We start from the raw sequence: 57,671 nt of genomic DNA on the forward strand, positions 1-57,671 counted from the left end.
GCTCTTGACTCCACGGCCACCAGAGACGACGACTTTAGCTTCCGTGAGATCGATTCTCCCAGCCGATTTACTAACAACCTCTTGAATTGCGCTGCGAAGCAAAGTTGATGGAGTATAGGATAATTCGGTAATGGAAGAAGGCGTGTCAGCAGGCTGAGCAGGTGCAATATTGTTAGGGCGAATCGTGATGACTTGAGGTGAACTGTTGAACTGTCTGTTCTCGAATGCTTTTCCGGCGTAGAGGGGACGGGTATAAGTGATGGCCTCGCCGGTATCGGAGATCGCTGTAACATCGGAGATTTGCCCGGCGCTTAAATGAGCGGCAAGCTGTGGGGCGAGATCGCGCCCGATGGCGGTATGGCCGAAGAATACGGCATGGGGCTTGAGCGGTTCCAAGGCTTGGATTAACGCTGCAAAATAGGTCTCCGCCTGATAGGCGGCCAAATCAGGATGATCGATCATAATTACCTCTGCATAAAGTGCCAGCTGGTCAGCAGCTTCCTTGAGCTGATGTCCAAGCAGCAGGGCGATCCGTTGATCCTCTTCATGACTGGCCAGGGCGGCGGCTTGAACCGCCTCAAGACTGACCTGGCGCAGTCGCCCGTCCTTGGTCTCGGCTACGATGACATAGGTGTTCCCCATAGGAAATTCCTCCTTCATTTTATTAAATGACTTTGTCCTCGCTCCTAAGCAGGTGTACTAGCTCTACGGTCTGTTCCTGAATCGTTCCTTGCAGTATGCGGCCGCTCTTGCGTTCGGCGGGCAGGGAGAGGGCGGTGCGTATTGTTTTCGGGGATATGTCCGCAATCCCATTTAGCTGCTGCGGCTCCAGGGTGAGAAAAGGCTTCTTCTTGGCCTTCATAATCCCGGGCAGGGAAGGGTAACGCGGTTCATTAAGGCCTTGCTGGGCGGTGAAAAGGGCAGGCAGACGAATTTCAATCTTCTCGGTATCGCCTTCCGCATCGCGGGTAACGGTAGCTTGATCGGAAGTCATTTGCAGTTGGGTAATGGCGGAGGCATGGGGAATTTCAAGCAATCTGGCCAGTCGCACCGCGGTCTGGCCAGCGCCGTTGTCGACCGAGAAATAGCCGCCGAGAATGAGATCGAAGGCTTGATCGCGGAAGTAAGCGGCCAGAAGCGAGGAGATAGTGAATTCATCACTCCCGCTATCGTCATTCTGGATCAGAACAGCCTGATCCGCCCCCATGGCCAGAGCTGTCCTTAGTGCTTCGGCGACCCTGGCCGGGCCAACAGATACTACGGTAACTGCACCGCCATGCTGTTCCTTCTGACGCAACGCCTCTTCAACCGCATACTCATCATAGGGATTGAGAATAAACTTGACGCCAGCTTCGGCAATTTTGCCTTCTTGTATACTGATTTTTTCCTCGGTGTCAAAGGTTTGTTTCAGGATTACGAAGATGTTCATTCATCATACTCCTTTCAAATCTTTTTTTAGAGGTAGTTCAAAAAGTCCAAGTTTGACCGACTCAATCTCAGACCTGCTTTAAGCCTCGGATGAAAAAATCCACCGTGTTGGCTACCTGGGCCGTCAGGGAGTATTTCTGTCCCGAAATCAGCCATGAGGTGACGACCTCGTCCATAGCCCCGAAGATTAACTGACGTGTTAATCTCGTGTCCAGGCTCTTACGGAAGCTCCCGTCTGCAACGCCCTTTACCAGAATATGCTCGATTAATTGAATATAGGGCTTTACGGCCTGACCAATCGCTTTGCGCAGCTCCAGGGAGCTCTGGCGCAGCTCGATTTGTGTCACATAGGCCAGATGAATATTTTCCTCGAGTAGGGAGAAGTGGATATCGCATATTTTGTACAAGGCTTCCTCGGCGCTGTCTTGTTCAGAGATGTTATTTTTGAACGACTCCACAAGGCTGCCCAAGCGATTCTGGAACAGGGAAATGAGGATATCTTCCTTGTTTTTGAAATATAGATATATTGTACCGTCCGCAACTCCGGCTTCTTTGGCGATTCGGGCCACCTGCGATCCGTGAAATCCATTCTCGGCGATCACCTTCTCCGCGGCATCCAAAATCATTTCAAATTTTTCCTGTTTTCTACTTGTCATCCTGACACCTCAATGTTAAAATTTGAATCGAATGAATGAACACTCATTCATTTTTTATTCATCTTAGGTGAAAGCGCTTTTGTTGTCAAGATGAATCTTTGATTTAAGAGGTGTTCAAAAGGTCGGTTTTCGGCACCGGGGGGTTGAATGAAGCTAGGCATGAGGAGCGGAGCGTACGTTTTCGTAGAAAACGACTTCGTAAGGATTTGCTTGTAGAGAGTGCATGAGCATCTAAAATATTTTCTGAGGGAAAATGACCTCGTAAGCCTCTACTTTTGGGCCCGGCTAAATTCATGATCCGATGCCCAATAAGCTCTCCGTGCTGCTTTGTGTTAGATATAGAATTGTTTCGTTATTAGCGAAGCTGATGAAATTCTATATCGCAAGAGAACCTGCCTTAGCATCGCGATCGCGCATCCTTGAGTAACTTCGATCGGTTTTCTTATTAAAATCGGACTTTTTGAACAACTTTCAAAAGGAGGCGGGTGAAGTAAACGTGTGGCAAATGCTGCAATGGATTATGTTCCTGCTGGTAACGGGTTATGCCATTTATTTATTTTATAAAGCGGTATACCATCGTTATCTGTACTTGAGCCTAGGGCGTCCCGTAGAGTTTCGAGCCAGAAGCAGGCTCTCCTGGAACCACTGGAGCGAATTTCTGAGCCAGGTATTCGGACAACGGAAATTGCTAAAAGACTGGCGCAGCGGAATCATGCACATCGTGATTTTTTACGGATTCATTATTTTGCAGTTTGGTGCCATCGATTTGATTGTCAAAGGACTCACCCAAGGGGGGCATCTGCCGCTGCCTGGTTATCATCTATTCGGGCTTAGCCAGGAAGTGACGGTTCTGCTGATTCTGATCGCAATCGCTTATGCGGCCTATCGCAGATACGGTGAACGATTGCCGCGCTTGAAGAAAGGCTGGAAACCTAGCCTTGTTCTCATCCTGATCTCGTCCATTATGCTGACGGTTTTGCTCTCATTAAGCCTGGAGCGTATTTGGTTCCAATTAGACCCATCTCTCTATGCACCCATATCCTCACTCATATCTCTAGCACTCCAAGCTTTATCCACCTCTGCTGCTGAAGTGCTTTTCTACCTCTTCTGGTGGCTGCATCTTTTCATCTTGTTAATCTTTCTAGTGTATATTCCGCAATCGAAGCATTTTCATCTGATTACAGCACCGATTAATATTTGGCTGCGTCGTACGGAACCGCCGGGTCGCCTGACCCGCATCGATCTGGAGGACGAAGAAGCGGAGAGCTTTGGAGCCGGGGCGATCACGGACTTTACACGCAAGCAAATGCTCGACTTCTACGCTTGTGTAGAATGCGGGCGCTGCACGAATGTATGTCCAGCCTCTAATACGGGCAAACCGCTGTCGCCTATGCACCTGATCACGAAGCTGCGCGATCATCTGATCGATGTCGGTACCGAACAGACCGGAAAATCGCCATGGCAGCCATCCTATGCCTTTGCCTCTTCACAAACCGCTTCACATCAGTTAGGTGAGCTGAAAAATTCAGCTGTAGCCTGGATAGATTCAAGTCTGCCAACAGAGAGCGGTGAGGCCGGAGCCATGCTGCAGGAGGTGTCGGCGGGAAGTGAAGAAGCGGCAAATAAGTTAGCCGTTTTGCAACCTCTGCCACCGATTACGGACATTCGTCCAACACTGGATTGGCAGTCTACAGTCTGGGGGGTCCGGGATCGAAGCGATTCGGGGACTGCCGGTGTAACAGGCGCCGCTGAGCTGGAGCTGATCGGGGATGTGATGACAGAGGAGGAAATCTGGTCATGCACTACCTGCCGGAATTGTGAGGATCAATGTCCTGTCGGCAATGAGCATGTCGACAAGATTATTGACCTGCGTCGTCACCTTGTACTCATGCAGGGCAGTATTCCGCAAGAAGGTAGGCGGGCGCTGCAAAATATCGAGCGGCAGGGCAACCCTTGGGGGATCAGCCGAAATGAACGCTTGAATTGGACCGCTGAGCTGGAAGGGCTGTCTGTGCCGACGGTGCATGACAATCCGCAATTTGAATATTTGTACTTTGTTGGTTCGATGGGGTCTTATGATCTGCGCAGTTGTAAAATTTCCCGTTCTTTCGCCAGGCTTATGCTGGAGGCGGGCATCAACTTCGCCGTTCTCGGCAACGAAGAGAAAAATTCCGGCGATACGCCAAGGCGGATGGGCAATGAGTTCCTGTTCCAGCAGCTGTGTCAGGAGAACATCGCATTGTTCCAGCAGTATGGGGTACGTAAGATTGTGACGGCGGATCCACATGCTTTTAACACTTTTAAAAACGAATATCCCGAATTCGGACTTGAGGATGTTGAGGTCATTCACCACACCCAATTGCTGGAGCGGCTCATCAAAGAAGGAAAGCTGTCGCTTCGCCATGAGGTGCGGGAAAAAATGACGTACCACGATTCCTGTTATCTGGGACGGTATAACGGTATTTATGAAGCGCCAAGGGAAATTCTTCGCCGGATTCCCGGGATGGAGCTGGCGGAGATGAAGCGCTCGCGTGAGAATGCGATGTGCTGCGGAGCCGGCGGCGGTCTGATGTGGATGGAGGAAACGGGCGGCAAGCGAATTAATTTGGCTCGGACAGAGCAGGCCCTTGAGGTATCTCCAACGATGATCGGCAGCGGATGTCCGTATTGTCTTACGATGCTGGAGGACGGAGTCAAAATGAAGGAGCTTGATGTGAGGACAAAGGATATTGCCGAGATTGTGGAGCTGTCGGTATTTGGCGGGTCCTTGGCCTAACGGAACCTTAGGTTTACCCTGCGCTTGCGCATTTAAAAGATGTTAGACGGCATTTAAAGTGAATTTCATGGGTTGGAGGTAGGTGTAGATGAATAGATCGATTTCCAAAGCCGTAGTTATCGGTTCGGGCATTATGGGTTCCGGGATTGCGGCGCAGCTTGCCAATGCGGGAATTGCTTGTTCGCTGCTCGATATCGTGCCTGCGGAAATGACGGAAATGGAGCAGGCCAAGGGATATTCACTTAAGGATTCGGCGGTAAGGAACCGCTTCGCTACAGCAGCTATAGCCGGTCTGCTCAAAAGAAAGCCAGCGCCGCTATATGATGAAGCATTTGCGGCTCGCATCCGGCCCGGCAATCTGGAAGACCATTTGCATTGGATTCAGGATGCGGACTGGGTGATCGAGGTCGTGGTAGAAAATCTGGCGGTGAAGCGGGACCTTCTCGCCAAGATGGAGCCGCATTGGAAGCCTGGCGTTCTGGTCAGCACCAATACATCAGGGATATCGATTGAGGCGATGAGTGAGGACAGATCCTTAGAGTTCCGTAAGCATTTCATGGGAACGCATTTTTTTAACCCTCCGCGGTATATGAAGCTGCTGGAGATTATTCCCGGCCAGCACACAGAGCCTGCACATGTCGACCGGCTGCGCGAAGTTGCGGAGCGTGCTTTGGGCAAGACGGTGGTGATTGCCAAAGATACGCCTAATTTTATTGCCAACCGCATTGGCACGTACGGATTGCTGGTCACCCTGCGCGAGATGCTGCAGCGAGGATATACCGTTGAGGAGGTAGATGCTGTAACCGGTCCGGCCATGGGACGTCCGAAAAGCGCAACCTTTCGCACACTCGATTTGGTTGGCCTCGATACTTTCCTCCATGTTGCGGACAATGTGCGGGAGCATGTGCAGGATGAAAGCGAGATCGAGGTATTCACTGTGCCGGAGCCGCTTCAGCAGATGGTGAGGCAGGGCTGGCTTGGCGAGAAATCGGGTCAGGGCTTCTATCGCAAGCTCAAAGAGCAGGGCAAGAGCCAGATTCTGGCTTTGAACCTGGAGGGCTTCACGTACGAGCCGCAGGTAAAGCCGTCCTCAGGTTCACTGCAAGCCGCAAAGGCCGCGAAAGGAAGCAAAGCGAAGCTAAAGGCGCTGCTCAGCGGAGGGGATCGTTATTCCGATCTGGCCTGGAATGTGTTGAAGCCTGTGCTGCTCTATTCCGCAGCCAAGCTCGGTGAGATCGCGGACAATATCCGCGAGATCGACGAAGCGATGAAATGGGGCTTCAATTGGGAGATGGGGCCGTTCGAGACCTGGGATGCGATTGGCCTGGTTCCGTCTGTGAGAAGGATGGAAGCCGAGGGTCTGCAAATTCCGGGCTGGGTTAGCGAATGGATCGCAGCGGGCAACACCTCATTTTATAAAAGAGTAGAAGGCCAGCTGTTCCATGTGCTGAGCGGAAAATACAAAGCGGTAGAACAGCCGCCGCAGATCATCTCGCTGCGTGATTTGAAGGAGCAGAAGCAAGTGCTTCGAAGCAACACTGGCGCAAGCTTGCTTGATCTGGGCGATGGCGTGGCCTGTCTGGAGTTCCATTCCCCGAACAATGCGATCGGCGAGGATATTCTCAGCATGATTACGCAGAGCCAGGAAGAGGTCAGGAAGCGTGGTTATGCCGGATTGGTCATTGCCAATCAGGGGCGCAACTTTTGCGTCGGCGCTAATCTGATGCTTCTGCTGATGGAAGCGGAGGATGAGGAATGGGATGAGGTCGATGATATTATTGCGCTGTTCCAGAACACGATGTATCAATTGAAATATTTTGAGAGGCCCGTCGTTGCTGCGCCGCACCGAATGACGCTTGGCGGGGGAGTTGAGGTTTGCCTGCCCGCCGATCAGGTGATCGCCGCGGCGGAGACATACTATGGCCTGGTCGAGGTTGGCGTTGGCCTGATTCCCGCCGGTGGCGGCTGCAAGGAGCTGACGCTGCGGGCGAGTATGCAGGCTTTACCTGAGGTGGATCTGCAGCCGTATATCAATCGACTGTTCGAGACGATTGGCATGGCGAAGGTGTCAACCAGCGGACATGATGCGAAGCGTCTCGGTTATCTGAGAGCGAGCGACCGGGTGGTAGTCAACCCGGACTACGCGATTTATGAAGCGAAGCAGGCGGTGCTGCGCTTGGCCGGCTCCGGTTATGAGCCGATGCAGGAGAGTAAGCTGCGCGTTGTGGGCGCCGAAGGCAAAGCCGTACTGCAGCTTGGAGCCATCGGCATGAGGGAGAGCGGGTATATCAGCGATCATGATCTTCTGATCGCAAAGAAGCTGGCGCATGTGCTCTCTGGTGGAGATGTGCCCGCAGGTACCTGGGTCAGTGAGCGGTATATGCTCGACCTGGAGCGGGAAGCATTCCTGAGTCTGTGCGGTGAGGTAAAGACAAGGCAGCGCATGAAGCATATGCTGACGACAGGCAAACCGCTGCGGAATTAGCTGGGGAGGGAAAAGATCATGAGGGAAGCAGTCATTGTATCGTTGGCGCGGACAGCGGTCGGCAAGGCGAAAAAAGGCGGCCTCGTTCAAACCCGTGCCGATGAGTTGGGCAAAGCCGTACTGGAAGCGGCGGTAGAGCGGGCCCCTGGCCTGCAAAAAGAAGATGTCGAAGATGTTATCATCGGCTGTGCGATGCCGGAGGGGGAACAGGGACTGAATGTTGCCCGCATTATGGCGCTGTATGCCGGGTTCCCGGTGACGGTTCCGGCCCTGACCGTGAATCGCTTCTGCTCCTCGGGACTGCAGTCGATCGCTTTTGCTGCGGAACGGATCATGCTGGGGCACGCAGATGTAATTATTGCCGGGGGCGTTGAAAGTATGAGCCATGTGCCGATGACCGGCTTTAAGGTGTCGCCGAACCCGCGCATCGTGGAGCAATATCCGGAGGTGTATATCGGGATGGGGCATACGGCCGAGCGCGTAGCGGAGAAGTTCGGGATCAGCCGTGAGGATCAGGACGCCTTTGCCCTGCGTTCGCATCAGCGGGCTGCGGCGGCGATTGCCGCCGGAAAGTTCGCGGAGGAGATCATTCCGATCCGGACGGAGTTCAGGGATGTCGAGGACTCCGGAAAGTTGAGATCGAGGATCAAGATCTTTGATACGGATGAAGGTGTGCGCGCGGATACGACGCTGGGTGCGCTCTCCAAGCTGGCGCCGAGCTTCAAGGCCGGCGGTACGGTAACGGCTGGGAACGCATCGCAAATGAGTGACGGCGCTGCCGCGCTGGTCGTCATGAGCAGAGACAAGGCGGAGCAATTGCAGCTTGAGCCTCTGGCGACGTTCCGTTCCTTTGCGGTATGCGGCGTTGAACCGGAGCTGATGGGCGTCGGACCGGTTAAAGCGATCCCCAAGGCGCTGGCGATGGCCGGAATTACGGCCGAGGATGTGGCCTTGTATGAAATCAATGAAGCGTTTGCTTCGCAATGCTTGCATATTATTCGCGAGCTTGGGCTGGATGAGGAGCAAGTGAATGTGAACGGGGGCGCGATCGCGCTCGGCCATCCGCTCGGCTGCACAGGAGCGAAGCTAAGCGCTTCGCTGATCTCTGAGCTGCGCAGGCGCGGCGGCGGCTATGGCGTCGTCTCGATGTGCATCGGCGGCGGCATGGGGGCAGCCGGAGTATTTGAGGTGCATGGATAGAGTTGCCGGGGCTGCATAACGAGACAGGGCATCGCTAATTTGCTCAAAAACAGGTCTCCAAAATTCTAACGAAACGTGGTAACGCTATTCGGCCAAAAACAGGCCTCTAAAAATTCTAACGAAACGTGGTATCGCTATTTAGCGCAAATGGAGGCCTGAAGCTTGAATTTAGCTCAAATAACGATCTGTAGTTTCGTTAGATCTGAAAACGGGCTGTTTTGGCGGTAATAGCGATCTGTAGTTTCGTTAGAGAACCGGTCGCTGGAAAACTTGACCGAGGTAACGGGCTGGGGTAGGGGGAGTGTTGCGGAATGGCAAAGTTACCCAAGCAACGGCCCACAGACAACGAGCTTAGGCAACAGGTGGGGGCAATGGGATCAAGGCCGTGTACCCAGGCACGGGGCCCTGGAGCAAAGTTACCCAAGCAACGACCCACAGACAACGAGCTTAGGCAACAGGTGGAGGGTAAGGGTTCAGGCTGTGTACCCAGGCACGGGGCCCTGAGGCAAAGTTACTCAAACAACGACCCACAGACAACGAGCTTAGGCAACAGGTGGGAGAATGGGGTTCAGGCTGTGTACCCAGGCACGGGGTCCTGGAGCAAAGTTACCCAAGCAACGACCCACAGACAACGAGCTTAGGCAACAGGTGGGAGAATGGGGTTCAGGCTGTGTACCCAGGCACGGGGCCCTGAGGCAAAGTTACCCAAGCAACGGCCCACAGACAACGAGCTTAGGCAACAGGTGGAGGGTAACGTGTTCAGGCTGTGTACCCAGGCACGGGGCCCTGAGGCAAAGTTACTCAAGCAAAGGCCCACAGACGAAAAACTCAGACGACGAACTCGGCCCCCAGGCCTCACACATCCCAGCTCACACGTCCGGGATTCAGACGTCAGGATTCATGTATGAAGAGAAGTCAAGTATGAATAGGATTCAAGCAGGAAGAGGATGCAATGGATCAATTCAAAAGGAGAGGATCGGATGAATCAGCAAGCGATGAAGAAAGTACGCGGCGGAAGCTTTGTGATCGAAGACGAGGATTTTCGGAATATAGTGACGCCGGAGGATTTCACGGAAGAGCAGCGGATGATCGCCGACATGACGAAGCAATTTGTGCAAGGGGAAATTGCCCCCCATGACGAGCAACTGGAAAGTCTGGATTATGATCTGACGGTGAAATTACTTCGCGAAGCCGGCGAATTAGGCTTGTTAGGTGCGGATGTGCCGGAGGCATACGGCGGAATGGGACTGGATAAGGTCAGCACCACGCTGATCAATGAGAAGCTGACCAAAGCGTCCTCCTTCGCGCTGTCGTTCGGAGCGCATGTTGGGATCGGGACGCTGCCGATCGTCTACTTCGGAACGGAAGACCAGAAGCAGAAGTACTTGCCAGGTCTGGCCAGCGGGGAGAAGCTCGCCGCTTATTGCTTGACGGAGCCTTCGTCGGGCTCGGATGCGCTGGGCGCCAAGGCGACGGCGCAATTATCCGAGGATGGAAGCCATTATGTGCTTAATGGCACGAAGCAGTTTATTACGAATGCCGGATTTGCCGACATCTTCATGGTCTATGCCAAGGTAGACGGCACGCAGTTCAGCACCTTTATCGTGGAACGCACGATGGAAGGCGTCAGCATCGGGCCGGAGGAGAAAAAGATGGGCATCAAGGCATCGTCCACCTGTCCGCTGATCCTCGAGGACGTCAAGGTTCCGGCAGAGAACCTGCTCTGGGAAGTGGGCAAAGGGCATCTGATCGCTTTTAATATACTGAACATCGGCCGGTTCAAATTGGCTGCAGGCTGTGTTGGGGCAGCCAAGGACGCGCTTGAGCTTGCGGCTCATTATGCGAACGAGCGGACTCAATTCGGCCAGAAGATTTCCTCGTTCCCGCTGATTGGCCGAAAGCTCGCCGATATGAACATCCGCACATATGTGCTGGAGAGTATGGTTTACCGGACGGCGGGGCTGTTTGATACCGGGCTGGCGGAAGTTGATCTTGGTGCTGCCGATGTCGGCTACCGTTCCGCCAAAGCGATCGCTGAGTATCAGCTGGAATGCTCGATCAACAAGGTGTTTGGCTCGGAGACGCTGGATTTCGTGGCTGATGAAGGGGTACAGATTCATGGGGGTTACGGGTATACCAAGGAGTACCGGATTGAACGGATTTATCGCGACTCGCGGATTAATCGTATCTTTGAGGGAACGAACGAAATTAATCGGCTGCTGATCCCCGGCACTCTGATGAAGCGGGCGCTTAAGGGTGAATTGCCGCTGCTGCAAAAAGCGATGGAGCTGCAGGCCGAGATGATGGAGCGAGTCAGTCCTCCGGAGGGAGATGGCGTTCTCGAGCAAGAGGCTCATTTGCTGAAAATGGCCAAGAGGATCTTTTTGCTTGTCGGCGCAGGTGCGGTGCAGACCTATCAAACCAAGCTTGAGCAGGAGCAGGAGGTACTCAGCTGCCTTGCCGACATTATGATCTCGATATTTGCGATGGAGAGCGCATTGCTGCGGACGCAGAAACAGATCAGCTCTACCTCTGAAGAGAAATCAAGACTGGCGATTTTACTGACAACGGCTTATATCCAGGATGAATTCGGGCGTGTAGAGAACTGGGCCAGAGAAGTGCTGAGTGCGATCGCTTCCGGCGATATGCTGCGGACACAGCTCTCCGTCTTGAAGAAATGGTCCAAACGAACGCCGCTCAATCTGGTGGCATTAAAGCGGGAGATTGCGGCCCAGGTGATTCAGTCGGAAGGCTACATCTCATAATGACCATTTGAAACGGAGGTGGAAGGGATGAAGGCAAAACCTTGGCTGCAACATTATCCCGCCGAAGTACCACCGACCTATGATTATCCGCAGCAGCATTTGGCGCAATTTCTACTGGATTCAGCGCAGCAATATCCCGAGCAGCTGGCGCTTGATTTCATGGGGGCAACGACAACCTACCGGGCTTTGCTGGATAAAACTTATCGCTTCGCGAACGCACTGCGCAATCTTGGCGTGCAGCAGGGAGATCGTGTAGCGATTATGCTGCCGAACTGTCCACAGGCGGTTATCGCTTATTATGGCGTGTTATTGATCGGCGGAGTGGTCGTGATGACCAATCCGCTGTACATGCCGCGTGAGCTGGAGTATCAGCTTAACGACGCCGGAGCAAAGGTTATCGTTACGCTCGACATTCTTGTGGATCGGGTGAGCAAGGCGATGGAGCAGCACCCGCTTGATTATATTCTCGTCGCCAGAGTGCAGGATGAGCTATCTTTTCCTAAAAACATGCTATATCCGTTAAAGGCCAGAAAAGATGGCACTGCGGTAAAGGTCAACTATAACGAGCGGATTGTACCGTTTAAGGAGCTGCTCAAAAACTCGCAGCCTGTTCCTTACCTGGCCCCGATTGACACCGAGAATGAGCTGGCGCTTATTCAGTACACCGGGGGAACGACCGGCTTCGCCAAAGGGGTTATGTTGACGCATCGCAATCTGGTCGCCAATACGATTCAGACGCAGCTGTGGTTCTATCGTTCTCGGCCCGGTAAGGAAATATATTTGGCAGCGCTTCCTTTTTTCCACGTGTTTGGGATGACGGTGCTGCTGAACCAGGCTGTCTCGCTTGGATGTACATTAACGCTGATGCCGCGGTTTGAGATCGAGCAGGTATTGAAGGCGATTGACCGCAAGCGGCCTACTGTATTCCCCGGCGCACCAACCATGTATGTGGCGCTCATCAATCATCCGGATGTCCGCAGGTACGATTTGTCCTCGATTCAGGTCTGTATTAGCGGCGCGGCCTCGCTGCCTCAGGAAGTGCAGACCCGATTTGAGCAGTTGTCCGGCGGGAAGCTGATTGAAGGATACGGCCTGACCGAAGCCTCGCCGGTGACGCATGCGAACAATATTTGGGAGAAGCGGAAAACGGGCTCCATCGGCATCCCGTTCCCGGATACAGAGGCAATGATCGTGAAGCCGGATACCTTGGAGGAGGTTCCGCTTGGTGAGATTGGGGAGCTGGCGGTGAAAGGGCCGCAAGTGATGAAAGGATATTGGAACAAGCCGGAAGAGACCTACAAGTGTCTGCGTGATGGATGGCTGCTTACCGGTGATCTCGGCAAAATGGATGAGGACGGTTTCTTCTACATTCTGGACCGTCGCAAGGACATTATTATCGCAGGCGGATACAACATATACCCCCGCGAGGTTGAGGAGATTCTGTTCGAATATCCTGGTGTAGAGGAAGCGATCGTGGCCGGAATTTATGATCCTTACCGCGGAGAGACCGTGAAGGCTTATATCGTGCCGAAGAGTGGGACCCGGCTGGATGAAGCGGAGCTGAAGAAGTTCTGTAAAGAAAGGCTGGCTGCTTATAAGGTCCCGAAGGTCTATGAATTCCGGGATAGTCTGCCAAAGACAATGGCGGGCAAGGTGTTGCGCCGCAGGCTGATCGAAGAGGAGCAAGCCAAATGGAGCAACGATCAAAAATAACGTGCAATTGTGCTGTATAGAGAAAGGAGGAGCCCGGGTGGAAGCGGAGGATTGTAATAAGGATGCGCAAATGCAGGAATGGGAGCGTCTGGCCAAGGGAACTTTCTGGGATTATCTCGGCTCCCAGGTGGAGACGGTTAATGAGCGGCAGGCCGTCGTTACTTTGGAAATTAAGCCGCATCATCATAATATGATTGGGATTGTCCATGGCGGTGTTCATGCTACACTGCTGGATTCTGCAATGGGACTTCTAGCGATGGTGAACCGCCCGAATTGTAATGTCGTGACCACAAATCTGAATATGAATTATGTGGCCAAATCAAGCAGCGGCAAGATGATTGTCACCGCCGAGTTGATCCATTCCAGTCGCACCATGATCACCGCGCATGCCTTCGCCAAAATGGATAACGGCGTGTTGTGCGCTTTCGGAACTGGAACGTTCCGGGTAAGCCAGTAGCGAAGTCGTCGTTTAAGTCGGATGGCAATTTAGGCGGTTAAGCAAGCGTGGAGCAGTGCAGAGAGATCGGTTCCTGTGCTGCTCTTTCATTTTGCTTGTTCGCGGTCATGATGTTGATTAAACTGGTAGTAATTGCTTCGAATGATAGATTAGTGGAATCAAATTGTGAGGAAGTCGTATTCATAGTTAGAAGAGAGGGGAGAGGAAAGATGCGAGAACAGAGTCAACAGAATAAGAAGGCCTGGGAGCATCGGGCATATGAATTTTGGCACAAAAGGGACGGTACCCCGCAAGAGAAAGCAAGCCAAATACTAGCCAACCCCTTAGGATGCTTAAAAAAGCACAGCCCTTATTTCAAGCAGATTGCAGGGAAAAGGATTGCCAATCTTTGCGGATCTAACGGAAGAAAGGCGGTACCCCTCGCATTATTAGGAGCAGAAGTGACCGTGTTCGACATCTCTGAGGAAAATAGAAGATACGCTTTGGAGTTGGCCGAAGTTGCGAATACGACCATAGAATATATCGTTACAGATATCTATGAAATTGACCTGCAGAAATACGGGGGATATTTTGACCTGCTTTATTTGGAAGGCGGGATACTGCACTATTTTAGTGAGATCGATAAATTTATGTCCATTCTGTTTCGATTATTGAAGCAGGGAGGGACTTTGATTCTTAGCGACTTCCATCCTTTGCGAAAATGCATGATGAGTCAGGGGAACGTGAACTATTTTGATAGGGAGCTAAGGAGTGGCAGCGTAGCTTATAAGGAGTTTTTTGCCGAAGAGGAGCAGGCGGAGTTCCCTGATGTCTCCATTCGGTTATACAGCTTGAGTGAAATTATCAATTCCGTGCTGTCTGCGGGTTTTCGGCTGCAAAGATTCGAGGAGCATCGCGGCTGGGTGAATGAAAACCTCCCTTGGGAGTTTACGATTGTGGCAGCTAACGAAACGTAGGATCGTTATTTGCGCTAAATGAAGCTGCTAAAAATTCTAACGACACAGGGTATCGCTATTAACCCCAAAAAGAGGCTTATAGCCTTCATTTACTACAGATAACGTTGCCTGGTTTCATTAGATTTAATTTACTCTGATTTTCACAGCAATAGCGATCTGTAGTTTCGTTAGAGCCCCCACTGGAAAGCGTCGCCTCGTTTGTCCGGGCAGCATCACACCTTATGCAATTCATGGAGGGTGATTAGGAAGGAAGAGGAGGTCTTGAGTTGGATATTGCAAAAGCAGAAAGATCTGATTTGCCCAGCATCCTGAAACTGCAGTATGAAGCCTATCAGAGTGAGGCTGAGATTTATGGGGAGATGATTCCTCCGCTCAAGCAGACTATCGGCGAGTTAGAAGAGGAATTTGACGAAGGGATTATTTTAAAGGCCGTTGTTCACGAGGAAATAGTTGGTTCTGTACGGGCAAAACCCTAAGCTGAAGTCTGCTTGATAGGGAAGCTTATCGTCAAGCCTCAGTATCAGAATCAAGGAATCGGCCAAAGATTAATGCAAGCCATAGTGGAAGCCATGGTCATGTGAAGAGAATGGAGCAGTTCACCGGGTTTAAAAGTACAAGAAATCTGGCCCTGTATTACCAATTAGGGTATCGGATATATAAGCAGGAAGAGGTGAATGAGGACCTGACGATGGTGTATATGTATAAGGAGGTCTAGACGGAGAGCGATGAAGAAAATGGTTATATGGGTTATGGTCTTTATAGTGCTGACCGGATGCCATCAAGGTGCTTCTCAATTTCAGGGGGAAGGCTATATTCTGGAAGTGACTGATCAACACATTTTAGTCATTGAGAAGGAGTTCCCCGGCAAGAGCTGGAAGGATATGATGGATGAATATACCGGTGACGCCATTTGGCTTGGTACGAAGAAGAAGGGCTTGAAGCCAGGCCAGAAGATTCAATATCAGGTTAAGGGTGGGATCGACGAGTCTTACCCTGCGCAGGCCGAAGCAAAAAATATCAAGATTATAAAAGAGGGAAAAGAATGAACGACGCAGTCCGGATTAACAAATTGTCAACTATAGAAGAAGCGCATATGCTGAATGCGGAGTTTGCTGAACGTTATCCTTGGTACACGGAGGGAGAGTATTACTTCAATTGTCTCGAAGAGAATCGGCAAGGACAGCGGATCACATTAATAGCTTATTATAAGGAATGCTTGGCCGGTTGCTGTCATTTGCTGTATGCATCGAAGTACCCCTATTTTCGCGACAATCAAATCCCCGAGATCAATGATCTGAACGTTTTTCCGGAGTATAGAAGAAAGAAAATGGCCAGCCGCTTGTTTGATGAATTGGAGCGGATCGCCAGCGAGACCTCAAAGCACATCGGGTTGGGTGTTGGGTTATATAAAGATTACGGAAATGCGCAGCGAATGTACATGTCCCGTGGTTATATTGCGGACGGAAATGGCCTAACCTATGAGAATGTTCCTGTTATACCCGGAAAGTCCGTCGTTGTGGATGATGAACTATTAATTTATCTGGTTAAGGATCTGCAAAAGTGACTTATCAGCAGAGAAGTATGTTCCAAGCTTTGGCCCATTCCTTGCCAAATTAGGAGGTAGTATATGAAGCCTAGAATTACTGTCATTACATTAGGTGTAGACGATCTGGATAGAGCACTGCAGTTTTATCGCGATGGACTTGGTTTGCCCACGGAAGGCATTATAGGCACTGAATTTGAGCACGGTGCGGTTGCTTTCTTCGAATTACATGCCGGCTTACGGCTTGCGATTTGGAAGCGTGCAGACATTGCCTATGATACGAAGCTAAATCTAGCCAAGCCTAGTCCCACTGAATTCACGCTTGGTCATAATGTAGGCTCAAGAGAAGAAGTGGATCTGATTATGGAGCAAGCTCAGCAAGCGGGGGCAACGATAACTGTGCAAGCCCACGATACCTTTTGGGGAGGTTATTCGGGTTATTTTCAAGATCCAGACGGTCATTTATGGGAAGTGGTATGGAATCCGGAGTGGGAATTCGCGCAGTAAGGGATGAGCTATTGAAATGGGGGAGACTCCGTAAGTGAGAAAACCCTCCGAAAGGATGTAAGCATGAAGAAAATACTTGTTTTTGCTGCTGCACTGATCGTTATTCTAGCGATAATCGCCTATTCCTATTATTACTATTATACTCTTTCACCTTCAATGACAGCGAGTGATATTCAAATGAAGGCAAGCATTAAGCCTTATGATACGGATTACTATCTAATCGAGCTTGATGTCGAAAGAATCCAGGATGAACCAGCCCGTCACTTTATTGCCCCAATAGCAGAAGGACTTAGCAATATTAATTTCATCTCTGAAGATGGCCTGTATACTCCTGGTACTATTAGTACTTCGTTTGAAGCCGAGCACATATTGAGAAATCAGGTGGATGAAGGGTTAGGAATGGATCTTATGGGGTTTGCCATTCCTAACCAGCAAGGGAAATATAAATTTAAGTTTACAATGCAAAAAATAGACAGGTTAACTGAACTGAAAAGCCTTAATCTATACTATGTGCATGTGGAAAAGAAGCTGGGCAAAGATTTGAGCTGGGTTAAGACTATTACACTGCAACAATGAGTGAGGAAGCGCAAGAAAAAGTCCTGGATCATCTATCCAGGACTTCAACCGCTTTATTTTCGAACTGCTTCAAATGTAAATGACTGAGTGCTATGCGTCGGGTTCTGGTTGTACACATAATCGGCCGAGCATACAATGTTTGTAAAGCCGATATGTTCCAACACCAGCTTGAATTCTTCAATTCCGTACCAGTGCAGCGCAAACCGCTGCAGCTCGGATTGGATAAGCTTCCCTTCGCGCCACTTCTCATACTTCAGGTAGGAGACCGTGATATTATGGAGCAGATTCACTTCAACCAGCTTATCCTCCAAAGTAATCGCATCGCCGGATGGGAGAGCGTAGGTGGAAGTCGTAATCTTTCCTGCTTCAATCGTCTCGGGTAGGATCAAGTCGATGATGATTCGTCCCCCAGGAACAAGATGATCATAGAAGCATTGCAGAGCATTAAGCGAGTCTTGACGCTCTTCAACCAGGCAAAAGGACCCCGTGGGAATGATGATCGCTTCATACTGATGAGGCAGTGAGAAGCTTTGCAGCTTTTCCTCATACAGTACAGGATTCAGACCTCTCTCTTCACAGCGTTTACGGCAAGATGCCAACATTTCAGGAGAATAATCGATTCCATCCACCAGCAGTCCAGCCTGTAACAGCGGGATGAGCATACGACCGGAGCCGACAGCTGCTTCCAGGATTCTTCCTTTACAGGATTTGAGTCTGTCCAGGTAGTATTCGATATCGCCACCGATGGATTGCCCGACAGGCTTAGTAAGGTCATACACTTCCGTACAAAGATTACTATAATAACTGAACATTTCTTGTTCTCCTCCGTTTTATGGATACGGAAGATAGGATTTGTAATATGGGTTAACCGATATTAAGCCTTCCGTACCTCTAATTTAGTGGTGAGTTGGAAAGAGCTGACTGTCATTTAAATCGCCTACTTTCATTGATATTACCCCAAATGTTACCATAGAATAGGTTTCCGGGCAATGATATCAGAGATGGCGAATAATGAGGCATTATAAAATACTTATAGTAAGGAATTTCATATGAAGATCATGATTATAGGAGCAAATGGGTCAGGAAAGTCTACCTTTGCACGCAAGCTTGGAGAAATCTTGAACGTCCCTGTTCATCATTTGGATTATTACTTCTGGAAGCCGAGATGGCAGGAGACCCCGCCGGAAGAGTGGAATGAGTTCATTAACCATTTGGTGCAAGAAGATCAGTGGATCATCGATGGCTATTATGGGAGAACGCTGGATATTCGCTTGGAGGCAGCGGATGTCATCTTCTTCATGGATCTTTCCCCCTGGGTCACCACTTACCGAGTGATCAAGAGGAGAATACAATATCATGGCAAATCCAGGCCCGATTTAAATGAAGGTTGTCCGGAGTCCATCGACTGGCCATTTATCAAATACAGCTGGAATTTCAGGCGAGATAAAAGGCCGGCAGTGATGGAGAAGCTGCAGAGATATTCGACAGGTAAAAGGGTGATTATTGTGAAAAACTCCCGGCAGGTTGAATTCTTATTACATGAAATAAGAAATAAATGGAAGGATTGACTTGAATGCTGTATTTTGAACGGACTAATAAAATGGCCAATCTTTGCTTCGTCTGCTTTGCTTTGTTTTTCATATTGATGGTGATTCTTTTTATGACCAGCCACTTCTCGGAAATTATAAAATACAATTTTACCAATGATTTAAGAGGGTCCATTTATACGGTAATCTGCTCTGTGATCTCCATATTCTCATTAATCCTGGGGATCATATTGAAGATGATAACTAGAGAAGCGAATGAGGAAATGAAGCTGCTTGAGAAACGGTTAAAGGGGACTAACTAGAATTTGAAAAGAATCTTGAAAGAAAAAGTTCTGGAGGAGGATGAAAATGAAATCAAAAAAGTATTTCTTGCTCGCTGCCATGTTGCTTGCTCTCATGGTACTTCTGTCAGGATGTGTGCCTGGAGATGGAACGTATAGCGCACAAAATCAGGCGGGTTTCTTCTGGGGAATCTGGCATGGCTGGGTCGCCCCGATCTCTCTGGTCATCGGCTTGTTCAACCATGACATTCGGATTTATGAGATCAATAATTCGGGATGGTGGTATGACCTGGGGTACTACTTGGCTGTTATTAGCGGTTTTGGCGGGATCTCCTTATTTCGCAAGAAAAAGTGAGCGTGAACCCGCGAAGCCTATTATGATCTAACGAAAGTTAGGTCCATATCATAAAATGCATATTGTATGAAAATCCCCTCAAATACTGCCTGTTGAGCAGCTTCTGAGGGGATTTGACGTTCAGGATTCAAAGGGCGATACATTGACCGGGTGCAGCACTCCGCTTATTGCAAAGGAGGCTTGTCCGGTTTCCTCGGATACGATGAGGACCAGAGCATCACAGCGCTCGGTCAAGCCGATCGCCGCGCGATGTCTTGTGCCCAATTTCTTGTCGGTGACATGGATGCTCGATAAGGGCAGAATATTGGCGGCGGATACGACGGTATCGGAGCGAATCAGAACGGCCCCGTCATGAAGCGGATTCCCCGGATAGAAGATCGATTCGAGCAAGGCATGAGTTAACGTTCCTCCAATCGGGATATTGGATGAAAAGAGCGATTCCAGCGAATCTTTTCGTTCCACAACGATGAGCGCTCCGTGCTTGCGTTCGGATAAATTCCGCAGACAGATCGTTAAGTGGCGGTATAGGGCGAGAGGTAACATTTCGAAACCTCGATTCTGAGAAATGACACATCATTAGTCGTTACTTTCCCCAAAAGCAGGTCGCATATCCGACTATATGTAAAACCTAACTAAATTTAATTTTTATTATATTATCCATATGAGATCCTTCGTGTTAGCATATGAATACAGCAGCGCGATTGGGGAAAGGCGAACTTCATAACAAGATGGCAGGTGATGCTCATGAAGCGGCAAGGAGGGAAGTCCGCGATTTGGTACGGAATGGCTCTTGTCATTTTGATGCTTATGCTGACAGGCTGCGAGACCAGGCTCTACTCCTTGTTATCTGATAGGGAGCTACAAGCAACCCAAGGGGAGAGCGAAGAAATGAACAAGTTGAACCGTGATTTATGGCAAGCTGTAATAGAAGGCGATCAGGAAACCGTGAAGAAACGGCTAGCTGAGGGAGCTGATATCGATGCAACAGATCGGGAAGGTCGTACGGCGGCTATGATTGCGGTGCATACCGATCAACTTGAAATGTTTGAGCTTCTCATTAAGCAAGGAGCAAATTTGAATATTCGGGACAATCGGCTCGATAATCCGCTGCTCCATTCGGGTGCGGAAGGGAAGATGGATTTCCTGAAAGCAGCCATCGCTGCGGGAGCCGATACGACGATGACAAATCGATTTGGCGGGACAGCGCTCATACCGGCAGCGGATCGCGGGCATGTCGAGATCGTGCGTGAACTTCTCGCCAATTCGGATGTTGATGTGAATCACGTCAACAATCTCGGCTGGACCGCTTTACTGGAAGCTATCCTTCTTGGCGATGGCGGCAAGGAGCATCAACAGATCGTAGATCTGCTGATCGCGGGTGGAGCCGATGTGAATCTGGCCGACAACCAAGGAGTGACACCGTTGCAGCATGCCAAGAACCGTGGATACCGTGAGATGATGGCCGCTTTAACAAACGCGGGCGCTTCTTAATCCAATCCCTTCCAAATAACAAAAAATAGTGATGCAGCAACGATTAGAACAGTAATCTACTACGGCGATCTATCCGCTTGATGCAGCGGGGGATCGTCTTTTTTCGGCTGACTTGCAGGGGATAAATGAATATAATGGAAAGGTATTGATTGGAAGATGATTGATATGCCGGGCAGAAGGAGGAAAAGTTAGGAGGTGCACGATTGAAGTATATTAGAGCGCAAGGCATTGAGGAACAGGAATATTATTATTTCGAAGTAGATGATGAAATGATCGCTTATCGGCAAGTGACCCTCATGAATGATTGTTATAAGCTGTCTATCGCTCCCGAGTTCTATCTGGCGGAAGGGGAGATTGAATGTTTCGAGGGGGATGAAGATATTTCTCAGGAGCAGTTCAATGAAATTTGGGACAAGGCGGTTGCCTCTTATAGAGTGGGCTGGGAGCAGGTCAAGCTGGATTATGCCCCCGGTACCCTTGTTAACGGTATTATTAGAATGTTCTATCCCCAAGGAGTGATAATACAGCTAAGCGATAGGGCCTATGCAGTGGCGGATTCTGAAGAGCTCAGAACCCATACGAGACCGGAGCTGATGTATCCAGGTTATTTGGTACAGGGGGTTATTGCAGGCTATGATAACAACAATCTCTGGCTCGTGCTGGAGCATTGTACGGTATCTGACGAGGGAGTGATAGAACGCTAGGCTGCAAGATCATGGACGTAGAGCAGATTAGTCCAATACGTAAAAGACAAGGGGATAAGGGGCTGAACGAGATGAATGAGATATTGAATGAAGAGGACGATTTTGGCTTCGCACGTATCTATGCTGTTGAACTGAAATACAAGCAGGAGCCGAAGCTGGATCGGGATTTACTATATAAGAAAATGGAGCTTTATACAGGCAGGACAAGCATGCCGGAAGCGGAAAAATCCGCGGCTGAGGAGCTTGCCGTGTGGGAGGCTAATGAGGAATATGAGGGCATGCTGCTGCATTTTTTCCATCTGAACTATAGGCTTCAATATACGGAAGGAGAGCTGCCGGCCCAGACCAACCTGATGAATATCGAGCATCGCCCGGCCGAGGAGTACAACACAGCGCTGCAGCAGTCCTGGCATTGGCAGGAAGCCGCTGAAACCTTGGAGCAATGCAATCATACTTTGTTATTGGTAGACATGATGGCTGCAGGTTTAGAGCCTCAATCACGGCTGCAGCTGTTTAGCGGTGCGCTTCGTGCGGTTCTGGAGGCCTGCCCTTGTGACGCGATATATTTCCGTGAAAGCGATAAGCTGCTTGAGCCTAACGAATATCTGTCTGCTGTAGAGCAAGGCAATTTATTATACGGTGCGTTAAATATTCGGTTCTATAATGTAGAGGGAACCGGAAGCGGAAGAGCGGAGGGACTTATGGATTCGGTGGGGCTGGCTGCGCTTGGGATTCCCGATGTGCAGTGTCATTATTTTGATCTGGAGCCCAATGAGGTTGCTGAGCATCTGGGGAATATCGCTTATTATCTATATAATCAGGGCGATATCATTAAGGACGGAGAGACGATTGGGATTAGCGAAGAAATGCGCTGGCGGTGCGAGCATCAATACTCCCTGGTAGAACCTCGCCGTGTCGTGATCGATCTGGATCCTGGAGAGCCTAATTATGCCGGGAAACAGGGCAGCGAAGAGAACTGATTGTTTAGCTTGAATGAAAACGTTTTTTTATATAAACTAGATATGATTACTGTGTGGGAGCGCGTTCACGGACAAGCTCTCTGATATCGATAGATTAGGGGAGGAGTTACTGATGAAATACCGGCAGTTGGGCAATACCGATTTGAAGGTCAGTGAAGTAAGCTTCGGAACCTGGGGCATCGGTGGAGACTGGGGAAGCTCCGACGATACGGATGCTCTCCGCGGGTTGGAGACAGCGATGGAGCAAGGAGTCAACTTCTTTGATACCGCAGACGTATACGGCGGCGGACATGCTGAGGAACTGCTAGCCAAAGCGACAAAGGGCAAAGAGGATGAGATTCATATTGCGACGAAATTTTGCCGTGCTGGCGATATTCATGATTTGAATACTTATTCAGAGGTATCGATCCGCGACTTCTGTGAGAATAGTCTGAAGCGGCTGCAGCGGGAGCGGATTGATCTCTATCAAATTCACTGCCCTCCGTTTGCGATTCTTAAAGATGGACGAGTCTTTGAAGTGTTGGACAAGCTTAAAGCGGAAGGCAAAATCAGACATTATGGCGTCAGTGTAGAGACGGTTGAAGAAGGGCTCTATTGTGTGGGTGTTCCCGGCGTGTCGGCCTTGCAGGTGATCTTTAATCTTTTCCGTCAAAAACCAGCCGAAGAGTTGTTCCCGGCGGCCTGCAAGGCCGGAGTGGGGCTGCTTGTCCGCCTTCCGCTTGCAAGCGGATTGTTGACTGGAAAATTCAAGGCAGACACGACATTTAGCTCCAACGACCATCGCAATTTCAACGCTAATGGCGAGGCTTTTAATGTTGGTGAGACCTTTGCCGGCTTGCCGTTCGCCAAAGGGGTAGAGCTTGCCAATGGCTTGTCCTGGATCGCTGAAGGACGGGAGGATATGGCCCGGGCTTCCATGCGCTGGATTCTTGACCACGAAGAAGTCAGCTGCGTGATTCCTGGCTTCAAGAATGTGAAGCAGGTTGAAGATAACTTGGGCACGTTGAATGTACCGTCCTTCAGCCCGGAGGAACTGGAACGGCTGCGCATGTATTACGAGAACGAAGTAGCCGCGCATATCCGCGGAGTGTATTAATAAATAGTTTGATAAGGCCGTATCCTAGCGATGAAGGATACGGCCTTTTTTGGAAGTTGACATGAAACCTGAAGGTTTCATATAATTCTAATTAGAAACCAAACAGTTTCCTAATTCGAAAGGAGTTTTACACTTTATATGGACAACAATATGGATCAAAAATTGCCGGATATTCGCCATTCCGTTTTGGTAAATGCCCCGATCAGCAAAGTATGGAGCGCTGTCTCTACAGCAGACGGTCTGTCTGCCTGGTTCATGCCAAATGATCTTGAAGCGGTCGTCGGGCATGAATTCCAATTAAATGCGGGGCCGTTTGGACTTTCCCCCTGCAAGGTGACTTTAGTAGAGGAGCCGAACCGTCTCTCCTTCAATTGGGGCAAGGATTGGACATTAACTTTTGAATTGTCGGACAGAGGTGAGCAGACGGAAGTAACGGTCATTCATAGCGGCTGGAGTGCGGACCAGGTGACTGAATTCGGACAGCCGCATACCGTGATTCGCGGCAATATGGACGGGGGCTGGAGCGGTCTGGTTCTCAAGCTGAAATCGCATCTTGAGGCCTAATGATGGAAGCGGCCAGGAATAAGCAGGATGTCTTTCAGGCTGTTGCTGATCCGACTCGACGCGAATTACTTAGCATCTTGGGGGATCAGGAACTGCCCTTGAAAGAATTGACCGGGCATTTTGCGATGAGCCGTACCGCTGTCTCCAAGCATCTGCATGTTTTGGCAGATGCGGGACTGGTTCAGGAACGGAAGGTTGGCCGAGAGACACGCTATCGCCTGAATACAGACCCGCTATTTGAATTGAAGCGTTGGCTATCGTACTTCGACCGCTTCTGGGATAATAAGCTGTCGCAATTGAAATATTATGTAGAATCAGACGCGAATGACGATCAATAATGGGTTCGATATAGGGAGTTAAGCCCCGTCGTTTTTTGAAGCGACGGGGCTTTTACATGTTTTTCCTGAAAATAACTTCCATTGACAACGAATAGTTGTTTATCATATAGTTGTTATGACAATTAAATGATGGGATATGAGGTGACCGGAATGCCAACTAAAGCGGGGCAGGAGAATACTCCTACCTTAGGTTTCACGATGGGGGTGACTTATCGCAAATTGTCGATGTACTTGCAGCATCGCTTGAAGCCCTTCGATCTCACTCCGGAGCAGTGGTCGGTATTGCTTGAAGTAGATAGTGCTGAAGGGCTGATACAGAAGGAGATCGCCGAACGGACCAGCAAGGATCACCCTACAACGACACGTATTCTGGATCAACTGGAGAGCAAGGGGCTTGTTTACCGGCAAAAGGGCAAGCAGGATCGCCGTTCCTATCTGGTGTTCAGCACAGAGAAGGCGAAGCCAATGATTGAAGCCGGCAAAGGCTATGAACAAGAAATGAAAAATGAGCTTCTGGAATGTGTCACTGAACAGGAGTACGAAGTGATGATGGAGCTTCTTCATCGTATTGATCGTCACTTCAGCGGGGTGAACAAGGATTTTTAAATAGAGAAAGTGGGAGAGATATGTTACTGGAAGACCAGGAACGATTGTGGACGAAATCCTTTATTTCGTTAACGATTTGTTCTTTTTTGATGTTTTTGAATTTGCAGATGTTGTTGTCTACTTTTCCGGCATACGTAAAAAATGAATTTCATGCTGGTGATTTTCAGGTCAGCCTGGTAACCAGCGTATTCGCTGCATCAGCGATTATGGCGAGATTTCTGACCGCCGGGCTTATCAAAAGCGTGCCGCGCGATAAGCTGCTCTATGTTGGACTCATTATCGCAACGATAGCGACCGGCATATACTCGCTGGCTGAAAGTGTTGGCGGCTTACTGACGATGCGCGTGGGCTTTGGTCTGGGCTTTGGGATATCCAGCACGATATTGCCCACCCTGGCGTCGCAGATCATCCCGGTCAGTCGTATGGGCGAGGGGATCGGGTATTTTGGTTTATCAAGCAGCTTGGCTATGTCATTTGGGCCAATGGTAGGTTTGAACGTGATGAGTGCATACGGATTTAGCAGGCTAACGATCGTCGCTACACTTACCGTCATCTTGATCCTGCCGATTTTGCTGTTCTCCCGTGCAATAGCAAAACCGTCCGCGTACGGCCAGAAAAAGACGGCGAAGCAGTCCGGCGACAATCATGTCAAGCCGAAGTTCAATCATAAAATGTGGTTCCCCGCTCTGCTGAATGCAATTCTCTGCATTACCTATAGCGGGCTGCTTGGATTCATCGCGTTATTCGGCCAGTTTATTCATCTGGAACAGGTCGGTTTGTTCTTCTTGTTTAACGTGATTACCATCGTAATTGTCCGCCCGATATCCGGTCGGCTCTTTGACCGAAGAGGACATGCCGCAGTTCTCATTCCGGCAGCGATTTTTGTAGTGGCTAGTATGGTGGTATTGTCCTATACAAGATCATTGCCGCTATTGATCGTATCCGCTCTGTTATACGGGCTTGGCTTCGGCGCGATTCAACCGACGCTTCAGGCTTGGATGATCCGCACCTCAACGCCGGAGCAATATGGAACAGCCAACAGTATGTTCTATAATTCAACGGATTTCGGGGTCGCCATCGGCTCGATTATTCTCGGCCTAATCGCTTCATTTAGCAATTATTCCGTAATGTACCGCTATTCAGCCGGGTTTATGGTCTTGTTCCTATTGCTGTACTGCGCGGTTCAGTTTGGACTAAGATCGAAGAAACGCGTGCAGTCGGCAAACATAGAAGGTTAAGGCTAACATTGAAGGCTCCCATCCACTTTGCTATATTTAAGGAGCCACGATGAAGATTCTAATCATCGTATTACTTCAATTAGGGAGCGATTCAAAGACAGGATGACTATCGTAATTGTAGCCATAATTGTACTCTTGTTGATCCTATTTACGATCACAAGCTTCTACTTCTATCGTGTCGCCATTGCGCGAACGGTGAAGGAATTCCTGAACGATAGCCCGGATTTGCAGCCAAGCGATCTATCAGAAGCGGCCAAAGAGTTCCTGAATGAGGATCGGGAATGGTGGAAGAATCAGAGCTTCGAGGTCTGGACAATGGATTCGCACGACGGGATTCACCTTCATGCTTATTATTTGGCAGCTCGCGAGCATTCAAACAAGACGGCGATCATCGCACATGGCTATTCCGGGAGTGCGATGGAGATGAGCGGCTTTGCCAAGCTATACTATGAGCGGCTGGGCTACAATGTCCTGCTTCCGGATGGACGAGCGCATGGTCAAAGCGGGGGCCACTATATCGGCTTTGGCTGGCCGGAGCGCAAGGATTATCTGAAATGGATTCAGCGTGCTATCGACGTAAATGGAGCGAATACCCAGCTCGTCCTGCATGGTGTATCGATGGGTGGGGCCACGGTGATGATGACGAGCGGGGAGAAGCTGCCCGCTAATGTGAAGGCGATTGTGGAGGATTGCGGTTATACGTCGGTGAAGGACGAATTAACTTTTCAGTTGAAGCGGATGTATCATCTGCCAGCCTTCCCGATCCTGCACGCCACCAGCCTGTTAACGAAGCTGCGGGCCGGATACTTCTTCGGAGAGGCGTCAGCCTTGAAGCAAGTAAGGAAGTCGCAGACTCCCACACTGTTCATTCATGGCGATAATGACACGTTTGTTCCAACCGGGATGGTACATACCGTTTATGAGAACAGCCCGGTGGAGAAAGAGCTGTACATCGTGCCGGGGGCGGGGCATGCTGAAGCATACCGCGTCAATTCGGAGCAATATGAGCAAGTTGTGGTCCGTTTTATCGGGCGTTTTGTGAAGTGACACCTGCTCAGGCTCAGGTCCATCATTGAGGACCTGAGCCTTTTTGCATGGAAATAGGTTTAACCGGATTTGGAGCTTTATGGGGTTCCCTTTGCCCATTGCGATATTGTAACGGTGTAACGCCGACCGTTTTCTTGAAAACCTTAGCGAAATAATTCTGATATTCAAAGCCAACAGCAATCGCTATATCGTAAACGGATTTCGGTGTATGCGTCAATAAACGTCTGCTTTCCTTAATGCGGATCTGGTTCAGATGCTCTATAAATGACATCCCGGTTTCTTTATGAATGTGGTCTGATACATAGGAAGGGTGCTTGCCGATTTTATCGGCGATCTCTTGCAAGGTCAGTTTCTCGAAGAAATGGGTATGCATATAGCGAATCGCGTTTTTAACCAAAACGGAGTAGTCCTTGTTGGAGAGTTCTTTAATGCTGGAGGTGAACGTCAAGTACATCTCCCGAATTAATCGCGTCAGCTCGGCGCTGGAACGGGCGTTCTCCACCTGACGGATATATTGATCGGCGAGTGATTTTGCATATTCGCTGTCCATCCCGCGGATCTCGGCTAGATGGGGAAAGAAAAAGACATACATCGCCGGTGGCTTGATCGGGATTCTGGGCAATCTATTGTTCTATTTCGGACAGGCAGATCAAATCGCCTATTTGTTCATAGTAAACGCTGTATGCATGTTTAGCATCGGTTTCAGCCTGGTGCTGGTCGCCTCCATGCAAGCCGATACCATCGAATACGCCCAGTGGAAGACGGGAAAAAGATCCGAGAGCATCGTTACCTCTGTGGGTACTTTTACCGCCAAGGTAAGCACAGCGATTGCCGGTGCGGCGGCCGGCTACGGATTAACCCTCTTCGGGTATGTGCCGAATGGATTGCAATCCGCGTCTACCTTGCAGGGGATCAACCTGATGATGTCTATCTTCCCTTTAATCGGCATTTGCCTAAGCTTAATTATCATTTCTTTTTATACTTTGACGGAAAAGAAGTATGCGGAAATCGTGGCCGATTTGCACGGATAAAGGCTTCATACAGAGGGGTTCAGCCTGTGCCCTTTTACCCCTGAGATAGGTGGTTTGCAGGGTCTATCTCGGATTTGCCGGGAGTCGCCCAGATCAGATAAATCATTCCTCCCATATGCCGCTCCATCCGTTCGATTTGCAGACCGGAGCCTTTGACCATTTGAATGATGTCGCGATTCCAGTGGCAGCCGGATATTTGGTGAGCGATGGGATTGACCACGCGCTGGGCTGACCGCAGGATGATATTGCCTCCAAGCCCGTGTTCCATCAGGCGGATCTGTCCGCCAGGCCGGCACCAGCGCTTCAGATTGCGAAGAACCTGCACCGGATCGTCATAGCCGCATAAGGAGAGGGTCGATACAATGGCATCGAAGGATTGCTCAGGCAGCTGCAATTTTTCGATGTCGCTCTCGATGAAATGAACCTGCATTTGCAGCTCATCTGCGATTCCGGCGGCGCGTCTAAGCATCATTGGGCTGAAGTCGGCCGCGGTCAGATGAATGCGAGCCCTATCATAATACGGAAAGTTAGCCCCTGTTCCAACGGCGATCTCCAGCACGTCTCCATGGATATTCTCAATAATCTGCTGCCGCCATTCTTTAAGCATCCGTTTGCGCGTATGTTCCTCATATAATACCGACTGTTTATCAAATTTCCGAATCAGTTTCTGCTTATCCATGACGGTTACCCCCGATCAGCAGCTTGCTTGGAGTCTTTAATCACACCTGCGGCATAAAGCGGACCGCGGGCGGACAGCTTGAACATAATTGCCGCGATTTCCCGCGGCGATTCCTGGCGCCCTTGCATCAGCCATTCCTGAATAATACCGAAGTGTGCCGAGGCAATATAAGAGACCAGATAATTCGTTGGCACCAGCGTATTTTCTTTACGGATGAACGGAACCACATTTTTCTCAAACAAATGCTCGGACATCATTTTTCTAAGCAGTGCATGAAAGGAAGGATCTCCCTTGGGCCCAAGAATCGTCTTCAGGAAGTCGGCATGCTCGCCTAAATATTCAAAGACGCTCACAATTTGCGGCATAATTTGCTCGATATCGATCAGGTCATTCAGAACGGCTGGCTGTATCGTACTTAAGATCCCGATTAGGCCTTCGATCAGTTGTTGCTCGCTTTGCTCCAGAAGATCATATTTATCTCGGTAATGCAAATAGAAGGTCCCCCGATTTATCTCCGCCCGGGTCGTAATATCCTTCACGGTCAGCGCATCAAAGCCTTTCTCCTCGATTAAATCGGTGAATGCGGTGCGAATCATGGCTTTGGTCCGGATAACCCGCTGATCTCTTGATGATTCCATCTATCATTCCTCCAGTTTCCAATCAACATGTATTCAAAACTGCCGGATAATGATCACTTCCGGGAATTCTGTTTATTGTAGTTGAAATATGCATTGATTATAATTAAATCGCAGAAGATAATCAACGCAGTGTTCATTTATTTAGGAGGCGGAAAAGATGGAGGCTACCGTCAAAGTACAGCAGGTTAGCAAGAGCTTCGGCTCCAAAACCGTACTGAACAAAGTGGATCTTCAAATGGAAAAGGGGCAAATATACGGGCTGATCGGCCCTTCGGGCGCAGGCAAGACAACGCTAGTCAAAATGATGGTGGGTATGGAATTGTCGGATGAAGGGGAAGTTCGAGTGCTAGAGACGCGCATGCCTAGTCTGTCCATGCTTCAGCAGATCGGTTATATGGCGCAATCGGATGCTTTATATGGTGAGCTTACAGCGGAGGAGAATCTGAGGTTTTTCGCTTCCATGTTCAAAATGAACCGGGCTGAACAGAAGCAGCGGATCGCCTATGCAGCGGATCTGGTAGGCCTGGCGGATGAATTAGGGAGAAAAGTGGCCGTCTATTCCGGGGGGATGAAGCGCAGATTGTCGCTGGCGATTGCATTGCTGCATGATCCTTCCGTGCTGATCCTGGATGAGCCAACAGTGGGCATTGATCCGGAATTAAGGCAGTCGATCTGGAAGGAGCTTGTCCGCCTGAAAACCTCTGAACATAAGACAATCATTGTAACGACGCATGTGATGGATGAAGCGGATAAATGTGATCAGCTGGCGATGGTGCGTGAGGGAACGATACTGGCCAAGGGTACGCCAGAGCAGCTGAAGCAGCAGTACGATGCGGCGAACTTGGAGGAAGTATTCTTGCGGGCAGGGGGCGGTACGGTATGAGAATCAAGGCGCTGATCAGAAGAATCTGCGAACAGATGCTGCGGGACAAGCGAACGTTGGCCTTGTTGTTCTTGGCTCCGCTGCTTGTCTTGTCGCTAATGCATTATTTGTTCAATCACACAGGCAATGCCGCTGACGCTACCATTGGCGCGGTTGGTCTTCCTTCGCAATGGACTACGGTGCTCGAGCAGCAGGGGCTTGAGATGACGATCTATGATACAGCGGATCGGGATACCTTAGTCGAGGATAAGCTGGATGCGATCCTTGAAATGCAAAATGGACGAATTCATCTGATTCTCGAAAATAGCGATCCTTCTCAATCGAAAGCGCTGCAGATGAAGATCGGGCAGGTAACGGAAGCTCTTACCGCAGCGGCCCAGCAAGATGGAGCAGCTCCGGCAGCCAAGCCGGAACTTACGGTAGAGTATGTATACGGCAGTGCGGATACAACCTTCTTTGATACGCTCAGTCCTATCCTGATCGGATTTTTTGTCTTCTTCTTCGTGTTCTTAATTTCCGGAATCGGTCTCCTGCGGGAACGAACGACAGGAACTTTGGAACGATTAATGTCCACTCCGGTGCGAAGGGGAGAAGTAATTACCGGCTATTTGGCAGGCTACGGAATCTTTGCTTTTGTCCAAACGGTGATTGTCGTCTTATATTCAACCCTGGTTCTTGACATGAATATGACCGGATCGATCTGGTATGTGCTGTTGACCAACCTGCTGCTGGCTTTTGTGGCCTTGTCGCTGGGGATTCTGCTATCCACCTTCGCTGCCTCGGAGTTCCAAATGGTACAATTCATCCCGCTCGTCATCATTCCGCAGATTTTCTTTGCCGGTATTTTTCCGTTGGAGCATATGGATGCCTGGGTGCAGGTGCTCGCTAGAATTATGCCGCTATATTACGGAGCTGATGCTTTGAAGAGCGTGATGTACAAAGGTTTGGGATTCGCAGACATTGCCGTGGATTTAGCGGTATTGGTGCTGTTCGCAGCTTTGTTTATTATTCTAAATATTGTAGCTTTGAAAAAATACCGCAAGCTGTAGGCTTTATTGGCCAGCTGGCATTCAAATCTATGGCATCTGTTTGTGGATATTTTACGGGACTTCGGCAACAATAATGGCGAAAATGCCGAATCAGACCAAGGAGGAAATATCTCATGCCTTTAGTACCATATGAACCGTTCCGCCATTTGGATAATATACGCCGCGAGATGGATCAATTTTTCACTCATGATTTCCCGTCTATGAAGGGGATGCCACAGCATTTCGGCCAGATGAATGTGGACGTGTATGAGAATGACGATGAAGTCATTGCCGCGTGCGACATTCCGGGATTGGAGCAGAAAGAGGATGTCACGATTGAAGTGGATCGGAACGTTCTGTCCATCAGCGGTTCTGTGAACAAGACGAATGAGGTCAAGGAGGAGCATATGCATCGGCGGGAACGTTATTCCGGGCGGTTCCACCGTCTGGTTACACTGCCGGCTAATGTAACCCCTGAGCATGTCAAAGCCACCTACAAGAACGGTGTATTGGAAGTGCGGATGCGCAAAATTGATGGCGATCATCGAAAAAAGGTCGATGTAGAGTTCCATTAAAACTGGTTATCAAAAAGATTGTAACGTATAAAAAACGGGTACTTGCCGGATGAACCGGGAGTACCCGTTTTTTATGCTCTGTTTTGCTGCACTATGGTTTATGAAGCGGCTTCTTCGGATTTATTTCGGCCGTATTTGAGGTAGAGGACGATACCGAACAGCATTCCGATTAGCGACAGCACGGAAATCGTCAGGTACATGGTATGACCGCCTAAAGCCTGGTACAGCGCCCCACCGGCGAAGGAGGCGATAATGCCGGAAACGCCGAAGAAGAGCAAGGCCAATACGGTCTGGCCTGTCGCCCTCCATTCTACAGGCACGATCCTGTATAGATATTGAATCGCAGCGGTGTAGAATATCGGGAATGTGAATATCTGCAGCAGCTGGATATACGCGAGCCAATTCGGGTCCTTGATCCAGGCGGAGATGAAGAAGCGAATAAAGTAGAACGCCCCAGCTATAGCGATGAGGGCCAGTTCCTTATTTTTGCGCAGCCACCAGAAGCTCAAAGAGAAGACCAGAATTTCGCTTCCCGCCGCCAGGAACCATGCCAGCCCAAGCAGGTCGGGTTTGCCGCCGAGGTCTTTAATGTACAGCCCCAGATAGGTATCATTCATCCGGGCTGGGATGGAGCTTATAAACACTAAAATAAGGAAGAGAAGAGTCTCCTTGTTGCTCAGGAAATTTTTCAGGCTCTTGATCGTCAGCGGCTTGCCCGACACCGGAGCATCCGGCATCAAAAAGGCAACAACCAGGCTGATCAGTCCAAGCGCTGCGAATGTGATGCCCAGGCTGCGCGAACCGTATTCCGTCATCAGAAAGCCTGCAGCGAGCGACATCACCGCATAGCCTAATGCACCATAGGTTCGCAATGAACCGTAGCTGATTCCTTCGGATTCGGCCACTCGGAAATTCAAGCTCTCCGTCAACGGGTCGATCGGCATCAAAAAGAAATAGGTCAGCATGACGAATAACAGGATCAGGGGATAATGGTCTGTACTGTATAGGGAATAGCCTGTTACCGTACAGCAGATTACAAGCAGCAGCAGGACTTTGCGGATGGTGCGCAGCCGGTCGCTGATCATGCCCCATAACGGTTGGGCTATCAGGGTAATAAAGCCGCCGATGCCGACAATGGTGCCAATCTGCGTCTCGCTCAGCCCCCGGTCGCTGAAATAGAGGGGCAGAAACGGGATGAACATGGACAATAGAGCAAAAAAGAGAAAATTAAATGATTTCACGGTGTAAGCAGATTTCATGAGTTTTATCCTATCCTTTTGAGGTCTGTTTGATATCTGTGCCACTCTTTGATCCACAATTCCGGGCCGATGATATTATGCTCAGTTTATTATACAGGCGGCATCTGTTCAATAGAAGTTTTCCTGAACCGGGAGCCAAAGCGCTATATGAATTGTAATAGGATCGTTTAGGAAGAGGCGATATAATGGTAATGATTGGCTGTGTTATTTAAGTTTTATACATTTTGATGGGTTAGGCTGCTCGCGCCCATGAGGAGAGAAGAACGGATGCAAATGACGAACAGATCATTAACGAGAACTACGCCGGAACAATTGGGGATTGCGGCGAAGCAAGTCATTGCTTTTCTGGATGATGTGGGGAAGCATAAGAGCGAGCTGCACAGCTTCATGCTGCTGCGGCATGGCCAGGTCGCTGCAGAGGGCTGGTGGGCCCCCTATGCGCCGGAGCTGCCTCACATGTTATTCTCATTGAGTAAAAGCTTCACTTCGACAGCGATAGGTATGGCCGTTCACGAAGGCATTATAACGTTGGATGACGCGGTGGTTTCATTTTTCCCCGATGATCTTCCGGGGGATGTCCCTGAACATCTCGGCGCGATGCAAATCCGCCATCTGCTAATGATGGGGACAGGTCATGACGAGGATACGATGGATGCTCTGATTGCCGCCGAGGACGGCCATTGGGTCAGAGCTTTTCTTGAACTGCCTGTGCCGCATGAGCCGGGGACTCATTTTCTGTATAATACCGGGGCTACCTATATGCTGTCTGCAATTTTGCAGAAGGCCTCGGGACAAAGTCTGATGGATTACTTAACCCCCCGGTTGTTCAAACCGCTTGGTATTGAGAATCCGACATGGGATACTTGCCCGCGCGGGATAAATACGGGGGGTTACGGACTGAACATTACGACAGAGGATATCGCCAAGCTCGGTCAATTATATTTGCAGAGGGGGCTCTGGAACGGGGTACGAATCATGGATGAGGAGTGGGTCCATGAGGCGACCCGCAAGCAGATTTCCAATGGCGACGGTGGTGACAGCGACTGGGCGCAAGGCTACGGATATCAATTCTGGCGCTGCCGTCATGGAATCTATCGGGGAGATGGCGCCTTTGGCCAGTTCTGTATAGTCATGCCGGAGCAAGATGCTGTTATCGCGATCACATCAGGTACAGGCGATATGCAGGCCATAATGAACAGCGTCTGGGGTCATCTGCTGCCGGGCTTTCTGCCTGAGCCGATCGCGGAAGATGAGAGCTCGGTCGCGCTGGGTGAATGCCTTGCCAAGCTGCATCTTGAGGTTCCAAAGCTCGGAAGCAAGTCAATGCTGGAGGCTCAAGTTAGTGGAACAAGATATGAAATCGAACAGGACCGGACCGAGGAAGCTCCGTTCCCATTAAAGAATCTGTGTATCAAATTCGACAAAGATAGGGCACGACTGGATTTTAAGCTGGAAAGTGAAGATAGCATCACGTTGGGACGGGAGCATTGGCTAACCGAATCCACGGTAACTATAGAGGGGAAGGATACTCGCACCGCAGGCAGCTTCACTTGGAAATCGCAAGACGAGCTTATATTAACGCTGCAGGCGATAGAGACTCCTTTCTGTATTACGCTGGAGCTGCACTTTGTCGATGCTGCCGTAACGATTCATTCGAGCTATAATGTCGGCTGGGATAAGGTTGTTACAGTACATGGAAAAGCGGTTAATTAATTTACATGCGAGCCTGCTGGAAGCCGCTATGGCTTCTGGCTGGTTCGAGAATTATGGGAAATATTGCAATTCCCCTAGACCTACTTTACATAACCCCCGTGAAAGAGAAGGCTGAATATGACCTTGCCTTGATAAATGATTTGCTCCTCGCCGTTGAACTTTCCGAGATCACCGTTCCAGCGGCATACATACTTAAAAGAAGCACTGGAATAGTGTGCAGATCCGCGAAAAGGAGCTTCCGGACTGACCTGTTTCAAGGCTGCAAATAAAAACTCGGGAAAACCTTCTATAAGGGTTATGGTCGCTCCGAAATAATTCATAGCCCATACGGCGCTGCCGTCTTTCCACACGACCTCTTGGCCCGCAAAATCAAGCTCACCTACATAACTGTCCAAATATGGATAATTGTCGTTAACATAAGGATAATCCTTGGCGCCTAATCTGGAAGGTTCAGCTTGGGTGTCTCCGCCAGCGGCGCAGGTGTTTTGTTTGGCCTCCACGAGAAAGCTTCTAAGCTCTGTCTCAAACGGCATTATACTCTCGCCTTTCTAGCAAATTTTTTTTATACTAGTCTATAGAACATGTGTTCTAGCATCAATAAAAATGTTATGATCATATCAGAGAGTTTTGAGACGAGAATAAAAATGGGATGAATGGTGATGGGAGTTCCATGAATGCATATAACAAATCGCTGGACTTTGTAGAGATCGATATAAGTGAAGCACAAGAGCAGAGCGGCTCATTGCAGGAAATGAGCATACCTGAGCGGAAGGATCGCCCTGTTCAAGGGTCCTCTCTGCCTATGCAAGGGCTTGCGAGAGAACGCAGATTTGTGAGGCAAGCCAGGGAATGGGAGCGGCGGGAAGGAGAGCCGTCTCTGTATATTCCGTTTATGAGCTATTGGCCTACCTTCGAGCAGATGGATGAAGCACAGCAGAGCTGGTATTTTTACTGGCGCAGCGAGTTGAGGCAGGGACGTTATCCGTTTACCGATCTATCCTATATTTTTGTCTATCTATATGAACTGATTCACGGTGTTGGCTGGGAGGAGCCGCAACAAGGCTATCATCAGCTTATGGCATTATGGAACGCTTACCAATCGATGTACCCGAAGCTGAGTAATTACATAGCGGAATGGGTTTGTGATTTTGCACTGCTGCATAAGCTGGACCTGCCCTTGATGGATATTATCATGCGATCCACTAGTGCGAAAGCCGGGGAGCTCTACGATCTGGAATTAAAAAGAATTCTGGAGAACGAGCCTTCCAGGCTGCGGTTGGAGCATATTTTGGCGTTCTCGGATTATGACCTGCAGCGCAGTAAGTTTTACGTAACCGGAGGTCGGGCGCTTATGGAGGAATATATGCCGAAGGTGGTGGCGCTGGTCGATTCTTATTTGCGGAAAACCAATGGCAAAAATCTGATCGATACGTTTTATAAAGGAAATGGAAAGACGGTCGAGCGGTATTTGTTCCGCAGTGCGGTATATGATGCCGAGTTATATGGGCGTACGCTGCCGCTGCGTATTTTCCAATTGCGGAAATGCCCGCCGCTCCGTTATTACATCACTCAACTGATCCGCTGTACGGAAAATAAATTGCGCGAGCTTCAACACTTCAAAGGGCGGCTGCGTGGTGTTTCTCTAATGAAGGAGACCCAGATGCTGGTCGAGCGCTTTCTGGAGAAGGAATATACAGAAGCGATCAAGCCTGCCGGACCTGTGATCTCTATAGATCCCGAACGGCTGGCCACGCTGCAGAAGGATAGTGAAGAAGTGCGGAGCCTGCTGACCGTCGAGGATGAACGGATGGTGGAGGATGCGGCGCAGGATATGGAGCTTGTAACGGAAGCAGGGCCGGAGCTGCAGGAACAGGTAGAGGCACAGGTAGAGATGCGGGATGGGGATGGCCCATCCTATACCGATTCGGATCAGGAGATCGTCCGGGATACTTCCGGCCTGGATGAAGATTGGCTGCTGTTTGCAGGACAGCTGGGACAGGCTCATCTCGAAGCTTTATTTGCGCTGCAAGAGACAAGCGGCCGACTGTACGAAATTGCCGAGAAATACGGGACCATGCCTGCGCTGCTGCTCGATGAAATCAACGAGCTTGCGATGGAGACGATCGGAGATTTGTTGGTGGATGGCGAATCAATCGCTGAAGATTATATAGATTATTTTGCACGGCTGAGGCGTGTTCAAAAAAGGTCGGTTTTCAGCACCGGAAAGGTTGAATGAAGTCAGGGACTGAGGAGCGGAGCGTACATAGTTTGTACAAGAGCACCGGAAGGCCCGGCTGAATTTAAGATTCGATGCTGCGTAACTTCTTGATTCGCTTCGTGATCATAAGCAGACTTTTTGAACTACCTCGATTAGGAATTAGGACGAAATGGACGAGGTGAAGTGGAATGATGGAACCAAACATAGCCGATATCAAAATCCCGAGGCGGCTGACAACCGCGCTGATAAATTCATTCACTGCGGGTGTGGTGCCTAGAATCGGCTTAGAGCATATCGCGGTGGGGCGGAAGGCTGAAGTCGAGGCTATTTTGCGCGACATGGACAATATCAGTGCTGGCGGAGCGGCCATGCGATTGATTACCGGGCGCTATGGCAGCGGCAAGAGCTTCCTGCTGCAAACGATCCGCAATTATGCGCTCGACCGCGATTTCGTGACGGCTGACGCCGATCTGTCGCCCGAACGCCGTCTGGTCGGTACAAAAGGACAAGGCCTGGCCACCTACCGTGAGCTGATGACGCATCTGTCAACACGTACTCGGCCGGACGGTGGGGCGCTGGAGGCCGTCCTGCAGAAGTGGATTACGACGATACAGCAGGAGGCCATGAAGGACGAAGGCTTGCGTCCCGGTGACCCGGCATTAACCGTGGCCGTCGAGCAGCGGATTTTCACGGTTGCGGCGCAAATGCAAAATCTGGTGCATGGCTTTGATTTCGCCCGCGTATTGGCGGCTTATTGGAACGGCCATAAGCTTGGAGAAGACGGGCAGAAGCAGGCAGCGCTGCGTTGGCTGCGCGGCGAATTCCCGACCAGGACCGAAGCGCGAAAAGAGCTGGATGTGAGCGTCATTATCGATGATGACAACTGGTATGACTATATCAAGCTGTGGTCGGAATTTGTAGCGGCGATCGGATATCAAGGTCTGCTGCTATTTATCGACGAAGGCGTTAATTTATATAAAATTTCCAACAGCATCGCTCGCACAAGCAATTATGAAAAGCTGTTGACTATGTTTAACGACACGATGCAGGGCAAAACGGAGCATCTCGGCATTTTTCTGGGCGGTACGCCGCAGTTTGTCGAGGATGAACGGCGCGGTCTGTTCAGCTATGAAGCGCTGCGCTCCCGCCTGGTGGAAGGCCGCTTTGCGAGGGCGGGCTACCGCAACTATACCGGCCCGATCCTTAAACTGGAGATGCTCTCGCATGAAGAGATTTTGATTTTGCTGCAGAAGCTGCGGCAGATCCATGGTTTGCATTTTGCTTATACCCCAATTTTAACAGATGCGGATCTCATTCAATTTATGGAGATGGCTGTCGGCAGAATGGGGGCGGACGAGCTGCTAACCCCACGTGAGGTAGTACGTGATTTTATGGATTTACTGCATACCTTGCATCAGAATCCGGAGGTTTCGTTCAGTCAGCTGCTGGGTGAGCGAAGGGCGGAACATACGACGGAGGCAGGGGAGTCACAGGACGAATTGGATGATTTTCTGGCGGAGTTCGAATTATGAGCGGCGAAGCCAATCAGCTGTTTTATCGCTTGGCGCCATTTATTCAGGAATTTATTTACCGAAAAAGATGGGAGACGCTTCGTCCGGCCCAGGTTGAGGCGCTTAAAATTTGCATGGATACGCCGAACCATATGCTGATTGCCGCGGGAACGGCGTCGGGGAAGACGGAAGCGGCTTTTTTTCCGGCTTTGACCGAACTGCATGAGCGTCCGTCCGCGTCCGTAGGTATTTTGTATGTCGGCCCCTTGAAGGCGCTCATTAATGACCAGTACGAACGGATCAAAGAGCTGCTACGGGATGGCAATATTCCCGCCTGGCATTGGCACGGCGATGTCTCGCAGATAGAGAAGAGCAAGCTGATGCGTAATCCGTCCGGTGTGCTGCAGATCACGCCGGAATCGCTGGAAGGGCTGCTGATGAATCGGCCCAATGCAATCCCCGCCTTGTTCCATGATCTCAGATATATCATTATCGACGAGGTTCATGCCTTTATGGGCGTGGATCGGGGCATCCAGGTGCTGAGCCAGATCGCGCGGATCGAGAGAATGGCAAGCTGCTCGCCAAGACGTGTCGGCTTATCCGCAACGCTAAGTGACTATGAAGCAGCGAAGGCCTGGCTTGGTGCGGGCAGCAATCAGCCGGTTGACGCAGTCTCCGTGCCTGGCGGACGCAAGCTGCGGCTGCGGGTGGAGCATTTCTCGTTCCCGGATGCACGGGACGAGGAGCAGGCCGAGCATTTGCAAAATGCCCGCAAGGCCTATTACAGCTTCATCTACGACAGTACCCATTTGAAAAAAACGTTAGTATTCACCAATAGCCGTTCCGATGCGGAATTGACGACGCTGGAGCTGCGCAGGCTTGCCGCTCACCGCCATCAGCCCGATGTGTTCTACGTGCATCACGGCAGCATCTCCGCCATGCTGCGCGAGGAAGCGGAGGCGGCGCTGAAGGATAAGCCCGGCCCGGCGGTTGCCGCCGCAACCGTGACGCTGGAGCTGGGGATCGACCTGGGAGAGCTGGAACGAGTCGTACAGCTGGGCGCTCCTTATAGCGCCTCCAGCTTTGTGCAGCGGCTGGGCCGATCCGGGAGGCGCGGAGACGCGGCCTCCGAGATGCTGTTCGTCTGTCCGGAGGAGGAGGACGAAGATGCGATGCTGCCGGCGCGTATGCCTTGGATGCTGCTGCGGGCGATTGCAGTTATCGAGCTTTATGTCCGCGACCGCTGGGTGGAGCCGCTGGATATTCGGCAAATGCCGATCGGTCTTCTCTACCACCAGACGATGAGTATATTGAAGAGTAAAGGGGAAGCGACGCCGGTCGAACTGGCCTCCGATGTGCTGTCGCTGCCATCCTTTAGCCGGATCTCCCCGGATACGTACAAAGTGTTCCTGAATTACTTGCTGCAGACGGATCATATTCAGTGGACCGAGCAGCAGACTTTGATTATCGGCCTTACGGGTGAGAAGATCGTGAACAACTTCCGTTTCTACGCCGTGTTCAAGGATGACGAGGAACATGCGGTATATAACGGAACAGAGGAAATTGGCTCGATTACGACCGTGCCGCCGCCTGGATACTGCTTCTCACTGGCAGGCAAGCTGTGGAAGGTCACCGAGGTGGACACCAAGCATAAGGCGGTGTACGTCAAAGAGGCCTTAGGCAAAGTGGATACCTTGTGGCTAGGGGCCGGCGGGGATATTCATACTTTGGTTCTAAGGAAAATGCGTGAGGTGCTGGCGGATAATACGATCTATCCGTATCTTTCGCCGCAAGCCGTCAACCGGCTTGAGCGGGCTCGCCGTCTGGCGAAGGAGAGCGGACTGCTGAGATCCGCCGTCATTCCGGCTGGCGGCGACTCGTTATTTATTTTGCCATGGGTTGGCAGCAAGCAGTTCCGCACGCTGGAGCGGCTGCTCAAAAATAACCTCTCCCAGCGCCTGTCGCTCCGTTCCATCGTGCCGATGGAGCCGTATTATTTCGTGGTGGCCGGCCAAGCGGACAGTCAGGCGCTATTGGAGCAGATCCTGCTCGAATGTGGTTCTTGCGCAGATCCATCCATGTTGCTCGGGCCTGATGAAGCGCCATATTTAGGCAAGTATGACGAGTTTGTCGCACCGGAGCTGGTGCGTCAGGCTTTTGCTGTCGACGGACTGGATGTTGAAGGGCTAAGAGCTGGACTTGAGCTTCACCACCATCAGGGAGGCTGGAAGTGAAATTCATAATAAGGGGATAGGATATGAAACTGGAAAGACTGATTTCCATGGCCTACATGCTCCTGAATCATGAGATTTTATCAGCTTCGGCACTCGCGGAGAAGTATAATGTATCCCAGCGGACCATTTACCGAGATATTGTCCAGTTTGGTTAGGACCCGATAAATCTGCGGTTTCGCGACCGACTCTGCTATTTCTGCGTTGCTGATTGAAACCAATATACGAAACCTGACTTAACTCTATTGCTCGGACAGTTCCGTAAGCGCAGGTGTGTAACCTATTATTCTAACGAAACTGGGACACGCTATTTGGGCAAAATTGAGACGTAAAAGAATCTAACGAAACTACAGAACGCTATTTGGCTAAAATAAGGCCAAAACATAGCAATTTGGGCCGAATAACGATACCCAGTTTCGTTAGAATTCGAAGCAAGGTAAATATAGCCCAATAGCGATACAGAGTTTCGTTAGAGTGTGAAGCAGGGGCGATATAGCCAAATAGCGATCTCCGGTTACGCTAGTTAGGATGTATAGCGGGATAAATTTAGCAAATAGTTACTTTAGAGTGTGACGCAAGGCTAATATAGCTAAATAACGATACCTAGTTTCGTTAGAGTGGTAGCAAGGCAAGTATAGTCCAGTTTCGTTAGGACCCGATGAAGCTGCGGTTTCGCGACCGACTCTGCTATTTCTGCGTTGCTGATTGAAACCAATATACGAAACCTGATTCCTCCCTAGGTTCTAACTCTATTGCTCGGACAGTTCCGTAAGCGCAGGTGTGTAACCTATTGCGCTAACGAAACTGGGACACGTTATTTGGGCAAAATTGAGATGTAAAAAAATCTAACGAAACTACAGATCGCTATTTGGCCAAAACAAGGCCCAAACATAGCAATTTGGGCCGAATAACGATACACAGTTTCGTTAGAATTCGAAGCAAGGTAAATATGGCCGAATAGCGATACAGAGTTTCGTTAGAGTGTGAAGCAGGGGCGATATAGTCCAATAGGGGTTCCCGATTCCGCTAGTTAGGTTGCGAAGCAGTGCTAATATAGCCCAATAGCGATACAGAGTTTCGTTAGAGTGTGAAGCAGGGGCGATATAGTCGAATAGGGGTTCCCGGTTCCGCTAGTTAGGTTGCGAAACAGTGCTAGTATAGCCGAATAGCGATACACAGTTTCATTAGAGTCTGGAGCAGGGGCGATATAGTCCAATAGGAGTCTCCGGTTACATTAGTTAGGATGTACAGCAGGGGCAAATTTAGCAATTTGTTACGTTAGAGTGTGACGCAAGGCTAAATAACAATACCTGGTTTCGTTAGAGCATGTAGCAGCGCTAATTAGCCCTGTTTTTGTTAGGGCTGGACGAGGCGGTGGCTGCGTTGGACTCTGCTATTTCTGCTTTGCTGCTGAATGCAATTGCAATCGGCATACGAAGCCTGATACTCCTTGGTATCAGGCTTTTCCTTTTTTGCGGAATTGGTAGGGAGAGATGTCTTTGTATTGTCTGAACTGCTGAATGAAGTAGCTGGAGCTTGAGAAGCCAACCTCCAGGGCGATCTCGGTCATGCTCTGATCCGTTGTCAGCAGGAGCTTCTCAGCTTCGGTAATACGGATATAGTTCAAATAGTTTGTGAAAGTCTTGCCCATGATCGCCTTGAATCTTCGGGAGAAATAGCTGTAGCTCATATTGCACAGACGGGCTGCGGTTTGCGCATTAATATCGCTTTTATAGTTATAGTCGATATATTCGAACACCTTCTGCAGCATTTGATAGTCGCTGTCATTCAAGGAATTCGCCACTTCCCAGTTCCAATGCTGCTGTTGACGAGGCTGCCGCAGAAACCACAGGAAGACGCGGCAAATCAGCGTACGGACGGCAAGCTCAAAGCCAAAGCTTTTGGCACTGAATTCATGGTAGATCTCCCAGATCATGTCCGGGATTGGCGTATCTCTAATCTCGGAAGCCGTGAAGACGCGCTGATTGCTAGACTCAGCCAGGGTGAACGGCAGAATATATTTTGATTCTAAAAATGTCCGGGAAGTCGAGTACAGAATCTCCGGATCAAATTTGACAACGATATAGGAGAGCTCATGATCCAGAGAATAAATCGAATGCGTCTCATGGGAATGAATCAGGATGAGGTCGCCCTCACTGAGGACATAGGCTTCGCCTCCTGAATAGACCTTGGCCGTCCCGGATAGCAAATATAAGATTTCAATATACAGATGCCAGTGAGATGGCACAATGCAGCGCGGCTCTTTGCCGTAATGGATCATACTCTCATAAGGATAGTGGATCGACCCGTCCTGGGTCCGGTTGGATTCAAAATAGGGCTCGTTCATCATCTCATCACCTCAACCTCAGTTGCCCCGTATGCAAAAAATAACCTTTGCGGCACCAAGAACAAATATTTGATATTTTTAAGTAGCTTCATTGTATTACTTCTTCTATGATTTTGGTATCTTTACCTTACCTAAGGATTGGGAAGGGGACATGAAATATGGAAAATATTGCGTTGCAACTTTATTCTATTAAAGAACTGACAGGTGAAGATTTTCTTGGCACCTTAAAAAAAGTAGCGGAGATTGGCTACGACGGGGTTGAGTTTGCCGGATATTTCGGCACATCAGCGGAGCAGCTTAGGAAGTCGCTGGATGAATACGGGCTGCGAGCGGCTGGAAGTCATATCGGCATGCCTGATCTAACCGACAGACTGGAAGAGATGATGGATTATTCGCTTGCCATCGGCAGCCCCTATATCATCTGCCCGGGCCTACCTGAAGAGCTGCGTGAGAACGCGGATAGCTATAAGCGGGCTGCTGAGAGGTTTGATCGCATTGGCGAACGCTGCAAAGAGCAGGGGCTCCGCTTTGGCTATCACAATCACGGCATTGAATTCCAGAAGCATGACGGGTTGACAGGCCTCGAGCTGCTGGCCCAACATACCTCGCCTGAGCATCTGTTCTTTGAACTGGATACATACTGGGCAGAATATGCCGGGTTCCGCGCTGCGGACTGGATAGAATCGTTTGCAGACCGCTGCCGAATTCTCCATATCAAGGACATGAAGAGCAAGCAGGATCAGCGCAATACGGAGATCGGCACAGGCATTCTCGATTTCGAGACCATAACGGCAGCCGGCAAGCATTTTGGCATCGAATGGTACACTGTCGAACAGGAGGAATACGAGATTCCACAGCTGGAATCGATCGAAGCCAGCCTCCGCTATCTGCGACAAATATTATAAATAATCCTCGATTACGGGATCGCTGATCAGACTGAGCCCAACGTCAATCCGTTGGGTTCGGCGAACAGCGAGAGGTCATACGCTGCGACTATTACTTAAAATTGTGAAATAGAATATTTTAAAGAAGGAATGCAGGAGGAGAAGACCACATGAGCAGAACGATCAAAATTGGCATCATCGGTAGCGGGGGAATCGCGGGTGTGCATGCACGTACCTACAAGGATATCGAGGATGTCGAAATTGTAGGAGTGGCGGATATTTTTCCGGGACGGGCGGATCATTTTATTAACAATTGGGGTCTGCAACAGGCTGTAGGATTCGATGACCATCACAAACTGCTGGAGCTGGACTTGGATGGGGTCAGTATATGTACGCCTAATGCCGCACACTACCTAACGACACTGGATGCGCTGCATGCCGGCAAGCATGTGATGGTCGAGAAGCCGATGTCGGTCACACTGGAGGAAGCGATAGGCATGGTTCAGGCTTCCAAAGAAGCTGACAAAATGCTTAATATCGGCTTCCAACCCCGATACGATCCGAACATGGGTCTTATCAAGGAGCTTGTGCAGAGCGGACAGCTTGGCAAAGTGTACTACATGGAGACCGGTGGAGGACGCCGCCGCGGCATGCCGGGAGGAACCTTCATTCGTCAGGAGATTTCCGGCGCGGGCGCGATGGCTGATATCGGCTGCTATTCGCTCGATTTCGCCTTGAACACATTGGGATACCCTAAGCCGTTGACTGTATCGGCGTATACGTCGAATCACTTCGGCACCAATCCCAAATATCATCCGGAGGCAGACCGGTTTGATGTCGAGGATTTCGGGGTAGCGATGATTCGCTTTGAGAATGATCTCGTGCTTAATTTCAAGACCTCCTGGGCGATGCATATGGATTCGCTCGGAGCGACGATGTTCCTTGGCACGGACGCTGGTCTCAAGGTGCTGCCTAAGAGCCAGGGGCCTTGGGGCGGCGTATGGGATGGCCATGTTGGTGCGGTATCCCTGTTCCATGACATTCAGGGGCATCATACGGAAAGCGCTATTCCTTTGATTGAACATGAGATCGATGTCTTCGCTGAGAAAATCAGGGATTTTGTGCGTGCGCTTCGCGAAGGCGGGCCAGCACCGATTCCGGGAGAACAAATTGTTCGCAATCAGGCCATTCTGGACGGCATTTTGTGCTCATCACAGACAGGACGCGAAGTTGTGATCGACATACCGGATTTCTAATCGTTATAGCAATATGGGACGAAGTGTTTGTCGTGAAGTTATCTTTTTTATCCAAATGGGACATCCTGTGGAAGGAAGCGAAAACATCTACAGGAGGAAGAATCCGCACTATGAAAAAACAACTCATCTGCCTGAGCATCCTTGGTTCTCTGATGTTCGGAGTTGCACCTATGAATTCGGCTTGGGCCAAATCAGAGGAACTGCAAATCAAGACAGTGATCATCGATTCCAAAGGCGCAGAGATAGGCACAGCCGTGTTGACGCAAAAAGCAGACGCCGTCCATATCCATATCGAAGCTAAAAATCTCCCGCCGGGAGAACACGGCATCCATTTCCATGAGACGGGAAAATGCGATCCACCGGACTTTACGTCGGCCGGGGCCCATTTCAACCCGGAAGGGAAGCAGCATGGATTCAAAAATCCGAAGGGATATCATGCGGGCGACCTGCTTAACATTACAGTCAAGGCAGATGGAACGGTTAACACCGATTTGGAGAGCAAGACGGTGACGCTTAAGAAGGGTTCCCCAAATTCTTTGCTGAAGCCTGGCGGCACTTCGCTTATGATTCATGAAAAAGCCGATGACTACGTTACCGATCCGTCCGGCAATTCCGGAGCACGGATTGCTTGCTCAGTGATTCGTTAGTGGAACAAGGACTTTAACACGACCTCAGCAGCTGAACCTATGGTTTGGCTGCTTTTTTGCTGCATGCCAGAAGACTTAATAGCAATTTACAATTCCAATAATAGGTAAAAATGCTCATATCTGTTCCGTTCTGCTTGCTTTATACTTGAAGGGACAACCCGTGTTTAATCGGCATCAAAAAGCCTGTTAGGAAGGGAGGATAGAGATCCTTCAGCTGACAAGCGTGGACCCGCAAACATAAGAATCAACCGAAAATAAAAAGGAGTGATTCGTATGTCTAGCAGTATCCGCAATATTCATTCGTTGTTCTATAAGCTGGGATTATGCCTTCTGGTCCTGGTTCTTGGCTTATCTTTTACAGAGACTATGGCAATGGCCTCGCCTGTGACACTAAGTCCGATCGGTGACTCTTATGTGCATCAAGGCAACTCCTCCTCCAATTATGGAGCCTCTACATCTTTGTATGTCAAGAATGATACGGCGAGCTCTCGCCAAGCCTTCCTGAAATTTAATCTCTCCGGAATTTCAAATGTAACGAGCGCAAAGCTCAGAATTTACGGAAGCTCATCATACAATACGGTTCTATCCGCCTATCAGACTGCTGATAACTGGAATGAATCGACGATCACCTGGAACAATAAGCCGGTCCAGGGAAGCTTGGCCGGCAGCGTTCCGATGAATACGACCGCAGTCTATTATGAATTAGATGTGACCGGCTATGTAGCGGCAGAAGCGGCCGGAGACGGCATTGTCTCCTTCATGCTTCAAGAAAGCGCAGGCAAGTACACGACACTGAACAGCAGGGAGAAGGGCGTGAATGGGCCGGAGCTTATCATTAGTGGCAGCAGCACTCATCCTGGCGGTAATGAGCAGCCTCCTGCAGCCCCAACGCATGTTACTGGTGTTGCGACTTCAGGTACGCAGATCCAATTAAGCTGGAGCCCGGCCGAGGCCAGCGGCGGAGTTGCGGGGTATGAAGTATTTCGCAATGGGAATTTGGCAGCGGATACAGCGGGGGTCTTTTTTCTGGATAGCGCGTTGGATTCGGATACGTTGTACAGCTACTACGTTATAGCCAGAGACAGCGCGGGCAACCGTTCAGCGCCCAGTAGCACGGTGATGGTTAGAACGCTGGCTGATTCAGGCTCGACTCCGGTCTGTAGCAGCGCGCTGAACAGCGCTGTTGCTATTCAGAATGCCATGCGGACGGCCATGCCCGGCGACATTATTGCGATTGCTCCAGGCACCTACACAGGAGTAAAGGCGACAAGCGGGGATCCCGGAGGCCAAGGATTATTCTATTCCGGTCAAAATGGCACGGAAGCCGCACCGATCCTGCTGACGAGCTGTGATCCGGACAACCCGGCTGTACTAAAAGGAACAAGCGTGAACGACGGGTCCTACGGCATCCATTTAACCGGAGATTATTGGCAAATCCGCAATATGGAAATCGATACGGCACAAAAGGGGATCGTGATTGATCACGGCAACAATAATCTGCTTCATGGCCTGAAAATACATCAGATCGGTGACGAGGGGGTTCATTTTCGCGATGGCAGCTCGTATAACAGGTTGGAGTATTCCACGATCTATAATACGGGTAAATATCAGCCGGGTTATGGGGAAGGGGCTTATGTCGGCTCGGATTCCAGCTCCAATTATGAACATCTGGTGTACGACAATGTAATCAGCCATACGATATTTGATGGCGGGATCACAGCGGAGCATATCGATATCAAGGAAGGGGCAAGTGGAACGATTGTTGAGTATTGCACTTTTAATGGCACGGGCATCAGCGGAGCGAATAGCGCGGATAGCTTCATTGATGTCAAAGGTGTAAATACGATCGTTCGCTATAATCAGGGCTATCGCAACGGCAATGCCAATATTACGGATGCATTCCAGGTTCGGACGCATGGAACGGCGTATCCGACCGGGCAGAATAATTCTTTTGACCATAACACGGTTCATCTTGATGATTCAGCGGGTTATGTCGTGTATGCTACCGGTGCGGCTGCGGGAACGACAGCCCATGATGATGTGCGGATTGGCGGCGGCAACCTGTATAACAACAACGTCAACAAGTGATCTATGGATGGCTACCAGAATGAGAAAATCCGCCCAGCTTCTTCGCTGTAGCGGATTTCACGTCAAGCTGTTGATTATTCCTGATCCGTATCGGTAAATGCAGCCGGTTTTGCGACCCATTCATCCGCTTCAGGCTCAATATCGACGCCTTGTTTCATTTTTTGCTTCTCCTGTAATGAGTCGCCGGAAGGGTCCATTTTATTGCGAAGCTTCGCTTCATCCCGGGAATGATCTTGATTGTGGCTTGTCATAGGCTGGTTCCTCCTGTACATGCATCATGCATAGATTTTGTGAATTCGAATCTGGTTTATTATTTTCAATAAATGTAATATTATACAAGCATGAGACATCCTTGCTTCAGACATAACACATCTTCCATGTTGTAGTTCAGTCGGCACAAGCGGCATATGAATCACACAATTAAAGGAGGAATAGCGATGTTTCAGACAAGGACGAGGGGTAACACCCGGACAAAGCTCGATGTTCATGCACGATCTGCAGCAGCAGCCACAGCTTCAACAACAGGGTCCAGTCCAAAACGGAGTAAAAGGTACAAGATGCTTGTCAGTCTGGTCATTGCCATCTTGTTGGCAGGGGCGGGATCGGTGGCGCCTACGCAAAGCAGCTATGCAGCAGGGGAGAAGAAGCCTTTTCCACAACAGGTAAGCTATCCTGGCATTATCAAACCGGACCATGTCACCCAGAATGCGATGAATCAATCGGTTGCCCAGTACTATGACTATTGGAAAGGCAAGTATTTGAAGAATAACCTCAGCTCACTGCCTGGCGGTTATTATGTCAAAGGTGAAATCACCGGAAATCCGGGCGGCTTCACAGCCTTAGGCTCTTCAGAGGGACAAGGGTATGGGATGATCATTACCGCGCTAATGGCCGGACATGATCCGGACGCGCAGACGATCTATAACGGATTGTTCAAGACAGCTCGGGCTTATAAGAGTTCGATCAATCCGAATTTGATGGGCTGGGTCGTTGCCGACAACAAAAATGCCCAAGGACATTTTGATTCAGCAACCGATGGGGATCTGGATATTGCTTATTCTCTGATTCTTGCGCATGAGCAGTGGGGATCGGACGGTATGATCAATTACTTGCAAGAAGCGAAGCAGATGATTACCAACGGTATTAAGGCCAGTTATGTAACGACGAACAATCGGCTGAACCTGGGCGACTGGGATGCCAAGAATGCGCTTAATACAAGGCCTTCCGACTGGATGCTCAGCCATCTGAGAGCTTTCTATGAGGTGACTCAGGATCCGGTATGGATTCAACTGATTGATAATCTCTATTCTGTATATCATGATTTCAGCAATACTTACTCTCCTACGACAGGTTTAATCTCGGATTTTGTCGTCAACAACCCACCTAAGCCTGCACCTGAATGGTATCTCGATGAATTCAAAGAGACCAATATTTATTATTATAACGCCAGCCGCGTTCCGCTTAGAATCGTCATGGATTATGCAATGTATGGAGACCCGCGCAGTAAAGCGATCTCTGATAAGCTGACGGGCTGGATCAAAGGCAAGACCAACAATACTCCTTCGAAAATAAAAAATGGCTACAAGCTGAATGGAGCAGAGGTTGGGGACTATGCGACAGCGGTATTTGTGTCTCCTTTTATCTCCGCAGCGACGGCGGATAGCAGCAACCAGGCCTGGGTTAATGCCGGCTGGGACTGGATGAAGAATAAGAAGGAGGATTACTTTAGCGACAGCTATAACCTTCTTAATATGCTGTACATCTCCGGCAACTGGTGGAAGCCTGGCCTAGCCGAGCAGCCAGCTCTGCCGAATCTGGCTCTGAACGCAGCAGCCGCAGCCAGCTCCATTGAAGGCATCAGCTTTGAAGCGGAGCGGGCCGTGGATGGCAATTTGCAATCCAGATGGGCCAGCAGCGAAGGCAGCGACCCGCAGTGGATCTACGTTGACCTAGGTGCTGTAAAAGCGCTGGGTAGTGTAAAACTGCATTGGGAAGAGGCTTATGCGGTCAAATTTAAAATTCAAGTCTCCAACGACGGTTCGAATTGGACGGACGTATATACCGAGACGAATGGCAGCGGGGGAGTACAGGATATTCCTCTGAACAATGTGTCGGCCAGATATGTAAAGATGTATGGAACCGAGCGGGGAACTCCTTATGGTTATTCGCTGTATGAATTTGAAGTCTACCCGCCGAATTGAAGTAATCATGAATGAACTAACGAACGGTAAAATCATTTTGGCGGATAGCGGATAAGAGTGATTCAATCGGTGTAAACATTTAATTAACGTAATAATAGTTATGTAAACTTATATATTCTCTGCACAAAAAAGAGCAGGCCCGGATACATACTCAACCAGGCTTGCTCTTGCTAAATTAGCATCATATCATCAATATCTCACGGATCTCCTGCTCAGACATGCTGGATATGGATTGTTGTCCAGGCTGGATGATCTCGTCGATCAAATCCTTTTTCTTCTGTTGCAGTTCATACATTTTCTCCTCAACGGTTCCCTCGGTCAAGAGACGAATAATTTGCACGACTTTGGTCTGCCCGATACGATGGGCCCGGTCCGCAGCTTGCTGCTCAACAGCCGGATTCCACCATAAGTCATACAGAATGACAGTATCCGCTCCGGTGAGGTTAAGCCCCGTACCGCCCGCTTTCAGAGAGATCAGGAAGATGTCTTTCTCTCCTTCATTAAATCTGTCGCAGAGATCAATCCGTTCGGAAGCAGGAGTTTGCCCATCCAGATAGAAATAAGGAATACCGCCATATCCAAGTTCTCGTCCGATAAGCCCCAGCATTTGCGTAAATTGCGAGAAGATTAGCATTCGCTTCCCGGAGCTAAGGCATTCGTCAACAATCTCGAAGAGCTGATCAAACTTGGCCGACCTGCCTTCATATTCCTCAATAAATAAGGAAGGATGACAGCATAATTGACGCAGCCGGGTAAGCCCGGCCAAAATGCGAATCTTATTCTGCTGGAAGCTGTCTTCGTTAAGATGCTTCAGCGTCTCCTGCTGAAGCTGAGCGAGATAAGCCGCATACAGCTTCTTCTGTTCTGGCAACAGCTCTGAAGCTTGCACCGATTCAATCTTATCCGGCAGCTCGCTTAGAACGTCTGTCTTCAAGCGGCGCAGCAGGAATGGCTTGATCCGATTGGCGATGCTCTCCCGCGACAGATCATTAAAGGTCTGTCGATCCCGGAACAGGGCGGGGAAGACGGCATCGAAGATCGACCAAAGCTCCTCAAGCGAATTTTCGATAGGTGTTCCGGTTAATGCAAATTTATGCTTCGCTTGCAGCGCTTTGACGGCATGCGCCGTCTGTGTCGTATGATTCTTGAAGTTCTGCGCTTCATCCAGAATCAAGGTATGGTAAGGCTGTTCGGAATATTGTTCAATATCTCTGCGCAGCAGTGGATAAGAGGTAATGATAATATCGAATCCATCCTGCTCCTGCAGCTGACGAATTCGTTCGCTCTTACCTCCATCAATGATCATGCTCCGTATTTCCGGTGCAAATTTGCGCAGTTCATTCCGCCAGTTGTAGACGAGAGAAGCGGGGGCCACAATAATCGCCGGCAGCTTCTGCTCGCGGATTTCCGGCAGCACTGAGACCAGGAAGGTGATGCTTTGCAGCGTCTTGCCCAGCCCCATATCGTCGGCCAGAATACCGCCAGAGCGATAGGTGGCGAGCGTCTTCAGCCACTGATATCCAAAGACCTGGTAATCGCGGAGTACCGGAGCAAGACTCGGGGGCAGCGCGAACTCCAAATTGTCGGGATTCTTCAAATTCGACAGAAGACGGCGCAGTGACTTCTCCGGTTTTAATAGCTCCGTATAACGCTGTTCATCCAGAAGATGGAATGAACTGGCTAGCGGCACCCGGAATCCATCACCATTTTCGTTGAACTGGAATTTTCCTGAATCCTGAACGAACTGAGTCATGTGCTTGAACTTCTCGTCTGACAACGGCATGAGGGAACCACTTGGCAGCTTGTAGTATTTACGTTTGACCTCGATCGCCTCGATTAGCTCGCGGATTTCATTGTCGGAAATGCCATTCAATTCGAATTTGAATTCAAGCCAATCTGTACGCTCATCCCAAATCGCGGAGATTCTCGGCGGGATCGCTGGACGCTCGATCCTCAACTTAACAGCCGTTGTGGCAAAGATATCAACGAACTGCTCCAGCCTCGGCACCATATAGTAGAGAAAATCAAACTCCGCATTCTCATCATCCAGGAAGAAGCCACTCTCCGTTCGTACGAAAGAACTCTCATCCATCAGCTCAAGGATTCGCCGCTCCTGGTCTTCGTCACGAATGAGGATGAGGTCGCTGCCGCGCTGCAGATCCTTATCTTCAAGCGGGTTAATAACTACGTCCCCGTATTGGAATTCCACCCCCGCCAGCAGCCGGTTCTTCAAACGGTCCAGATACAATCTGGCCTGCAGCGGCTTACGTATAATCCGATCTGTGATGGAATCATCAATCTTCACTTCACCCAGCTTCATCAATCCCGGCAGAGCTTTCTCGATAAACAGGGACATCTGCTCGGCGCTAACGCCGACCCTGGCCTTGCGATAGACCCGCAGCAGCTTCTTAAGCTCATGGAGCTGTGAGCATTGCTGCGGATCAAGAGTAATCAGCTCGTTATAGATTAGCGCCATATTATAGGAATCGAGAATCGTGATCTCATCCAGACCTTCGACCTCAAAAGAACAGGAATCATCCTCATCAGAATGCCTGATCGCGTATTGGATCGGCAGGGGCCTGCTTGATTCGAAAAATCCTTTGTATAATATGCCATTCGCCTCGAGCTTGACGGAAGGGCAGGAGCGGAGCAGTACGAGCAGCTCGTTCCAGGCGAAAGGAGGTATGACCAGACCGCGCTCCTCGGGATACCCGGAACGAAGATGATTATGATCAGCCATCTCATGTATTAAATGCTCGTTCCGCTGGATCTCTATCAGCTTCTGTACAATCGCGGAAGCCTCAGCAGGGAAGCTGTGGAGCTGTGAATCATAGGTGAAATTAGGCGTAAAAGCATATTTGCCGCCAAGATCAATTTGCTCCAGAAGCTGCTTAATATTTTTTACAATATATAGACGTTTCGTTCCCAGCTTCATTTCCATCGAGAAGATCTGCTTCTCATATCCGTACGAATCCAACTTTAATATAAATTCAGTATCAAGGGGCTCTCTGGCATCGAAGTAGGACCCGGTCCGTGTCAGTCGGGTCTTGCTTTTGCCGAACAGTCCCGTAATATCGCGCATCAGCCGCGTATCCTGGGCCGTGCTGCGATGCGGTGTTTGTCGTCGTGTATCTCGTCTTAATGGGGCAGCCCGATTAGCGCCCATCTGATCCGCAGCCAAATCGCGTCGGCCAGACGATCGTCCAGTATCGTTCTGTATTTTATAGGCGCCAATCATCACAGCAGCGATATGCGGACAATAATTGCCGCTTGCAGCAAAAGCTGGGCAACTACAATCCGCGGTCAGCGCACCGTCCGAATGGATCGCTAAATTCACCTCATACTCATCCGTTCCCGATACAATGGCCGCATAGGTTTGTTGCTCCGTATTCCGGAGCGTATAGGAAACCTTGCCTGCCTCATAATAAGTCTGACCTGCCTCATAAGCCGCCTTGCCGCAGAACATATGTATCGCAGTCTGAGTTAATAAATGTCGCATCGCTTTACATCATCCTCTTACACGATCTATCACATTAATGATAAACAAGTTCCTCTATAAAATAAAGCAAGGCCGGCACCACGGCGGGTGTCAGCCTTTTGGGGATTTGAATTCAACAATCGGTTTAATGACCTGCATGATTAACTTTATCTTCTCCGGTGGACAATCTTCCAGCATTTCTATAATTTCATTACGCAAATAGTCATTGGATAGCTTATTGGTACCGCTCAGAATATACTCTGGAGATTCTTCAAGCACTACGCATAATTGAGATAGCCTGTCCAGATTAATCGGTGTTTTACCACGCTCAATTTTGCTTATGTATGCGTTGGAGACATCCAGCTTCTCAGCCAGCATTTCCTGTGTAATTCCTTGTTCTTCCCGGGCTTGTTTAATGCGTCTGCCAATCAGGGAATAATCGAAGCTCATGTTCATCACCTACAAGGATTGTAGCAACCTAAGTTGATCTATAACATGCATATGAGGTTCAATTGAACTTATGGGTTAAAAATAGTAATATAAAGGTAATTGATCTTTATATATTTATATTCTCCCAATTCATTATATTTATGTTAGCCATTCGAAGGAGACATCCCATGGTAACTGATCGCGGAATCTCTTCAGGAGAGGAACGGGCCATGCCGTATCAAGAGTTATTCGAGAAGGCGGAGTCGCTGTTTGCCAACGGCATGTGGCAACCTGCAACCGAATTATATGAGAAAATAATAAGCATGAGTGATGATGATAGAATAGTGACGGATGAGGTCGTCATGAGCTATTTCCGGATCTTTTACATGACTAGCGAGACACAGTCCGGCAATTCGGAGGAAATGCTGCGGTTCATTCCATTTCGTCATCGCCTGCGCGATGAGTATGTCCTGGAAGGGCTCTACCTGCTTGCACGAAGCTATGCGGTGCTTGATCGCTGGGACGAAGCTCGGCAATATATCGCCGAAATGCTAACGCGGGCGGAGTCATTGCAGAGGAAGCTGAACGGGCATCGGTTCCGGCGCAGGCTGCCTTTTAGACGCTCCTTGGCGAACTACTATGGACATGCTCTGTTGATGATGTCTGAAGGGTACGAGTTCGAAGGAGCATACGCCGAAGCTAGGGAATATCTCGAACGCTGCTTCGTTTTACCGCAAATTCATGATGCTTTGCCAGAAGACAAACTGGAAGCGGAGCGCTTTTCTTTGTTGGCCCAGGGGAGGCTATTGGGACTAGAGGTTAAGAACGGCCATTTGGAACGGCTTCCGCAGCTCGTGGACTTGATGAATGAGTATCCGCTATTAAGAGTAGAAGGCTTAACCGCCTCGTTAATGGCGGCTAATAAATATAAATTTTCCTTCGATCCCGACTTGAAGGATTTGCTATATCGATTCGCTGATTCTTACCCGGCGTTCTCGCTAAGCGGTGAGAATCAGATTAGAGATCGCGATCGGTATAGTAGAATGTATTACCAATGTGCGGTATATTGGCTGAACGAAGGAGAGCATACCCAGGGGGCGCTGCAATTGCTGCGCAGCATTAAGCTAAGCTTATACCTCAAGAATCAGCATCAGCTGCTGGCCAGCCTCATGTTATATGAGAAGCATCTCCCACATATTCCGGAGACGATAAGTGCCGATATTATGAAGTTATGCGAGGAGCGAGCCAAAGAGGTTAAGGTGCGCTTCCCTTGGAAGCAAATGCTCTTATAAATTCGTTTAAACCGTGCCAATCGTTCCTCTATTGACCACAAGCCCTCTATGCTGACCGTCTGCCTGTTGGCATGTGCACATATAGAACTTTTATTATGGGAATTACAAAATAGATGTTGACCTTCACGTTGCGTAAAGGTGTAGATTGAACTTGTCAGGAGGGATACAGATGGAATACACCATTCAGAAGCTGGGTCAGCTTGCCGGAATCAGTACGAGGACATTGCGCTATTATGATGAGATTGACCTTCTTAAGCCGGCAAGAATCAACTCATCGGGGTATCGGATTTACGGGCCAGCCGAGGTTAACCTGCTGCAGCAAATTTTATTTTTTCGCGAGCTCGGATTACCGTTGGATCATATCAAACAGGTGATTGCGGACCCGTCCTTTGACCGGATTGCAGCGCTGAAGCAGCATCGCAGACAGCTCCTTGACCGCAAACGGCAGCTAGACCTGCTGATTGCGAATGTAGATCATACGATATCCGAAGCGGAAGGGAGAATAACAATGTCGGATCAAGAGAAATTTACCGGATTCAAAGAACAGCTAATCGCTGAGAATGAGCGGCAATATGGGACCGAAATACGGGAAAAGTACGGGGCTGATACGATCGATAAAGCAAACGGTAAGCTGCGAAATATGACTGCTGAACAATATGAGCGAGTGACGGCGCTTGCCGATGAAGTGATCGCGGCTTTGCTGGAGGCATACAAGACAGGGGATCCGGCAGGGGAGAAGGCTCAGCGCGCTGCCGAGCTGCACAAAGAGTGGCTGACCTTTTACTGGGACACCTACAACAAAGAGGCCCATGCCGGCCTGGCCCAAATGTATGTCGAGGACGAGCGATTCCGTGACTATTATGACAAGCATCAGACCGGGCTGGCCCAATTCCTGCGCGATGCCATTCATGTGTATATTAATGGAACTTTATAGTAGGAATATTGTCCGCTTTGAGACAAGTAGGTTATGATGGGGAGAGTGAACATAACCCTTGATCGAGGTGGAATAGATTGAAGAAGGTTGCGGTAATTGGTGGAGGAATTACAGGATTGTCCACGGCTTATTATTTGCACAAAATCATCCGGGAACGGAAGCTTGCTGCGGAGATTGTACTGATTGAAGCGGATGAACGGTTGGGCGGGAAGATCCATACAGTGAAGCGGGACGGCTTTATTATGGAGGTTGGGGCCGACTCGCTCGTCGCCCGCAAGCGGAATGTAGATCCGCTGATCGATGAGCTGGGATTGCGGGAAGAAGTCGTCTATAACGCTACGGGTAAATCCTATCTGCATGCGGACGGTAAGCTGAAGTTAATACCCGAGGACGCGGTCTTCGGCATCCCGCTCAGTCTCCAGGCTCTGGCTGAGAGCGGACTGATCTCGGCAGAGGGCAAGGTGGAGGCGCTCAAAGATTTCTACACGACGAATGAGACGTTCACGAAGAATGATTCGATCGGACTGTTCCTGGAAGCTTTTCTTGGCAAAGAGATCGTCGAGAAGCAAATTGCTCCGGTATTATCAGGGGTCTACTCCGGCAAGCTGAATGAATTAACGATTGCTTCCACGCTGCCTTACCTGTTGGATTACAAAAATCAACACGGCAGTATTATGAAGGGACTTGCGGAGAATCGCCAGACCTTCAAATCGCAAGGGGAGAAGAAGTTTCTATCCTTTGCAGGCGGCACCTCAGCGATTATTGAGCGGATGGAGCAGGCCCTGTCAGAGATCGAGTGGATAAAAGGCTGCAAAGTCAGCCGTGTAATACAAGACGGTAAGTTATACACGCTGGATTTGCAGGACGGACGCAGCTTGGTGTCGGATAGCGTGGTTCTGAGTGTACCGCATCAAGCAGCTCAATCGATGCTTGCCAATGAAAATCTGAACGAAGACTTCGCTGAATTGATCGGCAGTTCCCTGATCAGTGTATATATGGGCTTTGACGTAAGCGATGAATTGCTTCCGGAGAACGGAACG

Annotated in this window: 55 protein-coding genes and 2 pseudogenes (2 of these 57 running past the window's edge); 43 read left to right on the top strand and 14 right to left on the bottom strand. The window is 49.8% G+C overall.

The genetic code is table 11. The features are described from left to right. From BN1360_RS17065 to BN1360_RS17075, 3 genes are all read right to left on the bottom strand, one after another. Positions 1–642 carry the 5' portion of an electron transfer flavoprotein subunit alpha/FixB family protein gene (locus BN1360_RS17065; RefSeq protein ID WP_068781063.1) on the bottom strand. Its footprint begins 333 nt before the window's first position, so only the first 642 of its 975 coding nucleotides appear in the window; it begins with the start codon at positions 640–642; its stop codon lies beyond the left edge, outside the window. 22 nt (positions 643–664) lie between these two features. After that, the gene (locus BN1360_RS17070; RefSeq protein WP_068781064.1) at positions 665–1,429 is read right to left on the bottom strand and encodes an electron transfer flavoprotein subunit beta/FixA family protein; all 765 of its coding nucleotides are present in this window, start codon (positions 1,427–1,429) and stop codon (positions 665–667) included. A gap of 67 nt (positions 1,430–1,496) precedes the next feature. Further along, positions 1,497–2,084 carry a TetR/AcrR family transcriptional regulator gene (locus BN1360_RS17075; RefSeq protein ID WP_068781065.1) on the bottom strand — a complete coding sequence of 196 codons (588 nt, stop codon included), beginning with the start codon at positions 2,082–2,084 and terminating at the stop codon, positions 1,497–1,499. A gap of 505 nt (positions 2,085–2,589) precedes the next feature. Here BN1360_RS17075 and BN1360_RS17080 point away from each other — a divergent pair. The 14 genes from BN1360_RS17080 to BN1360_RS17145 all read left to right on the top strand — a co-directional run bounded on the left by BN1360_RS17080 (position 2,590) and on the right by BN1360_RS17145 (position 17,062). Next, entirely contained in the window at positions 2,590–4,860 is a 2,271-nt protein-coding gene (locus tag BN1360_RS17080) for a (Fe-S)-binding protein (protein WP_069188367.1), read from the top strand. A gap of 88 nt (positions 4,861–4,948) precedes the next feature. After that, a complete protein-coding gene (locus tag BN1360_RS17085) occupies positions 4,949–7,345 on the top strand; it encodes a 3-hydroxyacyl-CoA dehydrogenase/enoyl-CoA hydratase family protein (RefSeq protein WP_068781067.1) in 2,397 nt (798 codons plus the stop codon). An 18-nt stretch (positions 7,346–7,363) separates the two neighbouring features. Continuing rightward, positions 7,364–8,545, top strand: coding sequence for an acetyl-CoA C-acyltransferase (locus BN1360_RS17090; RefSeq protein ID WP_068781068.1), 1,182 nt, complete (start codon positions 7,364–7,366; stop codon positions 8,543–8,545). 980 nt (positions 8,546–9,525) lie between these two features. Further along, positions 9,526–11,310 carry an acyl-CoA dehydrogenase family protein gene (locus BN1360_RS17095; protein WP_068781070.1) on the top strand — a complete coding sequence of 595 codons (1,785 nt, stop codon included), beginning with the start codon at positions 9,526–9,528 and terminating at the stop codon, positions 11,308–11,310. A 27-nt stretch (positions 11,311–11,337) separates the two neighbouring features. Continuing rightward, on the top strand, positions 11,338–13,023 hold the full coding sequence (locus tag BN1360_RS17100) for a long-chain-fatty-acid--CoA ligase (RefSeq protein ID WP_068781071.1): 1,686 nt from the start codon (positions 11,338–11,340) through the stop codon (positions 13,021–13,023). 37 nt (positions 13,024–13,060) lie between these two features. Further along, complete coding sequence (locus BN1360_RS17105) at positions 13,061–13,480, top strand: PaaI family thioesterase (RefSeq protein WP_229521028.1); 420 nt, start codon at positions 13,061–13,063, stop codon at positions 13,478–13,480. Positions 13,481–13,689: 209 nt separating this feature from the next. After that, complete coding sequence (locus tag BN1360_RS17110) at positions 13,690–14,436, top strand: class I SAM-dependent methyltransferase (protein ID WP_068781476.1); 747 nt, start codon at positions 13,690–13,692, stop codon at positions 14,434–14,436. A gap of 266 nt (positions 14,437–14,702) precedes the next feature. After that, complete coding sequence (locus BN1360_RS17115) at positions 14,703–14,912, top strand: hypothetical protein (RefSeq protein ID WP_082790098.1); 210 nt, start codon at positions 14,703–14,705, stop codon at positions 14,910–14,912. Between the two features lie 12 nt (positions 14,913–14,924). After that, positions 14,925–15,017 (top strand): GNAT family N-acetyltransferase, encoded by a 93-nt coding sequence (locus BN1360_RS26455; RefSeq protein WP_082790099.1) that lies wholly within the window; start codon positions 14,925–14,927, stop codon positions 15,015–15,017. Beyond that, the gene (locus BN1360_RS17125; RefSeq protein ID WP_157259354.1) at positions 15,014–15,151 is read left to right on the top strand and encodes a hypothetical protein; all 138 of its coding nucleotides are present in this window, start codon (positions 15,014–15,016) and stop codon (positions 15,149–15,151) included. Before BN1360_RS26455 ends, BN1360_RS17125 begins: the two co-directional genes overlap by 4 nt. Positions 15,152–15,161: 10 nt before the next feature. After that, a complete protein-coding gene (locus tag BN1360_RS17130) occupies positions 15,162–15,482 on the top strand; it encodes a YobA family protein (RefSeq protein WP_068781072.1) in 321 nt (106 codons plus the stop codon). Next, positions 15,479–16,000 carry a GNAT family N-acetyltransferase gene (locus BN1360_RS17135; protein ID WP_068781073.1) on the top strand — a complete coding sequence of 174 codons (522 nt, stop codon included), beginning with the start codon at positions 15,479–15,481 and terminating at the stop codon, positions 15,998–16,000. The genes BN1360_RS17130 and BN1360_RS17135 overlap by 4 nt, the downstream gene beginning before the upstream one ends. Before the next feature lie 63 nt (positions 16,001–16,063). Then, positions 16,064–16,486 carry a VOC family protein gene (locus BN1360_RS17140; RefSeq protein WP_068781074.1) on the top strand — a complete coding sequence of 141 codons (423 nt, stop codon included), beginning with the start codon at positions 16,064–16,066 and terminating at the stop codon, positions 16,484–16,486. Positions 16,487–16,549: 63 nt separating this feature from the next. Further along, positions 16,550–17,062 (top strand): hypothetical protein, encoded by a 513-nt coding sequence (locus BN1360_RS17145; RefSeq protein ID WP_068781075.1) that lies wholly within the window; start codon positions 16,550–16,552, stop codon positions 17,060–17,062. A 53-nt stretch (positions 17,063–17,115) separates the two neighbouring features. Here BN1360_RS17145 and BN1360_RS17150 read toward each other — a convergent pair whose 3' ends face one another. Beyond that, on the bottom strand, positions 17,116–17,874 hold the full coding sequence (locus BN1360_RS17150) for a class I SAM-dependent methyltransferase (RefSeq protein WP_068781076.1): 759 nt from the start codon (positions 17,872–17,874) through the stop codon (positions 17,116–17,118). A gap of 237 nt (positions 17,875–18,111) precedes the next feature. Between BN1360_RS17150 and BN1360_RS17155 the strand changes: the two genes are divergently transcribed. Both BN1360_RS17155 and BN1360_RS17160 read left to right on the top strand, forming a co-directional pair. Continuing rightward, on the top strand, positions 18,112–18,630 hold the full coding sequence (locus BN1360_RS17155) for a DNA topology modulation protein (protein WP_068781077.1): 519 nt from the start codon (positions 18,112–18,114) through the stop codon (positions 18,628–18,630). Between the two features lie 327 nt (positions 18,631–18,957). Continuing rightward, on the top strand, positions 18,958–19,245 hold the full coding sequence (locus tag BN1360_RS17160) for a hypothetical protein (RefSeq protein WP_068781079.1): 288 nt from the start codon (positions 18,958–18,960) through the stop codon (positions 19,243–19,245). Between the two features lie 120 nt (positions 19,246–19,365). On the opposite strand, the gene BN1360_RS17165 is transcribed toward BN1360_RS17160, so the two are convergent. After that, positions 19,366–19,788 (bottom strand): diadenylate cyclase, encoded by a 423-nt coding sequence (locus BN1360_RS17165; RefSeq protein ID WP_068781080.1) that lies wholly within the window; start codon positions 19,786–19,788, stop codon positions 19,366–19,368. A gap of 240 nt (positions 19,789–20,028) precedes the next feature. On the opposite strand from BN1360_RS17165, the gene BN1360_RS17170 reads away from it, so the two are divergent. The 9 genes from BN1360_RS17170 (at position 20,029) to BN1360_RS17210 (ending at position 27,309) form a co-directional block, all read left to right on the top strand. After that, a complete protein-coding gene (locus BN1360_RS17170; protein WP_082790128.1) occupies positions 20,029–20,736 on the top strand; it encodes an ankyrin repeat domain-containing protein in 708 nt (235 codons plus the stop codon). 203 nt (positions 20,737–20,939) lie between these two features. Next, a complete protein-coding gene (locus BN1360_RS17175; protein ID WP_068781081.1) occupies positions 20,940–21,440 on the top strand; it encodes a hypothetical protein in 501 nt (166 codons plus the stop codon). A gap of 11 nt (positions 21,441–21,451) precedes the next feature. Next, positions 21,452–22,420 (top strand): DUF4261 domain-containing protein, encoded by a 969-nt coding sequence (locus BN1360_RS17180; RefSeq protein ID WP_324254276.1) that lies wholly within the window; start codon positions 21,452–21,454, stop codon positions 22,418–22,420. Positions 22,421–22,532: 112 nt separating this feature from the next. Next, positions 22,533–23,516, top strand: a complete 984-nt coding sequence (locus tag BN1360_RS17185; RefSeq protein WP_068781083.1) for an aldo/keto reductase — start codon at positions 22,533–22,535, stop codon at positions 23,514–23,516. 138 nt (positions 23,517–23,654) lie between these two features. Further along, on the top strand, positions 23,655–24,080 hold the full coding sequence (locus BN1360_RS17190) for an SRPBCC family protein (protein WP_068781084.1): 426 nt from the start codon (positions 23,655–23,657) through the stop codon (positions 24,078–24,080). A 2-nt stretch (positions 24,081–24,082) separates the two neighbouring features. Beyond that, positions 24,083–24,418, top strand: a complete 336-nt coding sequence (locus tag BN1360_RS17195) for an ArsR/SmtB family transcription factor (protein WP_068781085.1) — start codon at positions 24,083–24,085, stop codon at positions 24,416–24,418. 126 nt (positions 24,419–24,544) lie between these two features. Then, positions 24,545–25,024, top strand: coding sequence for a MarR family winged helix-turn-helix transcriptional regulator (locus tag BN1360_RS17200; RefSeq protein WP_229521029.1), 480 nt, complete (start codon positions 24,545–24,547; stop codon positions 25,022–25,024). A gap of 20 nt (positions 25,025–25,044) precedes the next feature. Beyond that, positions 25,045–26,262, top strand: coding sequence for an MFS transporter (locus BN1360_RS17205; RefSeq protein ID WP_068781087.1), 1,218 nt, complete (start codon positions 25,045–25,047; stop codon positions 26,260–26,262). Between the two features lie 102 nt (positions 26,263–26,364). Continuing rightward, a complete protein-coding gene (locus tag BN1360_RS17210; RefSeq protein ID WP_068781088.1) occupies positions 26,365–27,309 on the top strand; it encodes an alpha/beta hydrolase in 945 nt (314 codons plus the stop codon). Between the two features lie 22 nt (positions 27,310–27,331). Here BN1360_RS17210 and BN1360_RS17215 read toward each other — a convergent pair whose 3' ends face one another. Then, positions 27,332–27,901 (bottom strand): helix-turn-helix transcriptional regulator, encoded by a 570-nt coding sequence (locus BN1360_RS17215; RefSeq protein WP_082790100.1) that lies wholly within the window; start codon positions 27,899–27,901, stop codon positions 27,332–27,334. Here BN1360_RS17215 and BN1360_RS17220 point away from each other — a divergent pair. Beyond that, a complete protein-coding gene (locus BN1360_RS17220) occupies positions 27,900–28,340 on the top strand; it encodes an MFS transporter (RefSeq protein ID WP_229521136.1) in 441 nt (146 codons plus the stop codon). The two genes, BN1360_RS17215 and BN1360_RS17220, sit on opposite strands and share 2 nt — an antisense overlap. A gap of 34 nt (positions 28,341–28,374) precedes the next feature. Here the strand turns inward: BN1360_RS17220 and BN1360_RS17225 are convergent, their stop codons facing one another. Together BN1360_RS17225 and BN1360_RS17230 are read right to left on the bottom strand one after the other, a co-directional pair. After that, positions 28,375–29,019 carry a class I SAM-dependent methyltransferase gene (locus BN1360_RS17225; protein WP_068781091.1) on the bottom strand — a complete coding sequence of 215 codons (645 nt, stop codon included), beginning with the start codon at positions 29,017–29,019 and terminating at the stop codon, positions 28,375–28,377. 5 nt (positions 29,020–29,024) lie between these two features. Next, positions 29,025–29,657: a TetR/AcrR family transcriptional regulator gene (locus tag BN1360_RS17230; RefSeq protein ID WP_068781092.1), complete on the bottom strand. Its 633-nt coding sequence runs from the start codon at positions 29,655–29,657 to the stop codon at positions 29,025–29,027. Between the two features lie 157 nt (positions 29,658–29,814). Between BN1360_RS17230 and BN1360_RS17235 the strand changes: the two genes are divergently transcribed. From BN1360_RS17235 to BN1360_RS17245, 3 genes are all read left to right on the top strand, one after another. Further along, positions 29,815–30,540: an ABC transporter ATP-binding protein gene (locus BN1360_RS17235; RefSeq protein WP_068781093.1), complete on the top strand. Its 726-nt coding sequence runs from the start codon at positions 29,815–29,817 to the stop codon at positions 30,538–30,540. Then, positions 30,537–31,589, top strand: coding sequence for an ABC transporter permease (locus BN1360_RS17240; protein ID WP_068781094.1), 1,053 nt, complete (start codon positions 30,537–30,539; stop codon positions 31,587–31,589). Before BN1360_RS17235 ends, BN1360_RS17240 begins: the two co-directional genes overlap by 4 nt. 113 nt (positions 31,590–31,702) lie before the next feature. Further along, on the top strand, positions 31,703–32,143 hold the full coding sequence (locus tag BN1360_RS17245; RefSeq protein ID WP_068781095.1) for an Hsp20/alpha crystallin family protein: 441 nt from the start codon (positions 31,703–31,705) through the stop codon (positions 32,141–32,143). A gap of 98 nt (positions 32,144–32,241) precedes the next feature. Here the strand turns inward: BN1360_RS17245 and BN1360_RS17250 are convergent, their stop codons facing one another. Further along, a complete protein-coding gene (locus tag BN1360_RS17250) occupies positions 32,242–33,402 on the bottom strand; it encodes an MFS transporter (RefSeq protein ID WP_068781096.1) in 1,161 nt (386 codons plus the stop codon). A gap of 267 nt (positions 33,403–33,669) precedes the next feature. Here BN1360_RS17250 and BN1360_RS17255 point away from each other — a divergent pair, with 267 nt between their 5' ends. Further along, positions 33,670–35,115, top strand: coding sequence for a serine hydrolase domain-containing protein (locus tag BN1360_RS17255; RefSeq protein ID WP_068781097.1), 1,446 nt, complete (start codon positions 33,670–33,672; stop codon positions 35,113–35,115). A gap of 80 nt (positions 35,116–35,195) precedes the next feature. Here BN1360_RS17255 and BN1360_RS17260 read toward each other — a convergent pair whose 3' ends face one another. Continuing rightward, complete coding sequence (locus BN1360_RS17260; RefSeq protein WP_068781098.1) at positions 35,196–35,648, bottom strand: DUF5680 domain-containing protein; 453 nt, start codon at positions 35,646–35,648, stop codon at positions 35,196–35,198. A gap of 137 nt (positions 35,649–35,785) precedes the next feature. Here BN1360_RS17260 and BN1360_RS17265 point away from each other — a divergent pair, with 137 nt between their 5' ends. The 4 genes and pseudogenes from BN1360_RS17265 to BN1360_RS17280 form a co-directional block, all read left to right on the top strand. Beyond that, complete coding sequence (locus BN1360_RS17265) at positions 35,786–37,351, top strand: TerB N-terminal domain-containing protein (RefSeq protein WP_068781099.1); 1,566 nt, start codon at positions 35,786–35,788, stop codon at positions 37,349–37,351. A gap of 185 nt (positions 37,352–37,536) precedes the next feature. Further along, positions 37,537–38,865, top strand: a complete 1,329-nt coding sequence (locus BN1360_RS17270; RefSeq protein ID WP_068781478.1) for an ATP-binding protein — start codon at positions 37,537–37,539, stop codon at positions 38,863–38,865. Beyond that, positions 38,862–41,078: a DEAD/DEAH box helicase gene (locus BN1360_RS17275; RefSeq protein WP_068781100.1), complete on the top strand. Its 2,217-nt coding sequence runs from the start codon at positions 38,862–38,864 to the stop codon at positions 41,076–41,078. The genes BN1360_RS17270 and BN1360_RS17275 overlap by 4 nt, the downstream gene beginning before the upstream one ends. A gap of 23 nt (positions 41,079–41,101) precedes the next feature. Continuing rightward, positions 41,102–41,218 (top strand): annotated as a pseudogene (locus BN1360_RS17280) (HTH domain-containing protein); the annotation flags it as partial. A 1,313-nt stretch (positions 41,219–42,531) separates the two neighbouring features. Here the strand turns inward: BN1360_RS17280 and BN1360_RS17285 are convergent. Further along, positions 42,532–43,422, bottom strand: coding sequence for a helix-turn-helix domain-containing protein (locus BN1360_RS17285; protein ID WP_068781101.1), 891 nt, complete (start codon positions 43,420–43,422; stop codon positions 42,532–42,534). Between the two features lie 158 nt (positions 43,423–43,580). On the opposite strand from BN1360_RS17285, the gene BN1360_RS17290 reads away from it, so the two are divergent. From BN1360_RS17290 to BN1360_RS17305, 4 genes are all read left to right on the top strand, one after another. After that, positions 43,581–44,327 carry a sugar phosphate isomerase/epimerase family protein gene (locus tag BN1360_RS17290; protein ID WP_068781102.1) on the top strand — a complete coding sequence of 249 codons (747 nt, stop codon included), beginning with the start codon at positions 43,581–43,583 and terminating at the stop codon, positions 44,325–44,327. Positions 44,328–44,476: 149 nt separating this feature from the next. Further along, on the top strand, positions 44,477–45,562 hold the full coding sequence (locus tag BN1360_RS17295; protein ID WP_068781103.1) for a Gfo/Idh/MocA family protein: 1,086 nt from the start codon (positions 44,477–44,479) through the stop codon (positions 45,560–45,562). Positions 45,563–45,672: 110 nt separating this feature from the next. Then, positions 45,673–46,209, top strand: a complete 537-nt coding sequence (locus tag BN1360_RS17300; RefSeq protein WP_068781104.1) for a superoxide dismutase family protein — start codon at positions 45,673–45,675, stop codon at positions 46,207–46,209. A gap of 273 nt (positions 46,210–46,482) precedes the next feature. Beyond that, the gene (locus tag BN1360_RS17305) at positions 46,483–48,297 is read left to right on the top strand and encodes a CBM96 family carbohydrate-binding protein (RefSeq protein WP_068781105.1); all 1,815 of its coding nucleotides are present in this window, start codon (positions 46,483–46,485) and stop codon (positions 48,295–48,297) included. A gap of 74 nt (positions 48,298–48,371) precedes the next feature. Here BN1360_RS17305 and BN1360_RS17310 read toward each other — a convergent pair whose 3' ends face one another. Then, positions 48,372–48,548, bottom strand: coding sequence for a hypothetical protein (locus tag BN1360_RS17310; protein WP_179016055.1), 177 nt, complete (start codon positions 48,546–48,548; stop codon positions 48,372–48,374). Positions 48,549–48,854: 306 nt separating this feature from the next. Here BN1360_RS17310 and BN1360_RS17315 point away from each other — a divergent pair. Continuing rightward, positions 48,855–50,081, top strand: a pseudogene (locus BN1360_RS17315) (family 8 glycosyl hydrolase); the annotation flags it as partial. 63 nt (positions 50,082–50,144) lie between these two features. Further along, the gene (locus tag BN1360_RS26005) at positions 50,145–50,498 is read left to right on the top strand and encodes a discoidin domain-containing protein (RefSeq protein WP_267490900.1); all 354 of its coding nucleotides are present in this window, start codon (positions 50,145–50,147) and stop codon (positions 50,496–50,498) included. Between the two features lie 181 nt (positions 50,499–50,679). Here the strand turns inward: BN1360_RS26005 and BN1360_RS17320 are convergent, their stop codons facing one another. Next, positions 50,680–53,997, bottom strand: a complete 3,318-nt coding sequence (locus tag BN1360_RS17320; protein WP_068781106.1) for a DEAD/DEAH box helicase — start codon at positions 53,995–53,997, stop codon at positions 50,680–50,682. 90 nt (positions 53,998–54,087) lie between these two features. Beyond that, on the bottom strand, positions 54,088–54,426 hold the full coding sequence (locus tag BN1360_RS17325; protein WP_068781107.1) for a helix-turn-helix domain-containing protein: 339 nt from the start codon (positions 54,424–54,426) through the stop codon (positions 54,088–54,090). Positions 54,427–54,593: 167 nt separating this feature from the next. On the opposite strand from BN1360_RS17325, the gene BN1360_RS17330 reads away from it, so the two are divergent. From BN1360_RS17330 to hemG, 3 genes are all read left to right on the top strand, one after another. Further along, the gene (locus BN1360_RS17330) at positions 54,594–55,697 is read left to right on the top strand and encodes a hypothetical protein (protein ID WP_068781108.1); all 1,104 of its coding nucleotides are present in this window, start codon (positions 54,594–54,596) and stop codon (positions 55,695–55,697) included. Between the two features lie 169 nt (positions 55,698–55,866). After that, positions 55,867–56,631, top strand: coding sequence for a MerR family transcriptional regulator (locus BN1360_RS17335; RefSeq protein WP_068781109.1), 765 nt, complete (start codon positions 55,867–55,869; stop codon positions 56,629–56,631). A 77-nt stretch (positions 56,632–56,708) separates the two neighbouring features. Continuing rightward, a protein-coding gene (hemG, locus tag BN1360_RS17340; RefSeq protein ID WP_068781110.1) for a protoporphyrinogen oxidase crosses the window boundary here: on the top strand, positions 56,709–57,671 show its 5' portion. Its footprint extends 423 nt past the window's final position; 963 of the gene's 1,386 nt are visible here — the first part of the coding sequence; it begins with the start codon at positions 56,709–56,711; its stop codon lies off the right edge, out of view.

The sequence above is a fragment of the Paenibacillus sp. GM2 genome, assembly GCF_900069005.2.
GTDB lineage: Bacteria > Bacillota > Bacilli > Paenibacillales > Paenibacillaceae > Fontibacillus.

Bases quoted from the DNA above. Each gene is read 5' to 3' on its own strand.
- BN1360_RS17090 (WP_068781068.1), top strand. From the start codon at position 7,364: ATGAGGGAAGCAGTCATTGTATCGTTGGCGCGGACAGCGGTCGGCAAG.
- BN1360_RS17190 (WP_068781084.1), top strand. From the start codon at position 23,655: ATGGACAACAATATGGATCAAAAATTGCCGGATATTCGCCATTCCGTT.
- BN1360_RS17285 (WP_068781101.1), bottom strand. From the start codon at position 43,422: ATGAACGAGCCCTATTTTGAATCCAACCGGACCCAGGACGGGTCGATC.
- BN1360_RS17275 (WP_068781100.1), top strand. From the start codon at position 38,862: ATGAGCGGCGAAGCCAATCAGCTGTTTTATCGCTTGGCGCCATTTATT.
- BN1360_RS17100 (WP_068781071.1), top strand. From the start codon at position 11,338: ATGAAGGCAAAACCTTGGCTGCAACATTATCCCGCCGAAGTACCACCG.
- BN1360_RS17075 (WP_068781065.1), bottom strand. From the start codon at position 2,084: ATGACAAGTAGAAAACAGGAAAAATTTGAAATGATTTTGGATGCCGCG.
- BN1360_RS17250 (WP_068781096.1), bottom strand. From the start codon at position 33,402: ATGAAATCTGCTTACACCGTGAAATCATTTAATTTTCTCTTTTTTGCT.
- BN1360_RS17195 (WP_068781085.1), top strand. From the start codon at position 24,083: ATGGAAGCGGCCAGGAATAAGCAGGATGTCTTTCAGGCTGTTGCTGAT.
- BN1360_RS17230 (WP_068781092.1), bottom strand. From the start codon at position 29,657: ATGGAATCATCAAGAGATCAGCGGGTTATCCGGACCAAAGCCATGATT.
- BN1360_RS17235 (WP_068781093.1), top strand. From the start codon at position 29,815: ATGGAGGCTACCGTCAAAGTACAGCAGGTTAGCAAGAGCTTCGGCTCC.
- BN1360_RS17325 (WP_068781107.1), bottom strand. From the start codon at position 54,426: ATGAGCTTCGATTATTCCCTGATTGGCAGACGCATTAAACAAGCCCGG.
- BN1360_RS17295 (WP_068781103.1), top strand. From the start codon at position 44,477: ATGAGCAGAACGATCAAAATTGGCATCATCGGTAGCGGGGGAATCGCG.
- BN1360_RS17150 (WP_068781076.1), bottom strand. From the start codon at position 17,874: ATGTTCAGTTATTATAGTAATCTTTGTACGGAAGTGTATGACCTTACT.
- BN1360_RS17335 (WP_068781109.1), top strand. From the start codon at position 55,867: ATGGAATACACCATTCAGAAGCTGGGTCAGCTTGCCGGAATCAGTACG.
- BN1360_RS17330 (WP_068781108.1), top strand. From the start codon at position 54,594: ATGGTAACTGATCGCGGAATCTCTTCAGGAGAGGAACGGGCCATGCCG.
- BN1360_RS17290 (WP_068781102.1), top strand. From the start codon at position 43,581: ATGGAAAATATTGCGTTGCAACTTTATTCTATTAAAGAACTGACAGGT.
- BN1360_RS17185 (WP_068781083.1), top strand. From the start codon at position 22,533: ATGAAATACCGGCAGTTGGGCAATACCGATTTGAAGGTCAGTGAAGTA.
- BN1360_RS17225 (WP_068781091.1), bottom strand. From the start codon at position 29,019: ATGGATAAGCAGAAACTGATTCGGAAATTTGATAAACAGTCGGTATTA.
- BN1360_RS17265 (WP_068781099.1), top strand. From the start codon at position 35,786: ATGAATGCATATAACAAATCGCTGGACTTTGTAGAGATCGATATAAGT.
- BN1360_RS17070 (WP_068781064.1), bottom strand. From the start codon at position 1,429: ATGAACATCTTCGTAATCCTGAAACAAACCTTTGACACCGAGGAAAAA.
- BN1360_RS17305 (WP_068781105.1), top strand. From the start codon at position 46,483: ATGTCTAGCAGTATCCGCAATATTCATTCGTTGTTCTATAAGCTGGGA.
- BN1360_RS17080 (WP_069188367.1), top strand. From the start codon at position 2,590: ATGCTGCAATGGATTATGTTCCTGCTGGTAACGGGTTATGCCATTTAT.
- BN1360_RS17215 (WP_082790100.1), bottom strand. From the start codon at position 27,901: ATGTATGTCTTTTTCTTTCCCCATCTAGCCGAGATCCGCGGGATGGAC.
- BN1360_RS17245 (WP_068781095.1), top strand. From the start codon at position 31,703: ATGCCTTTAGTACCATATGAACCGTTCCGCCATTTGGATAATATACGC.
- BN1360_RS17165 (WP_068781080.1), bottom strand. From the start codon at position 19,788: ATGTTACCTCTCGCCCTATACCGCCACTTAACGATCTGTCTGCGGAAT.
- BN1360_RS17145 (WP_068781075.1), top strand. From the start codon at position 16,550: ATGAAGAAAATACTTGTTTTTGCTGCTGCACTGATCGTTATTCTAGCG.
- BN1360_RS17255 (WP_068781097.1), top strand. From the start codon at position 33,670: ATGCAAATGACGAACAGATCATTAACGAGAACTACGCCGGAACAATTG.
- BN1360_RS17310 (WP_179016055.1), bottom strand. From the start codon at position 48,548: ATGACAAGCCACAATCAAGATCATTCCCGGGATGAAGCGAAGCTTCGC.
- BN1360_RS17180 (WP_324254276.1), top strand. From the start codon at position 21,452: ATGGACGTAGAGCAGATTAGTCCAATACGTAAAAGACAAGGGGATAAG.
- BN1360_RS17155 (WP_068781077.1), top strand. From the start codon at position 18,112: ATGAAGATCATGATTATAGGAGCAAATGGGTCAGGAAAGTCTACCTTT.
- BN1360_RS17260 (WP_068781098.1), bottom strand. From the start codon at position 35,648: ATGCCGTTTGAGACAGAGCTTAGAAGCTTTCTCGTGGAGGCCAAACAA.
- BN1360_RS17140 (WP_068781074.1), top strand. From the start codon at position 16,064: ATGAAGCCTAGAATTACTGTCATTACATTAGGTGTAGACGATCTGGAT.
- BN1360_RS17300 (WP_068781104.1), top strand. From the start codon at position 45,673: ATGAAAAAACAACTCATCTGCCTGAGCATCCTTGGTTCTCTGATGTTC.
- BN1360_RS17085 (WP_068781067.1), top strand. From the start codon at position 4,949: ATGAATAGATCGATTTCCAAAGCCGTAGTTATCGGTTCGGGCATTATG.
- BN1360_RS17160 (WP_068781079.1), top strand. From the start codon at position 18,958: ATGAAATCAAAAAAGTATTTCTTGCTCGCTGCCATGTTGCTTGCTCTC.
- BN1360_RS17240 (WP_068781094.1), top strand. From the start codon at position 30,537: ATGAGAATCAAGGCGCTGATCAGAAGAATCTGCGAACAGATGCTGCGG.
- BN1360_RS17320 (WP_068781106.1), bottom strand. From the start codon at position 53,997: ATGCGACATTTATTAACTCAGACTGCGATACATATGTTCTGCGGCAAG.
- BN1360_RS17210 (WP_068781088.1), top strand. From the start codon at position 26,365: ATGACTATCGTAATTGTAGCCATAATTGTACTCTTGTTGATCCTATTT.
- BN1360_RS17200 (WP_229521029.1), top strand. From the start codon at position 24,545: ATGATGGGATATGAGGTGACCGGAATGCCAACTAAAGCGGGGCAGGAG.
- BN1360_RS17205 (WP_068781087.1), top strand. From the start codon at position 25,045: ATGTTACTGGAAGACCAGGAACGATTGTGGACGAAATCCTTTATTTCG.
- BN1360_RS17130 (WP_068781072.1), top strand. From the start codon at position 15,162: ATGAAGAAAATGGTTATATGGGTTATGGTCTTTATAGTGCTGACCGGA.
- BN1360_RS17095 (WP_068781070.1), top strand. From the start codon at position 9,526: ATGAATCAGCAAGCGATGAAGAAAGTACGCGGCGGAAGCTTTGTGATC.
- BN1360_RS17110 (WP_068781476.1), top strand. From the start codon at position 13,690: ATGCGAGAACAGAGTCAACAGAATAAGAAGGCCTGGGAGCATCGGGCA.
- BN1360_RS17135 (WP_068781073.1), top strand. From the start codon at position 15,479: ATGAACGACGCAGTCCGGATTAACAAATTGTCAACTATAGAAGAAGCG.
- BN1360_RS17170 (WP_082790128.1), top strand. From the start codon at position 20,029: ATGGCTCTTGTCATTTTGATGCTTATGCTGACAGGCTGCGAGACCAGG.